This window comes from Citrobacter sp. KTE30 (genome assembly GCF_000398825.1).
GTDB lineage: Bacteria > Pseudomonadota > Gammaproteobacteria > Enterobacterales > Enterobacteriaceae > Citrobacter > Citrobacter freundii.
Genome location: NZ_KB976055.1, coordinates 689287 through 746957, shown reverse-complemented (window position 1 = coordinate 746957; position 57671 = coordinate 689287). Strand labels below are relative to the sequence as shown.

Sequence of the window (57671 nt, the reverse complement as noted above, 5' to 3'; positions counted from 1 at the left end):
ATTAACTTTATCCATAAGCCATATCACGTAATTTCAGAGTTTATAATCACAATTATCCATATGCGTATTCCCATTAAATGGTAAATCCATTTTAAATATCAAAAAAGGAAAATTCCTAATTTTCATCAGTACAAATCCTTTTACTCATTTTCACTACAAGGCAAAACAAAAAACCACGAATGCAAGCAACGACAAAATATACAACCACAAAAATCAAAATACTAACACATTACCTTGATTTATGCTGCCCGACAAACCATGAGCGTACGTCGCAGATCTCTTATTGCATAGACATTTCCTGCGATACGGATGACCTTATAATAGAAAATATCCTGTTGAGACATAAGCAGTTCGGTAATGTCATCGGGAACATTGTCATTTTTATTTTTGACAATAGCCAAGCGACGAGTCTGCAGATATCCGTCACGGTCTTTGCCAATAAAATTCAGGACAACATTACGATCTACAGCATAGTGCTTACCCTGAATATTAAGGCTCCCTATCTGGGATACCCGCCCTTCGGTAGCGGAAGAAATACGAAAAACCAACAGAACTTCACCTTCAATTTTTACGCCCTGAGTTTGCGCCTCCAGATGCAGGTAATTCTTGGCAGAGCAGGTCAGCGTCTCAGGTTCTTGATGGCGATAAAAAAAGTATGCTGTTATCACCGCAAGAAAGATCGCCCCGCTAATAAAGATAATTTTCGCATTCACGGGCAGCCCCTCCTTTATCCAGCGTACAGATCCCCAAAAAATTCTCTTTAAGATCATTACCTGCCGATAAATTATTATCATCATAAAAAACAATTGTTTTCTTGCCATCATGACAAGTCGCATTTATTTTTCGCCACATATCAGAAGATAAAAACGCTTTCGTTTTATCAGCATTATTGTCATCGGCAGTATAAAGTTCACAATCACCTATTGCCCTGATATAGATAAAATTCGTGGCACCTGAATTAAGAGCTGGCAATATCAAAACAGAGCTCCCAAGAAAGGCAAACAATAAAATGAACAGAACAATATTTTTGCGTTTCGGTGTTGCGGGTGAGTTCACCGTTTCTGTTACCGAACGAACAGGTACATCTCCACTGAAAGATGACTGTTCATCATTGACCGAAGCATGGAACAAAAATCCCTGCCGGGGCAATGTTTCAATGGGATTATCGGCCCCCAACTCACTAAATGCTTTTCGCAATATACTGATACTTTTATTAAGGCTATGACCCGATGGGGCCATGCCATGCTTTTTCCATACTTCTTCAATGATAAACTCACGATGGAGTTGTTGATTTTTATGGGCAATGAATAGCTCAAGTAGTCTCGCTGTAGATGCCGAAAGGATTATTGTAGTATCGCGATGTTTCAGGCTTTTTCTGGTGGAATCGTACTCAACCTGATCATTAATTATACTTTTCATACTGCCTGACTCTTGAATACCGTGACATGGAGTACAAATGACCAAAGTTTCATCTGTGCTGAGCTGAATACTGCATTGTATAAAGATAGTTACAGTATAGGTTCGATATCTAACCATGACATATCGGATCAGACTCAATGCTTACTATTGATTGAGTTTGAAGCACCCCTGACCTACTGGGATGTATTTCTGCAACGCTACGATAAACTTTCGGTTTTTTGTTTTGAGCTCACTACTACGCCAGGTTTCACCCGGCAACACATAACGCATGGTGGCTTCATCATCGGTTGAATTGCACCCTTGGTGTACGATGATTTTAAAAAAAGTATTCCCAGTGTTTTTCAGTGTTCCGTTAGCCTCATCAATGGTGTAGGCCAGATTTATGTTTCTCGGGCGAACAACCAATATGGTGTCCATAGCGATCACCGGGAGAGCCTGCCCGCCTTTCCCTTGATTACGTTCGGTAAACAGCGTGATCGGCATTTCACGAAACAGAATTCGGTAATAGCGTTCTTTATCATCCTGCGGCCCGCGGTAGAAAATCTTAAAAAACTCACTCGCCTGCGGAGCCAGTGAAAAATTCAGCGGAGTAAACAGAAGTTCGCCTTCAGCAATAGCACTTCTGTTTTCACCTCCCGGTCCCGGCTTATCAATTTTTACTGCGCCGATACTGTATAAATTCTGTTTCTGGCTATCGTTATAGATTCGTTTACTGATAAATGCTTTATCCGATGGCATCTCATAAATGGTCGACTCCAGGTAGACTGCCTGTGTAGAGAATGCTGTCAGACCGGAAAGTAGAATAAATACCCATCTAAGCGCCAGACGACGGCGGTTCATGGCGTCACTCCCACCCAATTCGCCGTGACTTTTATCTCTCCACTGGCGCTGACGACACCTTCCCAGTCAGCGCCGGAAACGGTTAACATCGAACGTGAATCATTCATTGGGAAAAGCAATTTCAAATCAGTAGCATAATAGCTTCCATCGTCATTGTTATTTGCGTCCCAGGGCGTCTGTTGCCACTGCGCATCTCTCATACTGACTGCCGCTTCACTGCAGCTATTTCGTTTTTGCACCACGCCCCCCGACTGACTGTTGTACTGCAGAAAAGCGGGAATGGGGACGGACAGCCCGCCTTGCGCAGACGTAAACAGACAGTAAGGGACACTGTTTATCGTCGTACTTTCCCCAATAACTTGCGCGGTAATACTGTCTGCTTGACGGGGACCTGAGACGGTTACGGTGTACTCCATTTCTATAGGAGCGGCATCGCCAATCGTGCCACTACCGCTCGCAGAAGCTGTGTTGTCCGAAGAGACGATACTGATCCCATACTCCTTCGGCACAATATTGAGCTGTAGCGAAGGGGTAAACTGGTAGTGTCCTGACTCTGGTGTTAAGCCATTATAAAAGCCGAAGGTAAAGGGCTGACTGTTAGTAATGCTGATCCCTGAATCGACAAGATTCTTCAAAAATGCTTTTGACAGAAAAATATAAATGTATTCTCCGGAGGTCGTAAAAACGTTGTAATAAGCAGTTGAAGTACCATAGTTATACCAGTTTGAACCATTCCCGGAGTATCTCACGGTGGCCGCTCCGGGCGTAAAACCAAGCATCGCCGTATCGACAAAAGCGCGAAACGTCAAGGAGGCGGTCAGATTGGCCGTTTGTTGCAGGTTATAACTCACCATTTTGCAAATCACACCGTCAGTACCGCCTACCACGCCAAGTTCGCAATAACCAGAGTCTTTGGTGATGCTCGGCGTACCGTCGCTGGCAACCCAAAGCTCCTGAAATGCGTTAGTCGAGACAAGTGACAGATGACCGCGTTTAGTTAACGTGTAATTGACGTAATTCCATGATCCTGTCGATTGGTCTTTGCACCGTTGCCCGGAAGAATAATCATAATTTACAGAAGTATAACAGCGGTTGAACACGTAGGTTTCGCTGCTACCGGTAGGCACATTGCGAAAGTACTCATAAGCAGTATCGGTCAGGGAAGCGAATCCGTAGGCGCCACCAATAACGCCTGCGACAGAGCCGACCTGCGCATGATAAAAACCGTTTTTGTCAGTGCCCAATCCGGCAATAAACCCGGTTGATGGGCACTGGGTGCCACTATAACAACGGATTCCCCGGAAAGGCCCGTTAATCGGGGAGTTATCAATCCACATGTCCTGATAATAATTTCCAGGCGCAGTCCAGCCGACAAAACCTAAATACCCGAGACTCACCTGAGAGGTACCGTATTTTATCCACGTGTTTGACCCGCTGAAACGCGGATCAAGTGCCGATGGGGTAATAAAGTATTCACTATCAATGGCATTTTCGATAAACAAATAGTTATTGCTAACTGAGCCGGAAGAGATTGCATTCAACGCCAAAGCAGGCACAGGTGAAAAACTCCCTACGGCACAGATTACAGTAGCTAATTTAATTAATACTTTCATTTTATTACCTCTGCGCCATCGTGGTTTGCGTTGCACATTTCACATCGCCAACCCACGCTGCGCCGCGTGCTTTTTCCAAATCAAGATCGGCTTCGCATATGCTGCCATTGGCTGAAATTAACGTGATGACCGGATACTTTTTATCGATATCGATAGCAAACTCACCCTTTTCATCCGTACGCGTTTTACCGATGTGGTTATGGATATCGGTATTTGCAGCCAATTGTCCATCGGGATAACGAATGCGCCCGAATACAGTGACCATGCTTTTCACTTCAGGATTGATAACACCCACGTTACCCGGATATAGCGTCAGCTCCTGTTTGCGTCCTGAAACAATATCGAAGCTGTCCTCAGAGTTTTTATCATTGAGGATTTCCAGCTTGTACTGAGCATAGGGCGGCAGTGCAATGAAATTTGATTTACCGCTGAGAAGATAATTGCGGTTATTAATCTTCGCAGCCAGTTTCCCTTCACCGGTCAAATCTGTTTTCACAATGATGCCGGACCGCTGCCGCTCTTTACTCAGGCCGAAATCTTTACCTGCCCACGCCAGAGAACCCTGGGAAGAGAAGTTCATATTGGTGGAGTTGTCAGCAGAACGCGTTACCGATACGGTGCCGGCGTTATATTTCGTGTCATAACTCAAATTGCCGTTTACCGAATAATTATTGTCGTAATACTGTTCGCCACTCAGACGCGTTGATGCCGACAATCCGACCGATTTAATCGGGCCCTCAGCATACTGCTTACGCGCGCTGAGATTACCCTGAGTACTGCCATAACGATCCCGGGAGACGCCCATGCTCAACCAGGTCGCCAACGGCAATGATAAATCCAGACTGACATAACGTTCCTGTCGCCCATCGTCATTCCGATTGTTGTAGTAATAACGCTGAATACCTGCACGCAACCCAACCGTGGCATACCTGCCTGAATAAAGGGTCGTGCTGTAGTCCAGATTACGATATTTATTTCCCGAGTAGCGATTCTCCGTCTGACTCACGGTGAGCGAACCGCCATGAGGAATAAACTTTCCGAGGTTAAGAGTCCCGCCAATGGAATAATTATCACGCTCCTGTATAGGCAGACGATCGCCAATTTTACTGTCTTCACGAGATGCCCATAGGGAACCGTATCCCTCAGGGACATTAAGGTTGATGTTACTGATATTTCGCCATGACGAATCGTTCGCCACTAGCGTCTGATTGCCAATGCTTACGTATTCACTCACATTGAGCGTGACATCCGTTTCATTAACCGCATTGTTGTCAAAACCGTAGAGCGTGGATTTCAGGCCCAGCCCCGATAATATCGCCAGCGTCACCGATGCGGCCCCCCCGGCAATCCAGGTCTGCTCGTTGCCCAAATCTTGATAATGATTTCGCTTGTAACTCACACGGTCATAATCCAGTGAGCCACCAAACAGTTGCCACGAAAGCTGATCAATCCCGGCGGCTTGTTGGCGGGCAAAGATTTTATTAACCCTGCTAATACGACTATTAATTGTCCGGCCATTGACCACGATATCTACCGTGACGTCATAAACACCATACGGAAAGCGACTGGTATCAATTTCATAGCTGCCCATATTAAAGTTCTGCACGCTGAGCAAACGCCCATCACGGAAGACATGAACCTCGCCAGCGGCTGGCAAAAATACGGTAATCGGCGTGAGTGAAAGCGCGGTATTCTCAACAACCGTACTTCCTTTGTTTCCGTAGCTCACACCGTAAATTTTCCCACCATTCAACGCATTCAAACTAGCAATAGACTGCACGTTCCAGGTGTCGAGCATCCCGAGCGCCAGTCGATACCCGTCATAATCACGCTCATACATCGCACGATAGAGTTTACTGGTGCCGTTGCTGTCGCCGATGCCGTAAAACGAACCGTTAATATTGATATGGTGCTCACGAAGCGATGTTGTATTGTCCACCGTCAGATAGCTGCGGGTACTGCTGCCATTATGATAATCGTTGTAGTAGGTACCAAAGTTATAGTTCAGGACGTTAGAGAGAGACTCCACGCTGGAAGGTCCAAGCAGGCTACTGCGTGCGACAATCGCTTCAGTTAACGCATCTTTGCTGACTATCATCTCCAGGTGAAATGAAGAGACGTTGAGTTGCAGGCGTGCATTGTCCGATAGCTCGATATTGGTGTTATCGTGAAATTTCACATCACGAATTTTTTCTACCAACGCACGAGTTTTTCCAGATAACACGGCATTATTAGGCAATTCAGCAAGAGTCAGGGTTTTAACTGTAATATTGCCATCAACAAGCGAAATCATCGCATCGGCAATTTTTTGCTGACTTTTCTCGTCAGTCTCGTTGTAACGAATATATACCGGCACCGTCATTCCCTGCTCCAGTGAACGGGCGAAAGCGCTGGGAATAACGTAATTACCCACTTTTACTGGGGCTGCATGTGAAGTTCCTGGTGTCAGCGCAAGAAAAAGACAAATGCTACCGCCGACAATATATTTTGTTGTCATATGCATCCTTACAATCCGGTATTTTTATTTATCCCGTACAGATGGCTGCTATTGACCATCACTTCACTGTAATAAACTGCTTACCGTGCCAGATACCAATGCGTGAGCGGCTATTACTAATGTCGGTGAACTGCAGTTTTATTTTTGTACCTGGCATAATGTAATAGCGTTCGCGACAACCTCGTCCCTGATCGCGAGCCTTATCCTTACAGGCGCCATAGGCGATCACACGAAACGAAACATTGCCAGTATTGGTAATAACATCGCCATTTCGGCTATATTCAAAACGTTCTTTTCGCGGCGCGACCACCAGAATAGTGCCAATTTCTGCCGACGCTGTTGCTACCGCCATTTTATTCGCCCGGGTTTCCGCGCTCTCGGTGACCGGCTCATCTATCCATTGCAGACGATAATAACGTTCGAGATCATCTGCTGGTCCTTTATAAAAGAAGCGGAAAACATCCTTTGCTTGACCAGGAAGAATAAGATTGGCAGGTGTAGAAAGTAACTCTCCGGAATTGACAGGCTTTATTTCGACTCCCCCCGCCAAAGGTGATGACAATTGTTTTACCGAAACACTGACATAACGCGCCGCATCAGTTGTATTAGTAATTTCTTTCGATAATGAACTCTCAGCAGAAGTCATTATCGATGTGATTTCACCCACATTAATTGCCCATCCGGGAAAAGATGCTACTAACCCTACCAACATCACTGCCGGTAAATATTTTTTCATGACGCCATTCCTGATAAATTCGGGAGAAAAAATTCTCCCGAATTTTTATTACTTAGGCAGACGGAGTCGTCCAGGTTGCATTAAACTGTACTTTTACATCGCCAGTCCAATAGCCGTCTGGCAGAGCAGAGTAATCCGTTACTGCCTGGCTACCATCAGAAGTCGCTGACGCGATGGTGAATTTGAAGTTGGATTGATCGCTGACACGAGCAGCACCGTTATAAGCGCCATCAGCCATCAGGCTTTCAAGACCAGAAGTCGAGCTGGAGTTAACCAGGACAGTATCTGATGAGTTAGTCAGCGCGGTGCCATTCCATGCCACCCCTACGTTCAGGGTAGACGCATCGCCACTGGCGTTGGTCAGCGTGTTACTAATGATCTGAGCAGTCAGCTCAAAATCAGTTGCCGTTTCCTGACCCTGAATAGTCACATCAAAAGCACCGTCCTGAGAGTTGAAGGCTTTCAGTCCTTCAGCATACTGGAAAGTCAAAGAGTTCAGCGGGGTGACAACCAACATACTGGTGGTATCTTTTGTTGCCGTCGCGTCCCACGAGGCAGTTGCAGAAGCAGTAACGTCTGCCATTGCATTTGCTGCAACAAATACAGAAGCCAGAGAGGTTACTAATAATAATTTTTTCATTTTTATCTTCTCCTAAGAACAAACTCACCACCGAGTCTTATTTTTAAGTCACTCCAGCGGTTCCATTAATTGCGAGCCAGAATTGCCGCGCCAAAAAATTATCATTTGAATTAAGTAACATCTCAACAAACCCTGAAACGCAAAAATTACAAAAAACTAAGAATTTTCCCACAAAAAATTTTATCTAAGAAGTCTCCTAAGACAGAATTACTTGAAATGTGCCTTGTTTCAGAATTATCACCCACATAAATAAGCAATACCAAACAATTCATCTTTTTTATGTTTTTGATAAATATCAAAAAGATCATACAAATACCACCTAAGCAAAACCCTTACAAAACATAAAGATAATTAACGCCTCCATATTTTCTCTATAATGCTTATTATTTGTTGCAATTATGCTAATTTTTTAACTTCACAAGAAAATTCTCATGAAATATTCATATGAGGGGGAATATTCTTATAAAATAATCGCCAAGCTGGAGGATTAGTATTCGAATTGATAATTATTTCATATAAATAAAACCAGGAATTTTCCATATAAAAAGAATATTCCTGGAATATCAAGAGTTATATAACGCTCAACAGGAGAGATTTAGCTGAAACCTTTTAATCCCAAATAACTATTAAGTGTTACCGTTCGCACCCGATGTAGGGTAATCAAATTTTGTTGTTCGAGGGATTTAAATGACCGGCTAACGGTTTCAATTTTAAGGTCGAGATAACTGGCAATTTCCTCCCGGGAGAATGGCAAGTGAAGCGTCGTTTCTGGCCTGCCAATACGTAAATGCATCTCGTAAAACTCCACCAGAAAAGCAGCGATCCTGGCCTCAGCATGTTTATTCGCATAGCGCCGCAGTTTTTCAACAATGAATCCATTGTCCCTGCAGAGAAACTTGATGACTGCGGCAGCAACCGACGGATCCTTTTCTGCTACTTTGAACAACCGCGCAATATCGATATGACATACCTCCGCAGCCGTTGCCGCCTTAATCGTTGTCAGGTACTTCCCCCCTTCGACAGCATCCAGCGCCATGATATCTCCCGGAACATAAAAGCGACTGATAAAATCGTTATCACCGCATTCCACGCTGGACTTGCAGTATCCCTCGTGAATAACAAAAAGCATGTTTGCGGCTTCATCCTGCCGGGCGAGTATCTCCCCTGCTTTAAACCTTCTTCTTTTGTCTATTAATCGGTGTTGATTATCACGATCAATTGCCGCTCCCTTTGGACACAGCGAACAATGGCGGGGGGGAAACGGGTTGCCGAGCGGCACTACAGGAATGCGATGTTTGTGAATATCCGATTTCACGCAACAACTCCTCATAAAAATGAGACTGATTCTAATAGATCGGGCCATGGGAACAATACGTGAACTTAAGACCAGGAAAATTCATGCTGGCAGGGAAAATTCTGTGATACATCGCCTTTCTGGCACAGGGACGCATGGGTCATAACCAGACTGATGATGTTAAAACGCAGGATAGAAAAATGTGGCAGTGGAGTGAAGGTTAGAATTAACAGGGCGATGCCTTAATAGCCTTGAAAATCAGAGTGCTATTATGGAATCGCCCGTTTTCAATTACGCACGGATCGTGTCGTCGCCGAAGCCAACCCATTTGTATGTAGTCAGTGCTTCCAGCCCCATTGGACCACGCGCGTGCAGTTTTTGCGTACTTACCGCCACTTCCGCACCCAGTCCAAACTGGCCGCCATCGGTAAAACGCGTAGAAGCGTTAACGTACACAGCGGAAGAATCGACTTCATTCACAAAACGATCGGCGTTGCGTAGCGTACGCGTCAGGATCGCATCGGAATGCTGGGTACCATGCTCGCGGATGTGGGCGATGGCATCATCCAGACTGGTGACGATTTTCACGTTCAAATCCAGCGACAGAAACTCGTCGTCATACTCTTCAGCTTTCACCGCAACCACATTAGCAGGTCCTGCTTTCAATGTAGCCAGCGCCATTTCGTCTCCGTGCAGAGTTACGCCGCTTTGTGCCATCTGCTGGCTCAATGCTGGCAGAAAACGCGCGGCGATATCCTGATGCACCAGCAGAGTTTCTACGGTGTTGCAGGTACTCGGACGCTGGGTTTTGGCATTGACGATAATCTTCAGGGCCGGGGCGATCTCCGCGGTATCATCAACATAGATATGACATACGCCGATGCCGCCGGTGATGACCGGGATAGTCGACTGCTCACGACACAGCTTGTGCAGGCCCGCGCCACCGCGAGGGATCAGCATATCGATGTACTTATCCATCCGTAGCATCTCAGCGACCAGTGCGCGGTCCGGGTTATCAATCGACTGTACGGCAGCCGCGGGTAAACCGCAGGCTTCCAGCGCCTTTTGGATAACCGCCACGGTGGCGGCGTTCGTCCGGTAGGTCTCTTTCCCACCACGCAGGATCGCGGCATTGCCGGTTTTCAGGCACAGGGAGGCAACGTCAACGGTGACGTTTGGGCGCGCTTCATAAATTACGCCAATCACGCCCAGCGGGACGCGACGACGCTCCAGACGCAGACCGCTGTCCAGCAGCCCACCGTCAATCACCTGCCCGACCGGGTCGGCGAGATTACACACCTGGCGTACATCGTCAGCAATCGCTTTCAGACGCGCTGGCGTCAGGGCCAGGCGGTCGAGCATCGCATCGCTCAGGCCGTTGGCTCGCGCCTGCTCAACATCTTGTACGTTTGCGCTGAGGATGCTTTCGGTTTGCGCTTCCAGCTCATCAGCAATGGTTTCCAGTACGCGATTTTTTTCGCGACTGGAGAGCAGCGCCAGCTTATATGACGCGGCTTTGGCAGCAATGCCCATTTTTTCCAGCATATGCCTGTTCCTTAACGGGTGATCATGTCGTCACGATGGACAGCGACCGGGCCGTATTCGTAGCCCAGGATGGTGTCGATCTGTTGTGAGTGATGTCCGGCAATACGGCGCAGCGCATCGCTGTTATAGCGGGTGACGCCGTGGGCAATATCGCGCCCTTCGAGATTGCAGATGCGGATCACTTCACCACGAGAGAAGTTGCCTGTCACGCTTTTAATGCCTTTTGGCAATAATGAGCTGCCGCGTTCCAGAATCGCTGCGGTAGCGCCCTCATCAACGGTAATTTCTCCGGCAGGCGGCGCGCCGAAGATCCAGCGTTTACGGTTCTCCAGTGGAGATGCCTGAGCATGAAAACGCGTCCCAACGGAAACGCCTTCCATCACGTCGCCAATGACGCCCGGTTTGCTGCCTGCGGCAATTATGGTGTCGATCCCGGCGCGGCACGCGACATCGGCGGCCTGCAGTTTTGTTCCCATCCCGCCGGTTCCCAGACCCGAGACGCTGTCTCCGGCAATGGCGCGCAGCGCATCATCAATACCGTGCACGTCTTTGATCAGCTCCGCCTGCGGATTGGTGCGCGGATCGGCGGTGAACAGGCCCTGCTGATCGGTCAACAGCAGCAGCTTATCGGCTCCAGCCAGAATTGCCGCCAGCGCTGAGAGGTTGTCGTTATCACCCACTTTAATCTCGGCGGTCGCTACGGCGTCATTCTCATTAATGACAGGAACGATGTTGTTATCCAGCAGCGCGCGCAGGGTATCACGGGCATTGAGGAAGCGCTCTCTGTCTTCCATATCCGCACGCGTCAGCAGCATCTGCCCGATATGAATACCGTAAATCGAGAAAAGCTGTTCCCATAGTTGAATCAGTCGGCTCTGCCCTACCGCTGCCAACAGCTGTTTCGAGGCTATCGTTGCCGGGAGTTCAGGGTAACCAAGATGCTCACGTCCGGCGGCAATCGCGCCTGAGGTAACAATAACAATACGATGCCCTGCGGCATGGAGCTGCGCGCACTGGCGAACCAGTTCTACGATGTGGGCGCGGTTCAGGCGGCGGGATCCGCCCGTTAACACACTGGTGCCAAGTTTTACCACCAGCGTCTGGCTGTCACTCATGATTCTCTGCCATTCAAAATTGGGGAAAATGATATCAAACGAACGTTTTAGCAGGACTGGCCCCGGTTGCCAACAACCAGCGCACAAAGCATGAAATTTTATTGCGCAGGATCAGCAAGCGTAGCGGCAGATTTTGACGCATTTATTACAGAAACAAAAAAACATCCTTTTTTAAAAATATTCTTACTTTGTCATAAAACGTTCATTGCCAGACGTTAAAAACCCTCCTGTCTTTTAACGGGGATCACACCCAGTGAATATTAGCGCGTACTTTTAATCAGGAATGAAAATGAAAAAGAGCACTCTGGCATTAGTGGTGATGGGAATTGTTACGTCGGCATCCGTACAGGCAGCGGAAGTGTATAACAAGAACGGTAATAAGCTGGACTTATACGGCAAAGTAAAAGCCATGCATTACATGACGGATTATGACAGCAAAGATGGTGACCAAAGCTATATCCGTTTAGGTTTTAAAGGCGAAACGCAAATTAACGATCAACTGACCGGTTATGGTCGTTGGGAGGCTGAATTCGCCGGCAATAAAGCTGAAAGCGATTCTAACCAACAAAAAACACGTCTGGCCTTCGCCGGTGTGAAATTAAAAGATTTTGGCTCGTTTGATTATGGTCGTAACCTGGGTGCGCTGTATGACGTGGAAGCATGGACCGATATGTTCCCGGAATTCGGCGGCGACTCCTCCGCACAAACCGATAACTTTATGACCAAACGTGCCAGCGGCCTGGCAACTTACCGTAACACCGACTTCTTCGGCGTCGTGGATGGCCTGGATCTGACCCTGCAATATCAGGGTAAAAACCAGGACCGCGATGTGAAAAAACAGAACGGCGACGGTTTTGGTACTTCCGTTACCTATGACTTTGGCGGCAGCGACTTTGCGGTGAGCGGCGCTTATACCAACTCCGATCGTACTAACCAGCAGAATCTGCAAACTCGCGGTACAGGCGATAAAGCAGAAGCCTGGGCAACTGGCTTAAAATATGATGCTAACGATATTTATATTGCAACGTTCTATTCTGAAACGCGCAATATGACGCCAATTTCCGGTGGCTTTGCTAATAAAACACAGAACTTCGAAGCGGTAGTTCAGTACCAGTTTGACTTTGGTCTGCGTCCGTCACTGGGTTATGTGCTGTCTAAAGGGAAAGATATTGAAGGCGTCGGCAATGAAGATCTGGTGAATTATATTGATCTCGGCGCAACGTACTATTTCAACAAAAATATGTCCGCGTTTGTCGATTATAAAATCAACCAGCTCGATAGCGATAATAAGCTGGGCATCAACGATGATAATATCGTTGCCGTCGGTATGGTCTACCAGTTTTGATATAGCATAAAAAAAGCCGGATGGGGTTGCGCCGCCATCCGGCTTTTCACTGTTCATTATGCCGTTAACTTAACCGGTTCATCCTTAAAGTCGTCAGCAGGTTCCAGCGCCAGATTCAGCGTCGTTAACAAGCCAAGTAATTTTTCATGGAATTCACGTAAGGTGTATTCCAGTCGCTCTACCACTTCAGTCTCTTTCACCGGCACCGCAGTCCAGTTACCGTCTTTATCAAACAAACCAAACTGATAACTATACGTGAAGCGTTTTTCCTGCGCCTCCAGTTCCATCCACCAGCCCCAGAACTCGCGTTTCTCAGGGGCCGGTTTCACGTTGACGCAAACAGCCAGACAATCGAAAAAAAATCGATTATCTTCGCACTGCCCTTCCCGGATGTACGGGCCAAGCGCGGTGAATTTCTTGATCAATCTACTTTTCGGATGCCCACTCGGTAACGTCATTACGATCTCCTTAGGTGAAGCACCTGTTTTACCAAATCGATAAAATTTAGCAAACTTTTAACACAATCTCTGATTGATCCAACTGGTTATTTCCTGCAACCCTTTGTCAAAATTGCGATACACCGGATTGAAGGGGATCTCCAGTAGCTTACCGTCTGAAGATGAAGATGTGATTAAACGTGACTCTTCTTCCGGGCTAAATGGGTCGTTCTTCCAGAACCCCGAAAGCATTGGCGTCGGGCAGCGTCGCCCCAGCAGGCCCTGCACTTTTAATGAATAGCGATTAAGCTCAACGCGCAGCGCTTCATCGGAGGCGTCATGCATCCCCAGGCGGCTAGCCAGTACATCAAGATACATTTCCGGGACGCTCGCCTGACGCTGCGGGTCACTAAGCAGCGCATGAACCACTGGTCCCAGACAGGCCACCGCCTTCAGACGTGATGATTCCAGATATGCCAGACGTACCGCTACGTTAGCGCCAAAGCGGAAACCGAAGGCCGCCACGCGAGTGTGATCCACCCAGGGAACATTAGGCAGCGCTTTTAATACATGCTGATGCAGCAGGCTGGAATCCTGAGTCAGTTTCCATTTTGATGAGAACCCAACTGACGGCATATCCAGCGTCAGCATGGCAATGCCACGCGGAGCAAAGTAGCGCTCATACAGACTGTAATAATCCGTTTGCATGGAATCGAGGCCACCGCACATCAGCACCGTCGGGAACGGACCGTCGCCTTTTGGCATATGCAGGAATCCAGTGATTGGTGCGCCGCCGGTAACGGCAAATTCCATCTCGCGCAATGTCCCCGGCAGTCGCTGCGAGGCCTCTTCATAGGCGCGATTGGCCAAAGCCTGTGCCTGTTCTGCCAGCTCATCGCCTTTCAGGTGTGGGTAAGCGGCAATGTTGTACAACGTAGACGCATGCAGCCAGTGGCGTCCGCTCACCTGCGGATCCTCTTCCATAGACGCTTTCTGTTGCCAGTCCATCGCCTGCTTCGCCCACTCATAGATCCAGTTCCCGCCGCGATAGCCGATAACCGTATCGTAGAGTTCTTTATCCGTACGTTCGGCTTCACTCATCACGATACGTGCCTGCACCTCAAGGATTTCACGCGGGTCGACGCCACGCCAGATCCACATCAGACGATTCACCATGCGATACCAGTGGGGAATGGTTTTACCATCCAGGGCAGATTGTACGGACGGCTGCGCGCCGTGATTAAAACGACGAACCAGCGTTGACGTTTCAGGGTGTTTGAAGCGGGGTTTAAACAGGACTTCGCTGAGGTTAGCCTGTGACATGATTGCAGCCTCCATGAGTACTCACTAAGGCATAGTGTAACCTGACACTGCACAAAAAGAACAACGCCCGGCAGTTGCCAGGCGTTGAAAACTTTTTAGATTAGCGACCAGAGATCGGCGGGACGAACACCACGCCCATATCCCACGGCTGTTCAATCCAGGTATCCTGAGGGATATCAACAACATAATCATTCACCAGCGGGCGACCTGCCGGCTTAGCGAAGATAGTAACGAAATGCGCTTTAGGATACATTTCGCGGATCGCAACGGCGGTACCACCGGTGTCAACCAGATCATCGATTACGATGAAACCTTCACCGTCGCCTTCGGCACGTTTCAGCACTTTCAGTTCGCGCTGGTTGTCGTGATCGTAGCTGGAGATGCATACGGTATCGACATGACGAATACCCAATTCACGCGCCAGCAATGCGCCCGGTACCAGACCACCACGGCTAACGGCAATAATGCCTTTCCATTGTTCAGAAGGCATCAGGCGGCTTGCCAGTTTACGTGCATGGATCTGCAACATGTCCCAGGTGACGACGTATTTTTCGCTCATGTGAAGTGTCCCAGCCTGTTTATCTACGGCTTAAAAAGTGTTCGAGGGGGAAATAGGTTGCGCGAGATTATAGAGATCTGACGCACTAAAAACCAGTGTTTCGCGGAATCCGCGCCTCTTTTTGCATGCTTTATGCTAGCCGTCAGCGGAGAAAGTGGTATTCTCAATCGCATCGCGCAAGCCTGACTTGTGGTGTTTTTAATTCTGCTAACCCCGTGGCCTGCAAGCAAGTTTTGTAGGACATCGCCAAGGAGACTCAACGTGTCTGAACTGTCTCAATTATCCCCGCAACCGCTATGGGATATTTTTGCCAAAATCTGTTCTATTCCTCATCCGTCCTATCATGAAGAGCAGCTCGCTGAACACATTCTGAGCTGGGCCCAGGAAAAAGGTTTCCACGTCGAGCGCGATCAAGTCGGTAATATCCTGATTCGCAAACCCGCTACCGCAGGCATGGAAAACCGCAAACCGGTCGTTCTGCAGGCGCACCTGGATATGGTCCCGCAGAAAAACAACGACACCGTGCACGACTTCACCAAAGATCCTATCCAACCTTATATTGATGGCGAATGGGTAAAAGCCCGTGGCACCACGCTGGGTGCGGATAACGGTATCGGTATGGCGTCCGCGCTGGCCGTTCTGGCTGATGACAGCGTGGTACATGGTCCTCTGGAAGTGCTGCTGACCATGACCGAAGAAGCAGGTATGGATGGCGCGTTTGGTCTGCAGGCTAACTGGCTGCAGGCAGATATCCTGATCAACACCGACTCAGAAGAAGAAGGTGAGATCTACATGGGTTGCGCAGGCGGTATCGACTTTACCTCTAACCTGCCGCTGTCCCGTGAAGCAATCCCTGCTGGCTTCCAGAGCTTTAAGCTGACGTTAAAAGGCCTGAAAGGCGGCCACTCCGGCGGCGAAATCCACGTGGGTCTCGGTAACGCGAACAAGCTGCTGGTACGCTTCCTGGCGGGCCACGCTGAAGAGCTGGATCTGCGTCTGGTTGATTTCAACGGCGGTACGCTGCGTAACGCAATTCCGCGTGAAGCCTTTGCCACCCTGGCCGTGGCTGCAGATAAAGTTGATGCGTTAAAAGCGCTGGTCAACACCTATCAGGAAATCCTGAAAAACGAACTGGAAGCCAAAGAGAAGAACCTGGCTCTGCTGCTGGATGCCGTTACTCAAGACAAAGCCGCGCTGACCGCTGAGTCTCGTGACAGCTTTGTGCGTCTGCTGAACGCCACCCCGAACGGTGTTATCCGCAACTCCGACGTCGCCAAAGGCGTGGTAGAAACTTCCCTGAACGTCGGCGTTGTAACCATGACTGACGACAACGTTGAAATTCACTGCCTCATTCGTTCTCTGATCGACAGCGGTAAAGACTACGTGGTGAGCATGCTGGATTCACTGGGTAAACTGGCTGGCGCGAAAACCCAGGCAAAAGGCGGATACCCTGGCTGGCAGCCGGATGCCAACTCTCCGGTTATGCACCTGGTTCGTGAAACCTATCAGCGTCTGTTCAACAAAACGCCTAACATCCAAATCATCCACGCCGGTCTGGAATGTGGTCTGTTCAAGAAACCGTATCCAGATATGGACATGGTTTCCATCGGGCCAACCATCACCGGCCCGCACTCCCCGGATGAACAGGTTCATATCGAAAGCGTCGGCCATTACTGGACGCTGCTGACTGAACTGCTGAAGTCTATTCCGGCGAAGTAAGTCTGCGCTAAACGCCGGATGGCGCTGTGCTTATCCGGCCTACATGCTGATTTGTAGGCCGGATATAGTTTTTACGCAGCCATCCGGCAATACATCAACATCACAGCCCCAACAGTAGTTGCCTTTCCAGCTGTGGATCCAGCAGCGTGACGTGTAATCCCACCAGCCTTACGCCCCGCCCTCCCCGGCGTTCATTCCAGGTTTTGCGCGCCGTCGCAATTAAGTCATCTTTACTTAAGCGCGGCCAGACGTGCTCCTGCGTGGTTTGCTGAAAATCATTAAACTTGAGTTTTACTCCCTGCCGGGCGATCAACAGATCCGGTTTTACCTTGGCCAGACGTCGTTCCAGTTCGGGATATAGCCGCTCAATAATCTCCTCACATTCAGCCCACTCATGAATATCTTCTGCCAAAGTACGCTCGACGCCGACTGATTTGCGCAGTCTGTCATTGTTGACGTCGCGTTCATCAATGCCCTGGCTGCGTTCCCACAACACGCGACCAAACTTACCAAAACGTTTGAGCAACATGGCCAGATCGTATTTTTGAACATCCTCGCAGGTTCGCAACCCCATCGCTTCCAACTTAGCAGCAGAGACTTTGCCAACGCCGGGAATTTTGCCTAACGGTAATGTTCTGAGAAATTCAGGAACATCGGCAGGGGTAATCACATATTGCCCATTGGGTTTGTTGAGATCGGAGGCTATTTTTGCCAGAAATTTGACCGGCGCAATTCCGGCAGAGGCGGTTAACTGTAGCTCGGCAAAAATTGTCTGGCGGATCTCCTGAGCGATCAGCGTAGCTGAGCCATGGCAGTGAGTGCTGTCAGTCACATCCAGATAGGCTTCATCCAGCGAAAGCGGTTCTATCAGCGAGGTATAGCGGGAGAAAATAGCCTGAATCTGGCGGGAGGCTTCTTTATAGGCCTCGTAACGACCAGGTAATAACGTGAGATGCGGACACAGTTTTAACGCCATTCCGGTCGGCATTGCGCTACGCACACCAAATTTGCGCGCCGGGTAATTGGCCGTGCTGATGACTCCCCGACGTTCACGACTGCCGCCAATAGCAATGGGAATATCACGCAAGGCGGGGTTGTCGCGCATTTCCACCGCCGCGAAAAAGCAGTCCATATCGACATGTATGATTTTGCGCATGACTCACCTCTCACAACACTGTTTAAGTATACAGTATTTTTATGTTGTGAGAAGTCTGTTTATGCCTTACGCCGGACCATTCATGACGAAGCGTGCATCGCACAGGTAACGCACGATATCCGTGATCTTATGTTCTGCTGGATTACCCGCCGTACTGACAAAAAGTTTATTCACTTTGCGAATCTTTGCCCGCAGCAATTTTTCGATAGTCATCAGGCGAAATGCATCATTTTCCACGCAGAAAAGCTCATAGTCGCCCAGACGTTCTCCACAAATTTCACAATGATTCATCCAGTAACGTAGTCCGGTAGTTTTACTTTTATCCAGATAGTAATTGCTGGCTTTGATGTTCTTTTGTATCTCTTCAGGCAGAGAATTAATGTGGAACAGAAAGGTATTCCGTCGAATAGATTGCCAGCCTTTGCCATCCTGATCTTTTCTGATAAAGCGGGTAAACATCACCCCGTGAATATGGGTGAGCTGGTGGCAGCTCCAGCAGTGCATCTTCGAGGTAATCACCAGATAGTACGGCGCAACGATGTTAAAACTGTCGGTGTTGTAGACATAGTCACGAAGCCCCTCATTTAACACATGAGGTTCGGTGTACCAGATACCTGAAACCGGGTCGAAATGCGCTCCCTGACAAGCCCCATCAGTGACATTATCAGTATGAATATCCAATGGAATAATATGGGTTACATCTATCACATTACCTTCCTGAGGGATAATTTGCCCCCACGTTGCGTGGGGGGCGGAAAAGAGAATTAATGAGTGACGGGAACAGAGGGCTGACGTAAAGAAGTCACCTGCTTTTGTTTGTCCAGCTTATCAACCAGTGGCTGAACCACTTTCTCGCCGTGCTGACCAAAATATTGATACAGCGTATCGGAAGCACTTTGCGTTAACACCATGATCTCAATACGGCGGTTGCCTGCGCTTTCCGGGTTTTTGGCATCCAGCAGCATTTGGTCCGCCATGGCGCTAACCTGCATGACTTTATCCTGCGGCATGCCGGCATCTTCCAGCACGCGTCGTGCTGACAAAGCACGGTCGCCGGAGAGGTTCCAGTTGTTGTAAATGTTGCTCTTATAGCTCATCGCATCCGTATGTCCGGTAATGATGAGCTTGTTGTCCAGCGAGTCAAACACGGGGGTCAGCTCAACCAGCAGCGATTTAAAGAACGGCATAATTTTGGCGCTGCCGCGTTCAAACATATTCCGGTTCTGGTCATCTTTAATCAGTACGCGCAGCCCCTGAGGAACAATCTCCATCTCGAGGTTGGTTTCCATATGTGCATTGCGGGCAATGACGTTAATATCGGTCGCCAGCTCGCCCAATTCACGCGCTGATTTTTGCTTCAGCAACACCGCTTTTTCATTTACATCCAGCGCTTTTTTGGCGTTATCTTCTGTTATCCTCGCCGTCTCTTGCGGGGTAACCGTTTTATCCAGCTTGTTGCGCGTGACGTTTTTCTTCTGCGCACCCGGCGCTATCGGCTGCTTGCCCAGCTTGTTTAAAGGTGCCATACCGCCACCGTTAAAGATTGACTGGCCGTGCAGCGCCGCCACAATATTTTCTCGGTCAGCCTTGCTGACGCTGTTCACAATCCACAGCGTCATAAACAGCGCCATCATCGCCAGCGTAAAGTCAGCAAAGGCGACCTTCCACGCCCCGCCATGATGACCTGCATGATGCTTTTTAATTTGTCGGCGGATAATGGTGGTTTTCGCGCCGCGATCGCGACGATTTGGCCCCTTCCTCATGCTTATTCCTGCTCCAGCATCGCATTAACCCATGCATCCAGATTGGCGAAAGTGGGTTTAGAGGCCAGATGGAGAAGCTTACGGCCAGCATCGACCGCCAGTAGCGTCGGTTTACCGCCCGCTTGCGCCACCAGCACGGTACGTACGCATTCGAGCAGCGAATGCTCTGCCCGCGCCTGCTGTTCCATGGCGTTTGCCAGCGGGTCCATCAGACAATAACAGATAAATACCCCTAAGAATGTCCCCACCAACGCCGCCGCCACTTTCAAACCGATAAGCGCAATGGAGCCATCGATGGACTGCATGGTGATGATAATGCCCAATACCGCAGCACAAATGCCGAATCCAGGCATCGCCTCTGCGGTACGCTGCAAGGAGCGCGAAGGGGTTAACAAAGATTCTTCCGCGGTATCCAGTTCCTGATCGAGGATCCCTTCCAGTTCATGGGCATCGATTTTACCCATCGCCATTAGACGGAAGTTATCGGCGATAAATGTCACCAGTCGCTTCTGAGTCAGCACCAGCGGGTATTTCTGGAAAATGGTGCTTTCTTCCGGCTGCTCGATATGCTGATCCAGCATACGCAGACCGCCGTTTTGCACCATTTCCAGCAGCTCATACAGGCACATCAGTAGCTGACGCTGAAACTCCGGCCCCATTTTCTTTTTACTGATTACCCCTTTGATCTGGTGGACGATCTCTTTCAGTACATGTACCGGGTTACCAATAATCATCGCCCCCAGACCAGCACCGACGATAATAATAATTTCTGCTGGCTGCCAAATAGCAATTAACTGCCCACCAGCCTCAAAGTAGCCGCCAAATACGCAGCCCAAAACCACTAATAAACCAAAAATCTTTTGCATTACGTCCTCCGCATGTTGATTCGGAATTGTTAATCTGGATATAAACAATCACGAATCTTGTGCGTGATTTTTTTATTCATTTGACAAATTCGGGCTTCGGTCAGCCCTAATACCAGCGCGATCTCTTTTAAATTCATATCGTGTTGGTAATACATTGAGAGCACGAGGCTCTCTTTTTCGCTGAGTTGGCTCAGGGCGTAACTCAACATTTCCTGGGTGACGAATTGCTCCTCAAGCCCCCGCCCTTCGAGCGGTGCAATCGGCATATCGCCATTCAGTAATTCATCCAGACTGGCCAGCGTTTCTGCGCCTTCCAACTGTTGATATTCCTGATAATCCTCAGACGATAATCCCAGCCGGGACAACTCCTCCCATGAGGGTTCATGCCCAAGCTGTGTGCGCGCATCACGAATCAAATCTTTAATCTGATGGTATTTTTGCCGTAACTGGCGAGGCCGCCAGTCGAGACTGCGCAGCTCATCCAGAATTGCGCCACGTATGCGGTGAACAGCATAACCGGCAAAACCTTCGTCTGGCTGACCGTAGCGGCGAATCGCGTTCAGCAATCCCATCAGCGCCGTTTGTTCCATATCCTGCCTGTCCATAACGCAGGTACATTGCGGCGCAAGTTGACGCACCACTTTGCGCACCAAAGGTAGATAAGCCTGTAAATAATGGCTCTCTTGCTTTGGCGTGAGCACGGGCGTCGCATTAAAGTCTTCTGACTCGTAAGCATCCTGTATCATGTTATTTCCTGGCTTGTCGCTTATTGGAACACGACTTTTTTCACCAATATGTCCTTATAAGGTGTCGCCATTTTGCGTTTCGCTAATTCGACTTTCAGATTCTCAAATACTTTCTTTCTGATATCGGAGATCTTCAGCGCCCGAATATCTTCATATTTCATATTCGAAAGCTCATCTACGGTAATACTTTGATAGAGCGGTTCGTCCTTCTTAATTTTTTCAGCATCTTTCTCTGAATCAACGACCATTACCAGCTCAGCGACCATATAGCGATCGCTCCCTTCATCATCATGCAGCGTAACCACCGTTTCCGGCAGGGAGACAAAAATACTGCTGGATTCATCCTGGCTGTCTTCCGCTTCATGGGCAGGAACCTCTGCTGCAGCCGTAGTTCGCTTATTCATAGAATGATAAATGCCCCATCCTGCGCCCCCCGCAATACCCAGAGCCACAACGGAGCTGATCACACACGCGATAACAATTTTCTTCATTTTACTTTTACACTTTGATCAGAACGGATTCATTCCGTTGAAATTGAGGTTCATCATTGAGCACTAATGCCGACGTCACCTCATCCTGTTGATGACCTGACTGCTGTTTTTGCTGCTGCGATTGCCCCTCGGAAGAGACCTGAACATTGACTTCCATGAAGTTCTGCGCCGTCAGGTGCTGGCGTAGGTTCTCGCTAAATTGTTGCAATGAGCGGCAGACATCGCTCTGATTTGCGCCGATGTGAACCATCAGCTTGCCTGCATCCAGTTGCACGGCAATTTCAAGTTTGCCCAGCGAAGGGGGATCAAGACGAATGGTCGACACCTGCTGTTGCTGACCAATCTGGAACTGAATTCTGTCTTTAAGCAGCGCGGTGAGTTTCTCCCCGAGCTCCTCCGTTGACATCGTCACTGGCGAGGACGCTTGCGTCGACACGATGTTATGGTCAATCAGCGGATTCACCGGCTGATTTCCCTGCGCCGCGGTATTGAGCAAACTTTGCGTAGAGAGCGCCGGGTTAACCGTCACTCCAGCGTTTTTCCTCTCCACCACCGGACGAGGACTGGCGTTCTGGGTTGCTTTCACCCGAGCAGAAATTTGTTGGGTGGTCGAGAGTGACGCAGGCTCCGGCACAATCGCACGCAGATCCTGGGCGGAAAACGTCGCCAGCTTAGCCTGTTGATCCGGAGTTGCGGGCGGCAAATCCTCGCTGAGTGACGCCAATAACGTTTGCAGCTTAGGCGGCAGTGACTTTAAGTCAGTTGTATGCTGCTCAGCAGATGGCGTGGACGTTTTTTCCGGCTGGGCCATGGCGCTCGCCAGTTGGCGCAACAGTGATGACCCAGAATGGGTGGTTTGCACCTGCGCCAGCATTCTCAACATGTCGCCATCAGGCTGCTTTTGTAAATCGGCCGGGGCTGCCTGAGTCGGTTGCGCCAATAGCATCGCCAGCAATGCCTGCATGGCTGCCGGATTCGCGTCGTCTGGTTTATGTGCAGCCGCCGATGTCTGCTGATGGCTCAGTTTTGCTCCAATCAGCCGCTCAGCCGCGGCGTTAAGCCCCGACTGGGGTAAAGAAAATGTGCCGCTGCTTGCAGGGGCAGCCGACGCCGAAACAGTCGCCTTTTCCGGTGTGGCCTCTGCCGACGCACTGACCGAGGCCAGTAATACAGGATTCATGCCTTCTCCGAAATTAAATTAACCATTGAATACGCCAACATTCCTTCCTGGTTTTGCTGATGTTTATCCATTCGCGCTTTAAGTTCTTCCGCACGCTGAGTTCGTCGCGCAATCAGCGCTTCAAATGCCGAAAGCATGTTGTCTTTAACCTTGCGCAACGCGCTGACATCCGTTTCCCAGGCTTCATATTCATGAAAAACACGCATTACCTGCTGATGCAGGCTGGGTAGCCGCCGCCAACGCTTTTGATCGAGGGCGTCATTCATCTCTTTTACCAGGGCATAAAGCTGTTGTTGCTGGCGCTCTCTTTCCATCGCCTTACCCCAGTTTTGCCGACAGACCTTCCCAACCTGTGCGCAGATTCGTCAGGATCAGGATCACTTCATCAATTTTTTCTAACGACAATTCACCACTGGCTTCATACAGGCGATAGACGCAGTGGTCATAAAGTCGGGAGAGATTCACCACCAGCTCACCGCCGGTTTCAAACTCCAGCGAGCTGGTTAAGGCGTTGAGAATATCGATGCATTTATTAATGCTCTGCGCTTTACGCTCATAGCGTTTGTTCTCAATGTGGCTTTTGGCGCGTTCCAGTTCATCCATCAAACCGGAAAACAGCACCAGCACCAGTTCTAAAGGCGATGCAGCTGCCGTACGGGCAGCAAGATCCATCTCTTTGTATTGCGAATAACCATCCTGCGTGTCGTACATATTGACTCTCTATTCTTTTACTAAACCGGTCGCTTACATAAACGCGGCCATACTCACTTTCATGGTGTACGTTTCAATCAGCGTATTGGTGTACTCTTCCAGGTAGCGTTCGTAATTGGTGTTATAGGTTTCAGTAAGCTGATCGCTTTCGTCCTGGATTTTGCTCTGCTGATCCTCAATGTTGTCTTCACGCATAGTGATGATGCCGGTACTGGAGTCCAGATAGCTGTCCATCAGGTTATCCATTTGCGCGACCATGCTGTCATCACCGACAAAAATTGACGTCAGACCATCCGGGTTCGCTTCCATCGCTTCGTTAAACTTATCGGAGTCAATTTCTAAATGGCCGTCGGAATCGAGCGAGATGCCATAATCAACAATCGATACGCCGTCGTAGTAAGAGTGGGCGATATCGTCAAGTTGGTTGGTTAATGAACTGAGCCCGGCGTCACCCGCAAAAACACCAGGATTAGAACCATCACCGCCATTGCTGGTTAATGAATCTACTGTGTCGACAAGGGTGTTATAGGCATCAACAAAGGTTTGTACTTTTGCCTGTGAGGCGCTGGAGTCTTCTGCCACGGTAATCGTCGTGACATCGCTGGTATCGTCTGGATCGCTGACCTCCGTAAAGGTCATGGTCACACCGGGAATCACATCATCGAAGGTATTACTGCTGCTGGTGATGGCCGGCCCATCCTTACCTCCCAGATTAATTACAGCATCTTGTGGAGTCGTCATCGCAGTTTCCGGACTGGCAATGACCGTGCCATTAACTGTCGCCGTGAAACCACTTTGTGCGCCGGTAGTGTCAGACGTCAGCATAATGGTTGTCTGGCCATCTGTTTTCACCAGCGCAGCCGAAACACCCGGGTTGTCGTCACTACTATTGATAGCATCTACCAGCCCGGTGGCATCGATATAGCCATCACCGTCGCTATCGGCCGTAGAAAGATCGATCTCCATGCTGCTGCCATCTTCCATGGTCAGATCAAACGTACCGGTCGCCTCATAAAAATTGTCTGTCATCTGGAACGTAGACTGCTGACCCTGTGCCAACTTGCTGACATAAAATGAGTACGTTCCCGCCTGAGCTTCCGAGTTGGCAGAAACCGTCGCAGAGTCGTTATTCGATGTCGCCGAAAAGGTCAGTGGACCGTCTGTATCACTGTTCAAGGCATCAATAGCCGACTGGAAATCGGTTAATGCCGTGCTCAGCGAATCCAGCCCGCTGCTTTCAGCATTCAACTCTGCCTGCTGTTGTTGCAGGTTGGCGCTCTGCGTGGCGATATCGGCATAAGCTGCGGCTTTCGCCATAGTTCTTGGGTTGATCATGAATAACTCCGTGCGACGTTATCGTTGTTAAAGCAAAATGTATGCCAGTTTTTAATTTATTTGAAATCAATTAGTTACTAAGCACATGGAAATCGAATTTCCGTTGGACAGGAAACTTCCTGACTCCCCTTCTGCCGCTGAAAGCACAACACCGCCAGTCGGCGGTGTTGTGAATGGCGCAATTTCACCACAGAACAGAATTACTGCAGCAGGCTGGACACCATGCTGGACATGCTGTTGGACTGCTTCAGCATGGTGATGCCAGTTTGCATCAGCACCTGCTGTTGCGTCATGTTGGAGGCTTCCGTCGCGTAGTCGGTATCCATAATGTTACCGATCGCTACGTTAGTGTTGTCCTGCATGCTGGTCAGGTTGTTTGCGGTGTCGTTCAGACGGTTGATAGACGCGCCCAGTTTGGACTGGATCTTGGACACATCGTCCATTGCGGTCTGGATAGTGCTGATCATACCGTTAGCAGAACCAGAAGCGGTCAGCTCAGTACCACCAGAAACACCAGTACCAGCCTGATCAGAAGAGAAAGCATCACTGACAGCTGTCAGATCTGTCACCAGATCACCCAGCTGGCTGGAGATGTCCACGGTCATGGTGTCAGAAGACTCAGCACCCACCTGGAAGGTGACTGCGCTCTGGAACAGACCAGAAACACCGGTATTACTGCCAGATGCCGTACCGAACAGGTTAGTACCACCGTAGGTGGTGTTCTGCAGCATGTCAGACATCTGCTGGCCCAGTTCGTCGTATTCATCCTGCATCGCCTGCAGGTCGTCGCTGTTGTAGGTTCCGTTCGCTGCCTGCGTGGACAGGTCTTTCATGCGACCCAGCACGTCGGTCATTTCGTCAAACATGCTATCTGCGGTCTGCAGCATTGCGGTTGCGTCCTGAATGTTGCTCAGTGCAACGCCCATACCGTCGGATTGTGCGCTCAGGCGGCTGGCAATCTGTTTGCCTGCAGCATCGTCAGCAGAAGAGTTAATGCGGTTACCTGTCGCCAGACGTTCCATCGAAGTAGACAGGGATGCGCTGCTTTTGTTGATAGCGTTTACAGCTGCCATTGAGGCGGTATTAGTATTAATCGATAACATGGTACTGCTCCTTGGGAATAATCGTTTTCGTTTCGATACCCTGTAAAAACGACCACCCGTTCGGAAAACTTAAAGCACGGAGAAAAAATTTTTTCACTCGTTTAAAAAATCAGTTCAGGGGATATAAACAAACGCTAAGCGCTGCCTTTATTAGCATCCCGTGCTATTTTTCACCACACCTCACAACATAAGAATTAGCTCAATCAATTTTTAATTAAAAGATTATTAGAAATATCTAATAATGAAATGATCGCCGTCAAACATCGAACGTTAACGCCATGAAATTAATAAGATTATACCTAATCAAAAATAGTTTAACCTACATCACTCACGTCTATATTTACATTTAGTTGCAAATACAACGTACTTTTATATTGTGAGTCCAGGACACTTTCGTTACATTTTCAGTCCTTTTTCGGACAGAACAAAAAACACTCAACACCGATCAGGCTGCCACGTCTCATCCTGGCAGCCAGAAAAAGATATCTCAATTCCTTCAGAATTTTAATGCACTGATTTTTAACGGTGTGACATCAAGGATTTAAAAAATCTTGCACGGGTAGACAAAATCATGAGTATTGTAGTCAATAACTGGCGAATGGATTCTTCGCTTAATGCGTTAATCCATTGTGAGACTGGCGAAACGCGTCGGCTCGGCGAATACCATTTTATTCTGTTAGAGACATTAGCTAAAAATGCCGATGTCGTCTTATCGCGTTCGTTTTTAATGACCGCAGTCTGGAAGAATCGCATCGTCGGTGGAAATAGCCTGCCCACAGCCGTTCATGCCTTGCGCGTCGCGATCGATGATGATGGAAAACAACAGGAAATTATAAAAACGATCCCTAAAAAAGGGTATTTGTTTAATAAAAACTACCTGTCCGAAGATATTGACCACAATATTAATGTGGTTGATGGCATCGCCAGTGATGAAACCAAAGAGAGTGCTGTTTTATCTGCAAACAGCGTGCCTGAAGAAAGCGTGAGCACAAATCAGGGAGTGCCGAAAAAACTATCCACACCTTTATTAAACAATGAATTAGAGAAACCCGCGGATGCTAAAAGTCATCCTTACAGAGCCGTTCTTATCACCCTGCCCGTCATTATTATCGCGCTTTTGTTGTTTGTCCTGATGTCTGATTTTAAAACATCATCCGTCACGAAAACGGAAGAAACCCCACAGTTAGTAAAAGAAAATCTTGAGAGTGCCAGTCATGTTACGGTTTACCATCTTTACGACCCAGATGAAAAAAAAACATCGCCGTCTCTTTTCTCGCAACATATTCTCCCTGGAGTGCAACAAATCAATCAACTGTTGGTGACGCACAATGTCTCAATGGATTTGTATTACAGAGTGTCGCTGAACAAATTCGCACTTGATATTGTACTGAGCAATCAATGCAATGACAGTTGGCAGTTAGCATTGAATTTTAGTAGCTGGCTCAATAAAGATAATGAAATGAATAGTGTTTTAATTAAAGAAGTGGAGAAAATGTTAAATGAAATGCCAAAATGCAAATAGTTACTTCCTCTATCTTCTGGCTACTGTAACTTTATTTTTTACCTTCATGGCTCATGCACGCATTGAGAACACGGTCATTGCTAATTACGATCTTAATAGCGGCAAGAATGCGCATTACGCACTCATTATGAGCCCACAGGACAAAAACACTGCTCTGACGCTCGTCCCTCTGGACCAAAATAACAAAGCACCGTCAACATTTAAGATCTCAGCATGTATTAATCGTTACGCGGGATTGTCTAAACAGGGTGAGTTTCATTTTAGCGATGCGAAAGCCGATAAAAATGACTTTCGCTTATCAGATTTCAGTACCTTTATTGTTGAACACAATCTGCATGCCTGGTGGATTCATTTAAACCCACAGCAAAATTTGCTTTTTACTCAGGATGTTGGAGGCCTGTTAGTCACAGACCCCTCTGCATTTATATTCTCAACAACAGCATGCCAGCCAAACTAGAGCTAGCGTAATAGACTACGGACGGTCTGACTGGAAAGCCGGGCCTGTCCATTAACCGCTTGTGCTAATACCTGATAATTGTGATTAGCATGATCTAATACCCCACCGAGTGACTCTGAGGCTTTTACCGCACTTTCTGCCTGCGGAAAACGCGCCATACCGTCAATCAGTTGCCGGGCCTTCTCCTGCTGCGCGGCCATCTGCGCGCGCTGATCGCCAATAGCATCCAGCGCCTGTTGTAACCCATCCTGAGTGCGGGAACTGCCCTGCAATACGCTCTGCAGTAATTCGTCCGTACGGCAAGGATCGGCAAAAGTCGTCAGCTGCGTATACGCAGAAGACTTTGCGTCCATATCACGTACGCTCAGGGTTTGTTCAATCTGCGGCCACTCCTTTTCCGTAGTGGAGAAGGTCAGTGCGCCCTGTTGGTCATGCACCTGCACACCGACACGGCGCAGCGCGTTGCTCATCATCATTTTGTACTGACCGGGATCCAGATCTTCACCGACCACCACCGCAGAGTGCTGCGTTTGCCGTCCGTCAGAGACACTAAACATGCGCGAGCTTATGGCATTTTTTTGCAGCATCTGCGCCAGTTCAGGCGAGTGAAAGGTCACCCGCGCTTCGCCTTGCAATACCGGACGCAGCTGCCTGTCAACTGCGCCGCCGGATAATGCCGTGCGTTTATCCAGCCACTGGGTAAGCTCAGCGCCCTTTTGCTGCTGCGTCTGCCCGCCACGGCGCGAGGCATGGCGATAATCCAGCAAATGCTGTTCCAGTTGCCCCAGGTAGTGATCGGCCTGCTGCAGCGTGGTGAGCTGATCGTTGAGCTGCACACTGTAGCGCTGAGGCCGGGTGGTAATAAGCGGTGAGGCCGGGTAATCACTCGCCGTTGCGGGTAACTTTTGACGGACAGGGACATTCTGCGCAACGCTATGCTGTTGTACAGAAGGATTAAGCGCTCCGCTACCGGAGAGTGATGTTGTATTTAAACCGACCTGCATACTATTCCTGGGCTACTGCTCGCTGTTAAATCACACTGAAAAGGTTCAACTCACTCACTTTGGAGTAGGTTTTTAAAGTGGCTTCCATCGCCATTTCCAGACCGGTAAAGGTTATGGAAGCCGGGCCGTAATCCAGATCGCTCAGTTGACCAATCAGCTGATCGTTAGAGGTGGCGATATCCGTTTGCGCGCCGCTCAGCATACTCATCGTATTTTGCGTTTCACCGATGGTGGCAATAGAAGCATTGAGCGAGTCGGAAGCGTCATCCACCGTATTGATGGCATTTTCAATATCGCTTTGCACCTGCGGGTCGGCTGGGTCAACCGACGGATCCTGTAGCTCTTTCGACAGCGACGTCAGGGTGTTCAGCACGTCCAGGCTATCGCCGAAGAAATCACTGACCGCCACGTTGGTATCGACTTCCACGCCATTGGAAACCGTGGTCTGGCGATGATCGCCGTTCCCCTGGTAGGTATAGCTGTCGGTGACGCCATCACCGTCGTCGTCCACGGCGACAATCGGCGGCCGATCGTTGACCGTGCCGCCAAACACATAGTGCCCGTCTTCATCCTGGTAATTTAATGCCGAGACCATCGCTTCGGTCATCGACTGAATATCTTGCCCCAGGCTGGCTAACGAATCGGCGGTATTGGTGCCGTTCGCCGCTTCCAGCAGATCGTCGCGAATCGCCAACAGATCGTTATTCACGCCATCAAGGATCGACTCCTGCTGACTCATGCCCGCCGTCGCGGAGTCAATATTGCTCTGATACTGGTCGAGGGCCGATTGCTGGCGGTTAAGTTGCGTAATACGGGTCGCCGCGATTGGATCGTCAGACGGCAGCAGAATACTTTTCCCGGTCGCCATTTGCTCAACGACATGGGACAGATCGCTGGAGAGATCGTTAAAACTCTGCGTCATGGACACATAAGATTGCTGAGTAGACACACGCATATTCATTCCTCTCCAGGTTAGCTACACATTTCCAGCACAGAATCGAAAATATCTGCGCCCGTTGAGATAACTTTCAGGTTGGCCTCATAAATCTGCTGATAGGTAATGAGGTTCACCGCTTCTTCGTCCATGCTGACCCCGCTGACGCTGCTCTGCTGGGTCTGCGCTTCGGAGTAGACGTTGGCCGCCGCTTCGGCTTCCGTCTGGTTCTGCTGGCTGTAGATACCAATGTTGCTGATGATCGACGAACAGGCTTCGCCCACGGTCACGCTGCCCAACCCCTCTATATCCAACGGTTCGGTAGAAATATTGATCAGCGCCTGCAGGTTATCGCTGTTACCGCTTTCATCCGGCGAACTGGAAAACGCCAGCTCGTCGGCGGTGATATCGGGATTCACTTCCAGCGGGCCATCAGATGAATTTTCATCATAAATAAACAGCGGTTCGCCGGGATTTCCGTTCAGGTCATAGCCCTGCGCAAGCTGGGTGTTAACTGCATCGGCAAACTGCTCCGCCATGCTGTTAATCGTTCCCGTCAGCGGCGTCAGTACCTGATTTTGATAATCAAACAGCGCCCCCAGCGAGCCTCCGGTATCGGTATCCATGGACGATGTGGTCCCGGCAAAGGTCAGAGACATGCTCTGCGTACCGTCGGCGTTAGTCTCCAGTTCAATGGTGGAACTCTCCTGCCCGCTGACCAACGGCTGACCGTTTTGCAGCGTAACGTTGTAGTTACCTTCATCATCAATATTGACCTGCACGTCCATGATGCCGCTCAGTTGCTCCACCATCTGATCGCGAGCATCGTACAGCGCCGAGGCGTTATCGCCGTTGGCTTCAGCTTCCGCAATTTGCTGGTTATAACTGGCAATCCCGGTAGTCAGGGTGTTCACCTGCGCCACCATCGCCTGTTCCTGGCTGACGATCTCACTGCTTTGCGAGTCGATGTAGTCCAGCGTGTTATCCACACGCAGCGCCAGCGCACCGGACTCGCTGATCACCTGTTCACGCAGGGCGGAATCATCCGGGCTGGTGGTGGCTTCGTTTAGCGCGGCAAAAAAGTTGTCAAAACCGCCGCTCAGGCTACTGTTATCGTCGCTGAGAACGGTTTCCAGTTGCGTTAAATACTCCTGCTGGGTGTTGTAATAGCCGTAATCACTGGCGGCATACCACACCTGGTTCACCTGATACTGGTTAGAAACGCGGCGAATACTGTCCACCTGCACACCGTTACCCGCACTGTTGGCTGAACCGGAGCTGGCGCCAATGGTACTGGTGATGGCAACCTGCCGGGTATAACCGTCGGTCATGGCGTTAGCCGTGTTTTGCGCGGTTACATTAAGCTCCACCTGCGCCGTCGATGCGCCGCTGTAGCCAATATTAATCATGTCCATCAAAGAGTCCTCGCCGGTCAGTCACCCGGTCTGTCGTTAACAACCTTGCCGATTAAGAGCGGCGAAAAAACCACAGTTCTTAAGCCGCCGCGCAACCTTTATCCTTTGTGATGAGGGGAGAGTTGTTTGACGATCATCGCCGCAATGCCAATGCCGTGTTGTTGGGCAAGACTGTTGCACAGCTGATCGTCATAAAATCCCTGCATCATGCGTACCGAGTCGCTGTTAAACGGGTTGTCTTTTGAGTCGAAGATCTCATTGGTTTTACGCATCTCTTTCAGCATGTTGCGTAAGAAAATGGCTTCAAACTGATGAGCGGCTTTCTGTAAATCGTTATCTTTAATTTTCGGGCCCATTAACGCATCGCTGCCGTCAATGCCCCCGCTATGATTCACTTTGATGTCGGCCATTAAATCACCTCCAGATCGGCGTCCAGCGCTCCGGCTTCATGCAGGGCCTGCAAAATCGACATAATGTCGTCCGGCGTGGCGCCCAGGCTGTTAAGGGCGTTAACCAACGTTTTCAGACTGCTGGACTCTGGCAGACTGATCATTCCCGGGCGGGCATGATTCACCGAAATATTGCTCTGCGGCGTTACCGCCGTACGACCACCAGCAAACGCATTCGGCTGGCTGACGTTGCTGCTTTCATTGATGGACACCGTCAGGCTGCCATGCGATACCGCCGCCGCGTGCAGGGCAATGCCATCGCCCATCACCACTGTGCCGGTACGCGAGTTAAATACCACGCGGGCACGCACTTTTTCCGCCTGCACCTGGACGTCATCCAACTGAGACATAAAGGCGACGCGCGCCCCTGGACTGGTTGGCGCGCGGACGCTGACGTTGGTCGAGCTTTGCGCCGTCGCAATGCCGCCAAACGACGCGTTGATCGCCGCCGCAATATTGTTGGCATCTTTGAAAGAAGGACGTTTCAGATTAAGCGTGATGGTATCGCCCATCTGGAAATCACTGGGAATTTCCCGCTCCACGGATGCCCCATTCGGTATCAACCCGGCGGTGGGGGTATTCACAGTGACGCTGGAGCCGCTGGCCCCGGTGGCGTTCATCCCGCCGACCACCACGCTCCCTTGTGCAAGGGCGTAAACTTCTCCGTCAGCACCGTGTAATTGGGTGAGCAGTAATGTACCGCCGCGCAGGCTTTTGGCATCGCCGATCGACGAGACCGTGACGTCAATGGTTTGCCCACGCGAGTACATGGGCGGCAGCATCGCGCTGACCGCCACCGCCGCAACGTTCTTCACCTTCGGGTCGATTTTGCTCGGCAACTGAACGCCGAACTGACGCAGCATGTTGGTGATAGTCTGGTTGGTGAATTTAACCTGGTTTTTATCCCCGGTTCCGTCCAGACCGACCACCAGACTGTAGCCGACAAGTTGGTTTTCCCTGACGCCCTGGACGTTGACCAGCGACTCCAGAGATCGCGCCTGCGCCGCGCCAGGCAGCGCCAGACTCAGAGCAATAACGATGCCGTTTAACGCCTTCATCCAGCGCCCGCTTAAGTGTTGCATAGTAAAATCCTGCATTAGATCGGGAAGAGAGGATGGTTAAACAGACGCGTCAGCCAGCCCGCCGCATTGGCATCGCTCAATGCGCCACGACCCGCATAGGAGATACGCGCATCGGCAATACGCTGCGATGAGACGGAGTTGTCGTTCTGAATGTCATCGGCGCGCACCAGGCCGCTCAGGCGAATGTACTCATCGCCCTGGTTGAGGGTGAGCCATTTTTCACCGCGAATTTCCAGGATACCGTTCGACTGTACCGAGTGTACCGACACCGTAATTTCGCCACGTAAACTGTTTTGCTGCTGCGAGGTCGCCGTCCCGTTGAAGTCACGATTGGCGTCCACGGACGCGGAAAGGTTATCTTTGGTATGCCCAAAGAGGGTCGGCGCGCCAATATCCACGGTATTGTTCTTACCGAAATTGGTTTTCGCCTGTTTGCTCGACTGGGTAGATTCTTCCAGCATCACGGTCAGGATATCCCCCACCCGATAGGCGCGGCGATCCGCTGTCAGCGACCACTTGTAACCCGTTTCGAACACCCCTCCCGCGCGGCCATCCGCCGTTGGCGGTGCCTCGGTTTTGGGCGGAGCAAAGAATTCGTCATTTTTTTTGACCAGGAGAGCCTGCGATTCGCACCCGCTTAACAGGGGAAGCAGTACCATCAGCCAGAGATAATTTTTCACGTTCTGCCTATTTCTGCCGGATGGAGCTGTACCATCCGGCATTTCACATTCTTGAGTTACAGCGTCTGACTAATAAACTGCAGCATATCGTCTGCCGCAGAGACCATTTTGGCGTTCATCTCATAGGCGCGCTGCACGTTGATCATCGCCACCATTTCGTTGACGATATCCACGTTTGAGCCTTCCAGAGCGCTGTCCTGCAAAGTCCCCAGACCATCTTCCCCGGGAATACCTTCCGTCGGTTGACCACTGGCTGCGGTTTCCAGATACAGGTTGTCGCCTTCCGCTGAAAGCCCGGCCGGGTTAGCGAAGTTCACCAGCGTTAGTTGCCCCAGTTCGGTAGGGTCACTGTCGCCGGGCAGGATTGCCGTCACGGTGCCGTCTTCGCCAAAAGCCACATTAGTCGCGCCGGACGGAACGTCGATTTCCGGTTGCAGAGGTAAACCTTCGGAGTTAGTCAGCACGCCGTCGGCGTTAACCTGCATATTGCCGTCACGGGTATACGCAATATCCCCGTTCGCCTTTTGCACCTGCCAAAATCCCTGCCCCATGATGGCCACGTTCATCGTATTGTCGGTGGTTTCCACATTCCCTTCGGTGAAGGTTTTCTGCGTACCGACAATGCGTACACCGCTACCGAACTGCATTCCGGTCGGCATGATGTTGTTTTGATCGAGCATGGCGCCCGGCGCTTCCTGAGTCTGATAAAACAGATCCTGGAACATCACGCGGTCGCGCTTAAAGCCCGTGGTATTGACGTTAGCGATGTTGTTGGCAATCGCACTCATCTCAGCATCCTGCGCCGACAGGCCGGTTTTACTGATCCATAACGCTGCGTTCATAACACTTTATCCCTGATTAAAGACTACGGCTCAGGAGCCGCGTAGCAGCCTGTTGCCTGAGTCGCTGAGATCTTCAGCCGTTTTCATCATCTTGATTTGCGCTTCGAACTGACGGTTCATCGCAATGGACGACATCATTTCGCTCACCGCAGACACGTTACTGCCTTCCAGAAAGCCGCCGCTCACTTTGATGTTCTCATCGCGTTGTGCCGGTACGCCGTCCGCCGTCACCAGCATCCCCTCGCTATTTTTCGCCAGATTGGCGACCGGAATATCCACCAGCTTCAGGCGATCGATATCCATCGTGGCAGTGACATCGCCATCGTCAGGTGTGACGGAGAGCGTGCCGTCGCTACCGAAAGAGGCAATCGCATTCGGCGGTAAAATAATCGGGCCGTTATCCCCGAGAACAATGTTGCCGTCGATGGTCAGTTGACCCTGATCGTCCTGCTGGATATTGCCGTTGCGGGTATAAACTTCGTTTCCTGCTTTATCCTGCACGGCGATATAGCCGGTTCCCTGAATGGCGACATCGAGCGGACGCTCGGTTTTTTCCGCCACGCCGGTGCTGTCATTGACGCCGCTGGGACTCTCTTTCGCCATAAAACGCGTGTCGAAGCCACCGCCTTTGACTTTGTCATTACTCGCCATTGCCATATCCGCACGAAAACCATTGGTGTTGACGTTGGCGAGGTTGTTGGCGCTAATTTGCTGCTCCAGCAGCGTCTGGGTGGCGCCGCTTAGTGCGGTATAAATCAACCGATCCATTTCTTAGCCTTACATCGCCTGGAAGAGTGCCTGGTCCAACTGCGTACTGGTCGAAATCACCTTGGTGTTCGCCTGATAGTTACGCTGGGCGGTCATCAGGTTGACCAGTTCGTTGGTGATATCCACGTTGGAGCTTTCGAGCATGCCGGAGGAGAGCGTGCCACAAGAGCCGGAGCCAGGCGTGCCAATCAGCGGCGTACCGGATTCACCGGTCTGCACCCACGCGGTACCGCTTACCGCTTCCAGCCCGTTTTCGTCCGGGAAGGTGGCGAGTACAACCTGGCCCTGCAGCATACGTTCACCGTTGCTGTAGGTGGCGTACACTTTGCCGTCGTCATCCACCTGCACGCCGTTTTGCGTTGCGGAGGCATAACCGGTCGCGGAGTTGGTGGTCACCGAGAAATCAGAGCCGTACTGAGTACAGTCGGAGTAGTCGACGGTCATCGAGATCGGCGCGGCTTCATCGGTGGTAAAGGTGATGGTTTGCGGCGTGGTCGGAGAGGTCAGCTTGCCGGTATTCGGATCGAAGGTTAGCGTGGTTGGCGGTACACCAGTCTGCGCTTCACCATCAAAGGTGTACTGCACTTCCCAGGTGTTATCCGCGGTTTTGGTAAAATACTGGCTGACCGAGTGCTCGTTACCCAGAGAGTCATACACGGTGGTGGTGTAGCTGTCGGTATAGGTATCGCTGTTGTTGGCATCAAACTGCACGCTTGAGCGATCGATCGTTTCATCACTGGCGTCAAAGTTGGCCGTGAAGGTCATGCTGTCGGTCGCCTGCGCCGGAATGTTGCCGGTTTTAATCTGAATATCAGTCACGGTACCGGTTTGCAGCGTGCCGCTGTCATCCACCGGATAACCTTGCAGGTAATCGCCGGAGGCATTAACGATATAGCCGTTTTTGTCAGTCACAAAGGAGCCGGCCCGGGTATAGGAGATGTTCCCTGCGCTGTCGCACATGACAAAAAAACCATCGTCGTTGATCGCCAGATCCAGCGCATTGCCGGTAGAGACCATCGAGCCACCGGTGGAGATGCTTTGCGCGGAACCCGCCACGCTCACGCCCATCGCCTGCGTCCCGGCGTACATCGCGGAAAACTGAGTGGTCATTGATTTATAACCGACCGTCCCGGAGTTCGCGATGTTGTTACTGATTCCGTCCAGTTGTTCGTTAACGGCGTTTAGCCCCGTCGCTGCAATTTCATAACTCATTGTTTCTTCCTATAATGTAAACTAAATCAGAGCACTGTATTGCTGTCGGCGTTATCGCTGCCGTCGTCAGTGTCAGGCGGCGTGGTGTCATCGGTGCTGTCCGGTACGCCAAACTGGGTGATCATGGTGAATGGCACTTCGCCAACGCCGTCAACGTTGAGCACCGGCGTGCTGCCATCGAGCGGAATACGCACATCTTCCACTTTGCCCGTCACCTCAATCGGCACTTCTTCTTCCCCGGTATTGGTCACCACAGATACGCTGTAATCGCCCGGCGGGATGCCGTAATCCGCAGGATTGATGTCGAAATCCACCTGGCCGGGTCCGACGGAGGTTTCACCTTCCGGAATCAGCGACACGGTGTAGTCATCACCCGCTTCATCGGTGAAATGCAGATCCACATCGGTACAGCTGTCATCCAGCGTGACGCGTCCCTGAATGTCCTTGCTGTTATCTTCGATATCCAGCGAGGTGGTTTGCACCATAATGTCGTCGCCGACCATATTCCCCAGCGCCATCACCTGAATGTTGCTCATCAGCACGGCGTTGGTATTGGCCTGAACGCTCATCTCTTCCATCATCGCTACCTGCGCCATGGAAGAAAGCTGGTCGATATAGGCCGTTGGGTCGGTCGGATCGGTAGGATCCTGGTTTTCAATTTCGGCTACGAACAGCGTCAGAAACGTGTCGACCGCGGACGTTTCCGTGGACGTTGTCGTCGTCGGTGTGCCGCTGGTTCCACTGGTATCGGTGGTTGACGAGGTAGAGGAAGAGCTGCTATCCCCCAGGTTGTTGCTTTGCGCCGTGGCGCTCACAGTATTTTCAGCCACCGTCGTCTTCTCCTGAGAAGAAGCCAGCGCCTGAGATTGGGCATACAGAGCCAGGGTATTCATTACACTTCTCCCAGTTTGAGTAAGCTTTGCTGCATACTTTTGACGTTATTCAGCACATCAACATCAGTTTCAAAATCACGTGACGCGGACATCATGTCGGCCATTTGCTCGACCACGTTGACGTCCGGGTACCAGACAAAACCGTTCTGATCCGCCATTGGGTGATGCGGCTCATAACGCTTCACCGCCCCGCCACTTTGCATCACGTCCTGCACTTGCACGCTGGCGCCATCAATGCCGTGACGGTTGTTTGCGTCAATCAGGCTATTGTTGTAAACCGCAGCAAAAACCGGGCTGCGCGCTTTATAGGCCTGCGCCTCGCTGCTGGCAGGAGATTCCGCATTCGCCATGTTGCTGGCGACGGTATTCAGACGGATGGTTTGCGCCGTCATCGCCGAGCCGGAAATCTGGTAAATATCAGTAAACGACATGGTTATTTTCCTTCGATGGCTTCTTTGATTCCGCTAAGTTGCAGATTCAAAAAAGTCAGACTGCTTTGATAATCCATACTATTTTGTGAAAACCGGGCCTGCTCGGTATTCAGTTCTACGGTATTGCCATCCTCTGAGGGCTGCATCGGCACCCGGTATTTCACGTCAGCCTCAGGCAAAACATTTGTGTGACTTGCCCGTTGCATCTCAGCGGCAAAATCAATATCTTTGGCTTTGAAATTTGGTGTATCGACGTTTGCCAGATTCGCAGTCAGTAGCTCGGTCCTCTCAAGACGTAACTTCACTGCCTGCGGATGTACACCCAATGCCTGCTGAAAACTGATTCCCATTTCTTGCATCACTCCTGCGTAGATATCGCCATTACTAGCAATAACCATGCCAACTTTTAAGTGATTGATGAGAAATGACTTTATGAAACTACCCTCCTACGTAAGGAAGCCTTCTTTCCCCTTTGCCGCGGAGATAATGCTGGCTTTATGCTGCGTCTTACCCGTACATGCCGCCGTCCATCCCATTCAGCACAGCGCCCGGGAACAGATCAACGCACTGGTTCTGACTGCCGCCGGTCATGAAATCGACACACTGGCGCACAAACAGCAGTGGCAGGACTATCGCTACACGTTCAATATCTATATCCCCTCAGCCGTGAGTACCAGCGCGCTATGCGCGTCGGCGCCACAGATCACCTCCAGTGCCTCCCCAGAAATGGCCTTGTCACGAATGAACTTTATGGTGACCTGCCCAGGCAATGCGGGCTGGAAATATAACGTTGCAGTGCGCCCCGACGTGTCGGTGCCGGTAGTGATGCCAAAGTCGTTGATTGCCCGAGATGCGGTGATTACAGCCGACGACCTGCAGCTTAAAAAATTCAATATCAGCAACCAGCGGGAAGGGTTGATAACAAATATGGATGAAGCAATTGGCCTCACCAGCAAGCGTGCCCTGCAACCGGGTAAACCAATTACCCGTAGCGAGCTGGTTCAGCCCGTATTGGTTAAACGCGACCAGCCAGTGATGATCGTCTCCCATATGGCTGGCATTACCGCCTCAATGCCGGGCGTGGCGTTGAAGAATGGTCGTAAAGGGGATGTGATAAAAATTCGTAATAGCAGCAGCCAGCGGATCATCAGCGGTGTGGTGGACGATACCGGCGTGGTCACCACGTTAACGGCTGAGCAGTGAAGGGATTTTTTGTGATGGGATTAAAGTTTTCCTCTATTGCCGCCGCTTTTAGTCAATAACAGATAACCAACCCAACGGAATATGTACGAGGTTGCTATGAAAATTACCCCGAGTCTGCCTGGCAATCGCCCTGCATCGACAACCGAACAGGCACGTGCAGACAAGAGCAGCGTGCAGACGAGCACGTCCAGTTCCGCATCGCTTTCCGCCGATGATATTACTCAGGCGGGATTGCAAACGGCGCAGCAAACGCTGAACAGTGATACGCAAAGTGACGTTGATTACGACAAAGTGGCGCAAATGCAGGCCATGCTGGCCTCAGGCGATTTGCAGGTTGATACCGATCAACTGGCTGGGGACATGCTCAGCTTTTTCCAGAAATAAGAGGCTACAACAGTGAGCACCAGGCTACAGCAGGTGAAAACTCTGCTTCAGGGCATTCGTGAAGACGGAACGCGGTATGACGTGCTCAGACACCAGTTGGAACAACAACGTCTGTGTATGATCCGTCGCGACAGCGACAAGCTGCTGGCCATCAATGAACTTATTCAACAGCATTATGAGCAGTTGCAAAACAGCAGCCAACAGCGCCGTTCGATCCTGCAACTGCTGGGCGTAAGCGTCAATCGTGCAGGAATAGAGCAGGTCTTTAGTTGGTTGCCGGGCGTGCAGAAAAGTGCCGCAGAGGGCTGGTGGCAAAGCCTTGAGCTAAAAGCGAAACGCTGCAAGGCGTACAACGAAAAAAACGGCGATCTGCTGATCCGCCAGTATGAATTTATTCAGGCTTTTTTAGGTACCGAGCCGGATTTTATTTACCAGCGCTAAACGCCCTTCCCTGACGCGGAAACCTGCTTTCCGCGCTTCACCTAACTAATTGATATAAATGAATTAAAATTCAGGCATGGATATTGCAACGTCATAAACAGATTTTGAATATTGGGATTGCTGAGAACAGATTATGAGTATGATTGATTGTTATGAACCTGACTTTGTCCGGTTGTTTTTATCCCGCCATCCGGATTCCGCTTTACGGGTTAACCTGTGCTGGAAAACGGAAGTGCGTCAGAGTCTGGTCTTAACCGATCCGGCCAGCTGTCAGGCTGCATTAGGCGATCCCAATACCTTTGTCTTGCATCATTCAAAATGTGCGGCCAACCCGGACAGCCCGGCGCTATCCCCACGCGATCAGGTATTGAATCAATCCGCTCTGCATACCATCACGCTTCCAGGTTTATCGCTGGAGCTGCGCCTGTATGCGCTGGGGATCATGCTCTCTTTTTCCGAAAAATGCCCAGGCGATAGTGAAGCGGTGCTGGAAAAGCTGGCATCGTTGCCACAGATCCTCGCAGGCCATGTACAGGAAGGAAAACTGCAGGAGCAATTTGCGCAACTGCCCAGCCTGCCACAGCTACAGCGTGAATTAATTACCCGTATGGGCAGTTGTGAATTCAATTGGGATCTGCTGCCGGAAAGTACGCGTAAACTCACATTACCTCTGCAGGTCAGCCTGCTGATGCTGCAGGATGCGAACAGTGAAGCCATGCTTCAGCAGCAGTTACAGGATCAGTGGCTGCAGACCTGGGAGCGCCATTTCGCTCAAGAAGCATGGATTTTCAGCAACTATCTGATTTATCGCTTGTACCACGACACCTTCCCACAGCATGAGAGTGAAAGCACACTGCAGCGTTTCTTCTGGCTGGCGGCTGACGTCTTTATGATTCGCACTCTGTTTTGCCTGTGGACGATGGATGATTCTGCGCTAAACCATGACGAAATTTACGCCCTTTTCGCGTTGTTTGAAGCGTGGCGCAACGGCGAGAATGCCCATTCGTTACGTCAGCATATTCTGGACATGCTGCCGGGAGATCCACTGCTCTCGGCGTTCTCCCTGATAACACGTTAGTGCCTGTTGGCCGGGCGAATGCCCGGTCCTTTTTCGAACCGCGAATACACATCACCATGTCTGAATCCTCTAAAGCACGTTCCGCCCTGACTGGCATCGTTAAAACGCTCGACACTGGCCGCGAAAAACCGTTTGTCAGCGTTATCACGCCAACATGGAACCGCGGCGTTTTCTTACCCTATTTGCTGTATATGTTCCGTTATCAGGACTACCCTGCTGACCGGCGGGAACTGGTGATCCTGGATGATTCTCCGCAAAGCCATCAGTCGATCATTGACCGGCTAACGCAGAACCACCCAGAGAAATATAATATTCGCTATATCTACCACCCGGAAAAGCTCGATCTGGGTAAAAAGCGCAATATGCTCAATGCGCTGGCGGTAGGTGAATATATTCTGTGTATGGATGATGATGACTATTATCCAGCGGATAAAATCTCTTACACCATCGACATGATGCAGCGCCACCGGGCGTTGATTTCAGGTTCCGATCAAATCCCCATCTGGTACAGCCACATCAACCGGATATTCAAAACACGCAGCTTTGGCCCACAAAATATTCTCAACGGCACTTTCTGTTACCATCGTAATTACCTGAAGAACCACCGCTATGATGATGAGTGTAATTTAGGTGAAGAAAAGGGATTCACTAACCAGTTCACCGCGAACCCGCTGCAATTGCCGGGTGAACGTACCATTATTTGTATCTCACACAGCCAAAATACGTTCGACAAAGACTTTGTGTTGGGAAGCAGCGAGCCACTGGAAACCCCGCTGGCGCAGGCGATTACCGACCCGATGCTGAAAAACTGGTATCAAAGCCTGCATAACGCCACTCATCATCAACCGATCCAGTGGGATTATATCGATCAGGTGGTGATCGTAAACCTGGACTCACGCCCGGATCGTTTAGCGCACATCCAACAAGAGCTGGGGTTTCTCAATTTCCCAAAGGAAAAGATCACCCGCATTGCCGCGTCAGTTGCCACTAACGGCCAGATTGGTCGCCGCCAGTCCCATCTTCGGGCACTCAAGTTGGCACAACAAATGGGATGGAAAAATTACCTGCTGCTTGAAGATGACGCCGTTATTCTGAAACAAGAAAAACATATTCGGGTACTTAGCTCGCTGCTTAATGCCCTGCCTAAATTTCCGTGGGAGGTCATTCTTCTCGGCGGCGAAATTAAACGCGGAAGCATATTAAAAAGCCTGACTGGGATGATTCATGCCCGCGATTGCAATAAGGTGTGCGCCTATCTGGTTAACAACAGCTATTACCCGGTTCTGGCTCAGCAAATGGAATATGACCTTTCAGAGACCCTCGAAGGACAGTGGCAGCCGCTGCTACGTGACGGAAAATGGCTTTCCTGCTATCCGAGTATCTGCTATCAGCGCCCAGGTTATAGCGATATCGAGAAAAAAGAAACCGATAATATTGGCTACTACTTTAATAAAATCAATAAGAAAACCGATGCCGTCAACGCACTGACTGATGCCCCGCTCCCTTCTACTGCCCCCCGAACAGATGCTATTGGTTTCTATATGGAAACGTCGCTGCACTACGCGGTCTATCGCCCGATCATAACCGCGCTACAGGCGATGGGGCACACCTGCTCTCTATTGGTCAGCGACAAAATACACGCGTCGTTTCTGGATGAAATGACCGCAACAATTAAAACCATTAACGATCCCCTATTGGGCGGAACGCGTCTTTCTGTGGTGATTGAGAAACGTCAACGCTTCAAATGTCTTGTCAGCCCTTATTACACCCCGTTACTGAACGGGCTGGCGGATACCCATGTACGGACGATGTATGGACTGGCGAAAGAAGCATGGAATCATGCCTGGTGGAATGCCTTTTATCATCGCATTCTCTGCTACAGCCACTATAGCCAGCACGCGGTTGATATTGGCGGCAGCGCCAAAGTGGTGGGTAATCCCCGTTTCGATGAATGGCATAACCATACTTACGATACCGCACTGCCAAAAAGCGTGAAGCTAAATGCGAAAAAGCAGACCATCCTGTATGCGCCAACCTATGGCGCGCTAAGCTCGCTCCCCCATTGGGCACAACAGCTCAGCCGATTAAGCCATGAATACAACGTCGTCACCAAACTGCACCATGGCACTCTGCACAGGCCGGAAGAAAGTGCCTCGCTGGTGCTGGCGCAGCGCTACTTAAAAAACCGAATTGACGATCCGCAGCACCTGCTGGCGCTTATGGCGCAGGCAGATTACGTCCTGACGGACAGCAGCGGCTTTATTTTTGATGCCATTCATATGAATAAACGCGTCATTTTACTGAGCTGGCCAGAGATGACCTCGCTGCTGGATGGCCAACAAAGTTTCTCGACCCCAGACAGCGCCGATCAACGTATCCGCGACGTTCTCCCGGTAGCCCAGGATATACAGGCGTTGCGCAGTGCGCTGTCTGATGCATTTGACTGGACTGCGCTTGAAGCACCGTTAGCCGAAATTCGCCACCATTATTGTGATGCGTTTATGGATGGTCAGGCGGGCAAACGGGCGGCTCAGGAGATTGATAGTCTGGTAAAAGCGCCGCAGCCGCTAATAACTAATACGTTGCTGCACAGTTTGCAGAAAAAGCTGTTTAGTTGATCATCAATTAAAAGGTATCAAAGGGTATATGAATAATTCTCCCGCTGTAGATCATCGTCTCTACCAGGTATTGGCACAGACTTCGCGAAAAAAGACCAAAAATAAAAAAAGAATTCTGTTCTTTGATCGCGATGCCTTTGCTGATAATACTAAATACTTATATCTGCATATGGTGAAAAATCCGCAGCTAGAATGCATATGGTGTACATGGAATGAAGCAGTTTATGACATGTTGCAAAAGCATCATCTACCAGTGCATCTGTTAGGTAAAAACAATGATGAAACCATTAATTTATTATTAGAAGCCCAGATAGCTATTTTCTGCGTTAATCCGCATCATAGTCTACATAAAAACTGGTCATACTTTGCATGTCTGGAGGGGGCAAAACATATTCAGTTATGGCATGGTATTTCGGTTAAAAACTTGTTATTACAATTAACGCCCCATTTTAGCATGACCATTCCTGATTTTGGTACATCTTTAGCCTGGGCCTCCCGTGCTGATTACGTATTAAGTACCGCAGAGATTTTAAATCCTTATTGGCGAGAAGTATTTGGTTGCGATAATATTATCAACGCATCCTACCCACGGAATGAGGTATTACTGCGCAAGATCACACCATTAGAGTTACTCGGCGCAAAACTTGATGCCAGAACAATGAAAGGTCTTGCCAGCAAAAGGAAGAAGATTTTTATTGCTCCAACCTGGCAACGATTCGACAGTACCGATCTCTTAAGTCGAGAGATGCTTACGCAAATCCTTCAATATACCAGTAAAAACAATATAGACGTTTTTATAAAGACGCACCCATACCGGGCAGTGAATTTTGACAGTAACGCACTAAAGATTAACAATTTTTATTTTATTGATGCCGAGACGGATGTCTACCCATTTCTTAATAAATTTGATGCGTTGATAACAGATTATTCATCTATCATGTTTGATTTCCTGTTAACTAAAAAACCAGTGTTAACACTGGATATTGCACCAGGTGAACACGCCAATTTCGAACCTAATTATACATTATTGCCAATAAGCAGTAATTTTCGTTATAAATTTACTCGGGATAACATTATCAGTATGTTGCATCAAGCCCTATTTAAGGATGAGCAAGCAGTAGACAGGGAGCAAGCCGTAGCCAGTTTATACCCGTCTGATAATGTTAATGCCTGCCAGAAACTGGAATCCTTAATTATAGACATACTTAAAGACATCGCAAATTAAAATGTCAAATAGACAATACAACCACTATCAACTATGATTGAAGATTAACAACATGGATATTTTAAAAATATATCTTTCATCTGGTTCCGTGCCCGTCATCCCGCAAATGTTGAACTTTGCGGAGTGCGCATATGATCCTAAAACGCTTAAAATCATATGCTGGTACCGCAATGAAGTGACGCCATTTCAGTTAAAAGGAACAAATGCTTATTACATAAAACAGGCGTATGCGATCACACCAGACTTTATATCTAAAATAATCAATGCCATTCAAAAAACTCAGCCTAAAATGGTTGAGATTCACTCAAACATTGTATTTACCAATGTTGAGCTATATCCCATTATTGCCTCCATATCTAAGTTACTAAAAAAAGAACAAATAAAGATACACCTATACGATGACGGCATACGCAGTATCGGTGAGAGGCTACAACTTAGTGAAATGAGCAGCAATGTTTTTCCAGAAGTGAGTGCCGTTCATATTAAATATTTACAGGCTATCCTGCAAAATGAAACCAATGCCTTCTCTGGCTATCTAAGAGAATCCTGGCCATTATTGATGAATTACCTATGGCATAATTTTTTTGATGTCACCTATCATCTAATGGATCAGTACCAACAAAGATGGAATTCACCTTCACCTTTCCAGAGATCGATACAAAAAAACACGACAGCATTAGCAACTGCAGATATCAAAACGCTCAACCCCAAACAGCTTGCATTTTGCCTCTCACTGTTGAATTTAACAAACACCACCATCAACGAAATAAAGAAAGAAATCAAACAAGAAAATAGCTTATTGTACATGGGGGCTGGATATTTTAACCGCCAGAAAGATGATGCGATTACAGAAAAACAAATCATCAAGATTCAAAAGATGAGAGCAGCAGGGATCATCAAACCTGATGATAATATTATTTTCAAAGCCCATCCAATTAACTCTCCTGAGAATAGAGCAAAAATAGTTTCCGCATTTGCCAGCGATAATATCTACACCTTGCCTAACCATATTCCGTTTGAAATTTTACCGGTGATTGGTTTAGCGCCATCTGCAATCATCTGTACTTTCAGCACGCTACTATTCACGATGACACCAGACACATTTCGGCATATTATAGGAGATGCTGACACGACGTCTGAATCATTAAAGAATCCGATTATTGACAAACTAATTAGAGCGAATATTATTAAGAGAAATCTTGTTAGTGGTTGGCTTGATTAGCAATCAAATTATAACAACAGATTGCTAATCATTTTATCTTAGCCATGCACTAAGGCATTTTCTGTCTAACGATTAATATTTCTTTACCACCTCAATAATCGAAGTTGTCGATATTGACGGTGTTCTGGGGAAATACACTACTTCGCAAAGATAAGAGAGACTATCAAAGCGCCCAGCCCAGTCATCTCCCATTACCAACGTATCTGCACTATACTGCCGAATGTAATCTGCTTTTTTTTCCAATGACTCTTCAAGAAATACACTATCGACACATTTCAGCCCGGCAACAATATCCATCCGTTCATTTTGATTATAAACAGGCTTACGCCCTTTTTTCTGTATATTTAAAGCATCAGAGGAAATACCCACGATCAATCGCTCACCTAACTGCCTGGCACGCTGAAGAATACGTAAATGCCCAATATGAAAAACATCAAATGTGCCGAAGGTTATAATTACGTTCATTGACTAACCTCTATCACACGTCAAACGCGATAATAAGTGACTAAATACTACCAAGTCTTTTCATTCGGTTATTATGAACTCTTTCTTTCTCTAACATTGCTACTTTCATTAATGTTTCATCCGGTTCAATTTTTATATTCTGTTCCTTAACGACAAACCAGGTCGGATACTGGCAATATTTTTGAGATTCAACACTTCTGGTAACCGTTAGTTGCAACCCTGTTTTTTTAACAAAATCATTTACGGCCCACACGACTAATGGCCAATCAGCATGGTAATCATCGCCAGCAAGAACCCCACCAATTTTCAATTTGCAAAACCAGTCGGCAATTGATTTCCCGCCTTCTTCACCAGTGTGAGCAAAACCATCTATATAAATGAAATCAAAAAACTCATCATCAAATATATCAAGAGCATCATCAAAGGACATGCGAAGCAATTTGTAATTATTGCTAAGCCCGACGTATTTTAACGTTTCTTTATATTCGTTGATGTCATGGATATCACCATATAAATCAACACCATAGTATGATGAGAATTTACCGCTATCTATCATTCTCTTAGAAAAGATACCTTTAGCAACCCCCAACTCAATACCAACGCATGAAAGATCATCAGCGCCATTGACAATTTCATGTCGATACATGTTTTCAATATAATTTACTTTTATTGTTGGAGTAAGTTTCTTGCTTAGCTCAACAATCCAGTTCTCATTAAGCATTAATTTTCCTGATATATGAATGGCAAAATAAATAAGATTAATTACATTTTTGTCTTAACCAGCACTGCGCGGCTATCTCATCCACGGCTTTTTGCTCTTTTACCAACGCCTCGTTGTTCAGTTCATCGCGTTTATCATCGAGCGTCATGGCGACAATTTTCTCTTCGCAGGCCGCCGCGACGAGGTTTTTCTGAATACGCTGCTCTTTAATTTTTGCCAGCGTTTTCTCCTGCTCTTGCCAGGCAATAACCGTGCGTAACGTGCCTTTATATCCGGTCACATTTTTGAGCGACTCAACGGAAGGGACCTCTACGCCAGTGCCGGTTTTTTGAATCAGGTAGCCCAGTGCTTTGATGTTATTGTCAAAGCCGGTACAGACCTGCTGCTGTTTAGCCAGTTGGACCGTCATGTCTTTGACTGATTTATCCCGCAGGCGCTGCAATTGCGCCAGGGTATCGATAATTTGTCGCATGATTATTTACCCTCCGTTTTCTTTGCCTGGGGGAAAAGGGCCTGTAAGCGACTTTGCACCAGCTCAAGTGAGGCGGGTTCACTCACCTCCTGACGCAGAAAACGCTCGATAGCGGGGAACGCTTTGACAGCTTTATCAACGCCGGGATCGGCTCCGGCAACATAGCCCCCCAACGGAATCAGCGGCTTAATTTCCATATAGGCGGCGTAGTTTTGTTTTAGCAGACGAGCCGACTGTTGGTGTTCGTTGGGCGTAACCTGCGTCATGCATCGACTGATCGACTGCCCAATATCGATAGCTGGATAATGCCCGGCTTCCGCCAGCTTACGGGTAAGAACGATATGTCCATCCAGCACCGCGCGCGCGCAGTCAACGATCGGATCCTGCTGATCGTCTCCTTCCGCCAGCACCGTGTAAATGGCGGTCATTGAGCCTTCGCTTTCGCTGTTGCCGGCGCTTTCCACAAGCTTGGGGATCATGCCAAACGCCGACGGTGGATAGCCTTTCGTCGCCGGAGGTTCCCCCAGCGACAGCGCAATCTCGCGCTGCGCCATGGCATAACGGGTTAACGAATCCACCAGCAGTAAAACGTGATGTCCGCGATCGCGAAACCAGGCGGCGATAGAGTGGCACAGCTCGGTGGCTTTCAAACGCATCAATGGCGACTCATCCGCCGGAGCCGCGACAACGATAGATTTTGCCAACCCTTCCGCGCCCAGCGAGTGATCGATAAATTCCTTCACCTCACGGCCACGCTCACCAATTAACCCCACCACCACGATGTCGGCCTTGGTCTGGCGGGTGATCATCCCCAACAACACGCTTTTTCCCACGCCGCTGCCGGCCATCAAGCCCACGCGCTGGCCTTTGCCGATAGTTAACAACCCGTTGATTGCTTTTACACCTACATCCAGCGGTTGGTTCACCGACCGACGCGTGAGGGGATTGATAGACGGTGCCTGCGGCGGCAGCACATCATTGCCGGTCAGACGGCCTTTGGCATCCAGCGGCTCGCCCAGGCCATTGACCACCCGCCCCAGCCAGCTTTCGCTAATCAGGATCTCCTGAGCTTTTTCCTCGGGGAAAACGCGCGCGCCCGCCATCAGTCCGACGGGGTGTTTGAAGGGCATCAGGTAGGTGATATCACGATTAAATCCCACCGCCTGCGCGTCGATCAGCGTATGGTTGGCGCTTTCAACGCGGCATAACTGGCCCGTTACCAACGGGCAACCCACGCTCTCCAGCAAAATACCGTTCACGCGCACCAGTCGCCCGGCTACCCGAGCTAAAGGGATCGACTCAATGGAACGCAGCGCGTTGTCGAAGCTGGAAAGATCACTCACCCGTCGGCTCCGGCAGCAGCGACTCTTTGAGTGCCGACATACATTGCTCGAGTCGATGCTCGCAGCCAATATCCAGCTCGGATTTATCGGTAATCACCCGGCATTCGCCCGCCTGCAGATCGGGAGATGGCGTCAGTCCCCATGCAGCGACCTTCTCAGGAGCGGCATCTTTAATGCGGTTAAATTCTTCGTTACTCAGCAGCACCTGTAGCGACTCAGGCATCGCCGGAAAGGCCGAAATAGCCTCTTCGACCAGCGACAATAGCTGCGTCGGTTGCAGCGCCAGCTCACAACGAATCACCTGGCGGGTAACCTTTTCAACCAGCTGCAACAGGTCTTCCCGCTGTTTACGCTGAGCGTGCGCCAGATAGTCATTCACTTTGCCGGAGATAGCCTCCAGCGGCTGGGCGGCTCGTTCAAACTGCTTGCGCCCTTCCTGCTGACCCGCAAGGCTACCTTCGGTATATCCCTGCCGCGTCCCCTCCTCGTGGCCCTTTTGATGACCTTCCTGAAAGCCCTGCTCCTGGCCTTCGGTCATTCCCTGCTCAAAACCTTTTTGCAGCCCTTCCTGGAAACCGTCCATCAGTTGACGCTGATAATCCGCCGGTGTGATCCCCGGCGTAAGCTGTTCAGCCTGGAGATGGCGCTGGCGAGGGGGAAAACGATGCAGCCGGTAACGACCACGAATGGTTTCAATTGCCATGTGTTACTCCGCCGTCTGTTCAGCAAACAGCTGTAGCTGAATTTCACCCGCTTCCTCAAGCTCGCGGGCAATTCCCATGATTTCACGGCGTATCTGTTCAATACGACTCACCGGAACCGGCCCCAGACGCGACGTTATCGCCTCCAGCTGTTGTACCTGACGCTTAGGCATCACGGCATAAATCGAACGACGCAACAACGCTTCGGTACCTTTCAGCGCCACCGCCCAGTCTTCCATCGGCACTTCGTCGAGCAGACGACGGCGCACTTCGTCACTTTGGCGGCTCAGAATAAAGAAGTCGTACATTTCGTCCTGCAACTGTTCGAGAACATCTTCATCGCGTTCGCGCAGTTGATCGAGGATCACCTGTTGGTTCCCCTGGAAGCGGTTAACGATATCCGCGGCCTGCTTGATCCCTTTCACTTTCGAACCATGTTCGGAGAGCACCGACAGCCCACGCTCGATCAAACGATCCAACTCATCCACCACGTCGCGGTTTACATCGTTGAGTTTGGCAACCCGGTAGAGGATCTCGTTTTGTACTGACTCATTCATGTAAGACAGTACCGTAGCCGAGATCTCTGGCGTCAGGAAGGCAAGGAATACGGCCTGTAACTGCAAATGCTCTTCTGAGATCAGTATCGCCAGTTGGCGCGGTTCCACCCACTGTAAACGCGCCATCCGCGAACGGATCTCATCGCCATAAATGCCGTTGATCACGCTACTGGCGATTTCTGTGCCCAGCGCTTTATTAAGGATCCCTTGCAGCATGGAACGCGATGCGCCGTTGATACCACTCTGCTCACGGAATTCATCAAAAAAGTTATTGATCACTTTTTTGGCCATGCTGGTTTTTACCCCAGACAGACGCGCCATGTTTTCACTCAGGCGAACCACCTCTTCGCGGCTGAGTTTTTGCATCACCGTAGCTGCCGCCTCCTCGCCCAGACACAGCAATAAAATTGCGGCCTGTTCCAGGTAGCTGTTGTTGCTGCCGTTATTTATTGTCAATTCGCTCATTGCTGGTAATCCATTGTCTGAGAACTTCAGCTACGCGATCGGTGTCGCTCATCGCCAGTTTTTGCAGGAACTCCAGCTTCACTTCCAGACCGGAGCTCTGCGAAGGCAGGCTGTCGTCACCAGGGAAAGAAGGCAGTTCGATATTTTTGCGCTCATCTTCAGCGGCCGCAAAATGGGGTTTGTCCGCAGGAATCGCGATCGGTGCGGCGTCCAGCGCCAGCTCTGGCGTCGACGTCCGGCGACGTTCGGCGGTCAACCGTTTCATGACCGGACGAACAACAAACAGCAGCAACAGCAGAGCCAGCAGGCCGCAACCAATCAGACGCACCCAGGCCAGAATGTTGTCATCCTTCCATAAGGGGACCACCGGCTCGACGGGAATCGACTGCGGCACAAAATTAAGCAGCGATAAGGACAGATTGTCGCCACGCCTGGCATCAATCCCGGCGGCGTTATTTAACAGTGCCGTCAATTGCGTGGTTTGTTCCGGTTTCCAGTTCTTCAACGCAGGCGCGCTCTGGTTAAGTACCACGGCCACATTTAAACGTTTAATGTCGAAACCAGGATGCTGGATATGCTCAACGCTACGATCCCACGAGTAGTCGCGCTTGTTCTCACTGTGCTTTGACAGTGCGGCTGGCTGGTGAGACTCCTCTGGCGCGGTTCCATTGGCGCCATTCGCCACCTGATTTGCCGCCAACGGAGGACGGTTACTCAGCGAGCCAGGGATCCCCATAGCGATCTGGTTGGTATCGCTATCCAGCACCGTTTCTTCACGGTTCACCTTCGGTGTGTCACCGTAATGCTCCTGGGTTTCGTCGATATTGCTCAGATCGAGATCCGGCATCACGCTTACCCGGTAGTTACCGGTTCCGACCAGCGAGTCGAGAACATTTGCGAGACTGGCGCGGGTCTTATCCTGGATATCTTTGAGGATCTGGTCGCGCTTACGCGTCGCCGCAGAAACCGCTTCACCCGCGCCAATACCATCGGACAATAAATTCCCCGCCTGGTCGACAACGCTGACCTGCGCAGCTTTCAAATCAGGCACGCTGCCGGATACCAGGTGCACGATGGCATTCACCTGGTCGAGATCCAGCTTGCTGCCATAATGCAGACGCACCACCACCGAGGCGCTGTTTTGCGGCTCGTCGCTGACGACAAAGGAACTCTCTTCATTGAGCGCCAGATGCACTCGGGCGCTCTCTACAGCATCCAGCGTCATGATGCTTTGCGCCAGTTCGCCTTCCAGGCTCCGCTTATAGCGAATGTTCTGCACAAACTGGCTGGCGCCCAGCACTTCGTCTTTGTCCATCAGCTCATAGCCGCTGGGCAGCATGGCCTGAACGCCTTTCGCCGCCAGCGTCATTCGCGTTTTAGACAAAGTCTCTTCCGGAACCAGAATTTGTCCGCTTTGCGGATCGATGCGGTATTCCAGTTTTTCACCGTCCAGCACGGTGACTATCTGCGAAACCGGGATATTCTCCTGGCTACCGTAAAGCGAAACATAGCCGTGGTTGCCATTCCACAACACGCTGACAATAATGGCGGTGGCCGCAATAGCCGCTGCCGCCAGTAATGCCAGGCGTTTATTACCATCCAGCCTGAAAGAGAACGAGGGTAAAAACTGAGTTACTTTTTTTATTAGTTCATTCATAGCGTTAGACTGACATGCTCATCAGGTCGTTGAATCCGGAAGCGACTTTATTACGTACCTGCACCAGCGCGGAAAACGATAACGATGCCTGCTGACTGGCGATCATCGCCCCCGCCAGGTCATCGCTTTTCCCCATCTCGATGGCCGTTTGTTTTTGCTCTGCGACCTGCTGAAATTGATCAACATGGTTGAGCGCGCCCTGCATAACACGGTCAAACGAAACCGGAGATGATGCAGACTGCGCACCCACGGCGTTAATCTGCATCGGCGAAAGGACAGGGGCTTGTGCGACCGCTTTCATCTGCTGCATGTCCTGCATCATTTGCGTCTGCATCGTACTGGCTGGGGCTATCGTATTTATGCTCATGACTTACTCTTAAAATTAGAAAAGCGTTCTCGGTACCACAGACTGATTCAGGAAAAGATTTCTATTCCCTGTTTTCGCATTGATGCCAGACGATAACGAAGCGCACGTGGGGTAATTCCTAATAAATCAGCGATTTTGGTTTTATTACCCTGATATTTGCGCATCAGGTCAGCGATATATTGATATTGCGCGCTGCGACCATGCTGGCCCAGATTGTCGCTGGTGGTGATTTGCGCAGTGGGTTTTGGCTGCCATTGCGGCTCGCTCCAGGAATCGGACTCAATGGATGGCAGGCCTAACGTATCGGGATAAATGACGCCATCACGATTAAGGATCATTCCTCGTTGAATGGCGTTCTCCAGTTGGCGAACATTACCCGGCCACGCATAGCTCAGTAACGCCCGGCGTGACGATTCAGAAAGCTTGATGTTTTTTACCAGCACCGTGGAGTATTTTTTAATAAAGGATTCCGCCAGCGGAATAATGTCTTCCATACGCTCGCGCAAAGGCGGCATGGTCAACGGAATCACTGACATGCGATAATAGAGATCTTCTCTGAAGCGTCCTGCGGCCACCTCTTCTTCAAGATTCTTATTGGTGCAGGCGATTAAACGAAAATTTAATTTGATTAGACGGTTACTGCCTAAACGCTCAACCTGTTGTTCCTGTAATACACGCAGTATTTTGGCCTGTAGCGCCAAAGGCATGTCACCGATCTCATCCAGCAATAATGTACCATTATTGGCTAATTCCATCTTTCCCGGTACGGTGGCCACCGCCCCGGTAAACGCCCCTTTATCATAACCAAAGAGCGTTGCTTCAAGCATATTTTCAGGAATAGCGGCGCAGTTCACACCGATATAAGGCGCTGAAGCCTCCTGCGCAAATGCAATCGAGTGGATAAATTTGGCGATACATTCTTTACCCGTACCGGTTTCGCCATGGATAAGTACAGGAACATTAAAAGCAGCAATACGCCTTGCCATTGAAAAAACATTAATGCTTGAGGCTGCTTCGGCAATAAGTTCAAACATGATTATTTACACTTAGAAGTAAAGTTAACATCCGTTACGAGAAATATACAAATCATTCCAAAGCACAATCATCGAATAATAGATATCGCCCGTGCCATGTCTTAATCCCATCCTTGCTCATGTTTTACCACCCCATCAAAGGGCAGCCCTATTGAAGACTATTTTCAAATAGGGTTTTTCCTAAAAAAAATACTAACACCAGTACCATTAACAATCTCAAATTAAAAGATAATAAAAACATTATTCCTTTAAAAACAATACATTACGTTAGTGATAGCATAAAAAATAGACATAAGAGGGAAGCCTAATCTGCGACAAGCAGTAAGCGAGAAACATCACGTATATGTAATTAATTATTTTTTAATTACAACCTAACGCCATTAATAACTTGCAGAGGAGAGGGGTAAAATATCTAATATCCAGCCCTACTCCATAGACGTGAGTGGGTACGGTATTTCGTATCTAATGGACTTCAACACTATGAGAATAGCGTCAAGGATGAACAATAAATTAAACGAATTTGTATTTCTTTTGATAACCGCGGGATTTGATATCAATTCAACCGCCCCAGAAATTACAGCTGAGAAAGCGTACCATGCTGAAATATAGTCAAACGCCCGGAATCTTTAAACTTGAAGGAAACCGGCTTGGACGTCCATATCATCGTCTGCCGACTATGTTTACGGGAAGTTTTGATACAATTGAATCACATCTTGGAAACTACTTCCTGAAAAAACATCGCACAAATATAACACTTAAAAAAATACACTGCGAGATGGATGTTATCAATAAAAGTGCGGAATTATTAGTTTCTCAGGTTGGGCATCTGGCCTTTGATATCGACCGCGCATTATTGTTAATGCTATTAGGTAACTTTTATGGTTTGGCATCATCTCTCGCCGACGAGAAGTCACAGGATGATTTACCAACCAAAACAGAAATCCGGTTGCGAAGCAGACTGGCGCTGGATATTTGTAATATCATTTTTAATAAAAATATATCCGGTATTCCACTGACACTCAAACCCGACAGCAGCACCATACAAACCCACTGGGCTTATCAGCTTACATTTGTATTAGGTGATGATGAGAATTGCAGTTTCCGCATCTTACTGGACGATTCGCATACCGATTACATTCTGAATTTAATCCGCCATAGCGAGCACGGCGAGAAAAAAAAGCAGATTGATAAAGCCAGCGCCGAGACGCGTAAAAAAACGCTGATCAAAGAAATTATCCATACGCTGCCGCTGACCATGAACGTGAAGATTGCAGAAATTCCGCTGAATGTTGCCGACCTGACGACGATTAAACCCGGCGATATTTTACCGATTGCGATGCCTGATACTTTCCCTGTGTATATCGGGAAATCCGAATTATTTAATGCCCTGATCGTAGAGGATAAGGACAAATTGTTTTTGTCCGAATTAACGAGCAAGACGGAGAAATCCTATGAGTAAGCCAGAAGATATTTTAGAGCAAGGTTTCGAGTTAGCCCCCGAAGCGACTACGCCACCCGCACCGTCTGTTACAGAAAAGCTGGTGGCGCGTTTAGAAGACCGTTTTTCCGAGTCGATGTCATTACTCAAACGTATTCCGGTCACGCTAACGCTGGAAGTTTCGTCCGTGGAGGTGATGCTGGCCGACCTCCTGAACATTGATGACGACACCGTCATTGAGATGGATAAACTCGCCGGTGAACCGCTGGATATCAAGGTCAATAATATCCTGCTAGGTAAGGCTGAAGTGGTTGTGGTTAACGAAAAATATGGCCTGCGCGTCCTTGAATTCAACACGCATGAAATCAACGACCTTGCACCATGAAACGCGCGCCAACACTCACGCTCTTACTGGGTATCTCGTTACTCATCCTTTCTCCCTTTGCCTGCGCGCAAGGGGGAGATATCCCGTTGCTGAATGTGATTTCGCACGGAAATAGCCAGGAGTACAGCGTAAAAATCCAGGTCCTGATCCTGATGACCCTGGTGGGCATTCTGCCTACCCTGGTGCTGATGATGACCTGTTTTACCCGTTTTATTATTGTTCTTTCCCTGCTGCGTCAGGCGTTAGGGCTGCAACAAACGCCGCCGAACCGCATATTGATTGGCATTGCGCTGTCGTTAACCATGCTGGTGATGCGCCCAATTTGGATCAACATTTACGATCATGCCGTTGTCCCTTTTGAAAACGATCAAATCACGCTCCCCGACGCGCTAAGCACGGCCGCCTCGCCATTGAAGCGCTTTATGCTGGCGCAGACCAATAAAAAAGCGATTGCGCAGATCATGGAGATCGCCAACGCGAAAGGGAATGCAGTCGATCAGGATCTCTCCATTATCGTTCCCGCCTATGTGCTAAGCGAACTCAAAACCGCCTTCCAGATAGGTTTTATGATTTACATTCCGTTCCTGGTGATCGACCTGATCGTCGCCAGCGTACTGATGGCGATGGGGATGATGATGCTGTCACCGCTGATCGTTTCGCTGCCCTTTAAGCTGATGATGTTTGTGCTTATTGATGGCTGGGCGCTGACCGTTGGGACGCTGACCTCCAGCATTCGCGGTCTGGGACTGGGCTAACGGAGATCAGACATGCTAACCATTGATGTAGCCGCAGACATCGTTGCCAGCGGTATAAAAGTTGTGATCATTTTAGTCTGTGTGTTGGTCGTTCCCAGCCTGCTGGTCGGTATGTTGGTCAGCATTTTTCAGGCTGTGACGCAGATTAACGAACAAACACTTAGTTTTTTACCCAGACTAATCGTCACCCTCGCGGTATTGGGTATTTGCGGAAAATGGATGATCGTCCAGTTGAGCGATCTCTGCGTGCATCTGTTCACTCAGGCCGCCATTCTGGTGCACTGACATGCGCGAAACCGATATTACACAGTTAAGTAATCTGATACTGGGAATGTGGTTTCCCTTCGTACGCATTATGGCGTTTATTCACTACGCACCAGTACTGGATAATGCCGCGCTGACCATACGTATACGCATTATTTTGTCACTGGCGTTGGCCTTTATCATTACACCGCTTATCCCCCACCCGGTGCCCACCAGCCTGCTGTCGATGAACAGTATTATTTTGACCACGGAGCAGTTTCTGTGGGGAATGCTTTTCGGCCTGATGCTGCAGTTTTTATTTTTAGCGCTACAACTGGCGGGCCAAATCCTCTCTTTTAATATGGGGATGAGCATGGCGGTGATGAACGACCCCAGCAGCGGCGCGTCAACGACGGTACTGGCGGAAATGATCAACATCTACGCGGTGATACTGTTTTTTGCCATGGATGGGCATCTGCTGCTGGTGAGCATTTTATTCAAAGGCTTTACTTACTGGCCGATTGGCAATGCGTTGCATCCGCAATCTCTGCGCACGATTTCTCTGGCGCTGGGCTGGGTATTCGCTGCCGCCACGCTGCTGGCGCTGCCGACAACCTTTATCATGCTGATTGTTCAGGGCTGCTTTGGTCTGCTAAACCGTATTGCGCCACCGCTCAACCTGTACTCATTAGGTTTTCCCATTAACATGCTGGCGGGCCTGATCTGCTTTGCGACTCTGCTTTACAACCTGCCCGACCACTATTTGCACCTGGCG

Annotated in this window: 61 protein-coding genes (1 of these 61 running past the window's edge); 16 read left to right on the top strand and 45 right to left on the bottom strand. The window is 49.5% G+C overall.

The window, feature by feature from the left end:
• Positions 1-239: 239 nt before the first annotated feature.
• The 10 genes from WC1_RS19220 to proB all read right to left on the bottom strand — a co-directional run bounded on the left by WC1_RS19220 (position 240) and on the right by proB (position 11699).
• Positions 240-713: a hypothetical protein gene (locus WC1_RS19220; protein ID WP_003838775.1), complete on the bottom strand. Its 474-nt coding sequence runs from the start codon at positions 711-713 to the stop codon at positions 240-242.
• Positions 688-1419 (bottom strand): winged helix-turn-helix domain-containing protein, encoded by a 732-nt coding sequence (locus tag WC1_RS19225; RefSeq protein WP_016149623.1) that lies wholly within the window; start codon positions 1417-1419, stop codon positions 688-690. Before WC1_RS19225 ends, WC1_RS19220 begins: the two co-directional genes overlap by 26 nt.
• A gap of 144 nt (positions 1420-1563) precedes the next feature.
• On the bottom strand, positions 1564-2259 hold the full coding sequence (locus WC1_RS19230; protein ID WP_003031358.1) for a fimbrial biogenesis chaperone: 696 nt from the start codon (positions 2257-2259) through the stop codon (positions 1564-1566).
• Entirely contained in the window at positions 2256-3872 is a 1617-nt protein-coding gene (locus WC1_RS19235) for a hypothetical protein (RefSeq protein ID WP_008324500.1), read from the bottom strand. Before WC1_RS19235 ends, WC1_RS19230 begins: the two co-directional genes overlap by 4 nt.
• A gap of 4 nt (positions 3873-3876) precedes the next feature.
• Positions 3877-6369 (bottom strand): CS1-pili formation C-terminal domain-containing protein, encoded by a 2493-nt coding sequence (locus WC1_RS19240; RefSeq protein ID WP_016149622.1) that lies wholly within the window; start codon positions 6367-6369, stop codon positions 3877-3879.
• A 58-nt stretch (positions 6370-6427) separates the two neighbouring features.
• Positions 6428-7105, bottom strand: coding sequence for an EcpB family pilus assembly chaperone (locus WC1_RS19245; RefSeq protein WP_003031363.1), 678 nt, complete (start codon positions 7103-7105; stop codon positions 6428-6430).
• A gap of 52 nt (positions 7106-7157) precedes the next feature.
• Positions 7158-7745, bottom strand: coding sequence for a common pilus major fimbrillin subunit EcpA (locus WC1_RS19250; RefSeq protein WP_003031365.1), 588 nt, complete (start codon positions 7743-7745; stop codon positions 7158-7160).
• 595 nt (positions 7746-8340) lie between these two features.
• The gene (locus WC1_RS19255; RefSeq protein ID WP_016149621.1) at positions 8341-9060 is read right to left on the bottom strand and encodes a Crp/Fnr family transcriptional regulator; all 720 of its coding nucleotides are present in this window, start codon (positions 9058-9060) and stop codon (positions 8341-8343) included.
• Between the two features lie 270 nt (positions 9061-9330).
• Positions 9331-10584: a glutamate-5-semialdehyde dehydrogenase gene (gene proA / locus WC1_RS19260; protein ID WP_003031370.1), complete on the bottom strand. Its 1254-nt coding sequence runs from the start codon at positions 10582-10584 to the stop codon at positions 9331-9333.
• Positions 10585-10595: 11 nt separating this feature from the next.
• Entirely contained in the window at positions 10596-11699 is a 1104-nt protein-coding gene (gene proB, locus WC1_RS19265; RefSeq protein ID WP_003031373.1) for a glutamate 5-kinase, read from the bottom strand.
• Positions 11700-11988: 289 nt separating this feature from the next.
• On the opposite strand from proB, the gene phoE reads away from it, so the two are divergent.
• Positions 11989-13044, top strand: coding sequence for a phosphoporin PhoE (gene phoE / locus WC1_RS19270; RefSeq protein ID WP_003843783.1), 1056 nt, complete (start codon positions 11989-11991; stop codon positions 13042-13044).
• 56 nt (positions 13045-13100) lie between these two features.
• Here phoE and crl read toward each other — a convergent pair whose 3' ends face one another.
• The 3 genes from crl to gpt all read right to left on the bottom strand — a co-directional run bounded on the left by crl (position 13101) and on the right by gpt (position 15363).
• Entirely contained in the window at positions 13101-13502 is a 402-nt protein-coding gene (crl, locus tag WC1_RS19275; protein WP_003031376.1) for a sigma factor-binding protein Crl, read from the bottom strand.
• Between the two features lie 57 nt (positions 13503-13559).
• The gene (gene frsA, locus WC1_RS19280) at positions 13560-14804 is read right to left on the bottom strand and encodes an esterase FrsA (RefSeq protein WP_016149620.1); all 1245 of its coding nucleotides are present in this window, start codon (positions 14802-14804) and stop codon (positions 13560-13562) included.
• A gap of 100 nt (positions 14805-14904) precedes the next feature.
• Positions 14905-15363, bottom strand: a complete 459-nt coding sequence (gpt, locus tag WC1_RS19285) for a xanthine phosphoribosyltransferase (RefSeq protein ID WP_003031380.1) — start codon at positions 15361-15363, stop codon at positions 14905-14907.
• Positions 15364-15624: 261 nt separating this feature from the next.
• Here gpt and pepD point away from each other — a divergent pair, with 261 nt between their 5' ends.
• Complete coding sequence (gene pepD, locus WC1_RS19290; RefSeq protein WP_003031381.1) at positions 15625-17082, top strand: cytosol nonspecific dipeptidase; 1458 nt, start codon at positions 15625-15627, stop codon at positions 17080-17082.
• 100 nt (positions 17083-17182) lie between these two features.
• On the opposite strand, the gene dinB is transcribed toward pepD, so the two are convergent.
• From dinB to lafA, 11 genes are all read right to left on the bottom strand, one after another.
• Positions 17183-18238 (bottom strand): DNA polymerase IV, encoded by a 1056-nt coding sequence (gene dinB, locus WC1_RS19295; RefSeq protein WP_016149619.1) that lies wholly within the window; start codon positions 18236-18238, stop codon positions 17183-17185.
• Positions 18239-18304: 66 nt separating this feature from the next.
• Positions 18305-18946, bottom strand: a complete 642-nt coding sequence (locus WC1_RS19300; protein WP_003838789.1) for a hypothetical protein — start codon at positions 18944-18946, stop codon at positions 18305-18307.
• Between the two features lie 56 nt (positions 18947-19002).
• The gene (gene lafU / locus WC1_RS19305; protein WP_016149618.1) at positions 19003-20001 is read right to left on the bottom strand and encodes a putative lateral flagellar export/assembly protein LafU; all 999 of its coding nucleotides are present in this window, start codon (positions 19999-20001) and stop codon (positions 19003-19005) included.
• 2 nt (positions 20002-20003) lie between these two features.
• Positions 20004-20867, bottom strand: a complete 864-nt coding sequence (gene motA, locus WC1_RS19310) for a flagellar motor stator protein MotA (protein WP_003843786.1) — start codon at positions 20865-20867, stop codon at positions 20004-20006.
• 29 nt (positions 20868-20896) lie between these two features.
• Complete coding sequence (locus tag WC1_RS19315; protein WP_016149617.1) at positions 20897-21613, bottom strand: FliA/WhiG family RNA polymerase sigma factor; 717 nt, start codon at positions 21611-21613, stop codon at positions 20897-20899.
• Positions 21614-21633: 20 nt separating this feature from the next.
• Entirely contained in the window at positions 21634-22104 is a 471-nt protein-coding gene (fliL, locus tag WC1_RS19320) for a flagellar basal body-associated FliL family protein (protein ID WP_003843790.1), read from the bottom strand.
• A 7-nt stretch (positions 22105-22111) separates the two neighbouring features.
• The gene (locus WC1_RS19325) at positions 22112-23284 is read right to left on the bottom strand and encodes a flagellar hook-length control protein FliK (RefSeq protein ID WP_016149616.1); all 1173 of its coding nucleotides are present in this window, start codon (positions 23282-23284) and stop codon (positions 22112-22114) included.
• Positions 23281-23598 (bottom strand): hypothetical protein, encoded by a 318-nt coding sequence (locus WC1_RS19330; RefSeq protein WP_003843792.1) that lies wholly within the window; start codon positions 23596-23598, stop codon positions 23281-23283. The genes WC1_RS19325 and WC1_RS19330 overlap by 4 nt, the downstream gene beginning before the upstream one ends.
• Before the next feature lie 4 nt (positions 23599-23602).
• Entirely contained in the window at positions 23603-23995 is a 393-nt protein-coding gene (fliS, locus tag WC1_RS19335; RefSeq protein WP_003843794.1) for a flagellar export chaperone FliS, read from the bottom strand.
• A 33-nt stretch (positions 23996-24028) separates the two neighbouring features.
• Complete coding sequence (fliD, locus tag WC1_RS19340) at positions 24029-25330, bottom strand: flagellar filament capping protein FliD (RefSeq protein ID WP_003843796.1); 1302 nt, start codon at positions 25328-25330, stop codon at positions 24029-24031.
• A gap of 200 nt (positions 25331-25530) precedes the next feature.
• The gene (lafA, locus tag WC1_RS19345; protein ID WP_003838793.1) at positions 25531-26433 is read right to left on the bottom strand and encodes a lateral flagellin LafA; all 903 of its coding nucleotides are present in this window, start codon (positions 26431-26433) and stop codon (positions 25531-25533) included.
• A 571-nt stretch (positions 26434-27004) separates the two neighbouring features.
• On the opposite strand from lafA, the gene WC1_RS19350 reads away from it, so the two are divergent.
• Both WC1_RS19350 and WC1_RS19355 read left to right on the top strand, forming a co-directional pair.
• The gene (locus tag WC1_RS19350) at positions 27005-27955 is read left to right on the top strand and encodes a transcriptional regulator (protein ID WP_016149615.1); all 951 of its coding nucleotides are present in this window, start codon (positions 27005-27007) and stop codon (positions 27953-27955) included.
• Complete coding sequence (locus tag WC1_RS19355) at positions 27933-28412, top strand: hypothetical protein (RefSeq protein ID WP_003838796.1); 480 nt, start codon at positions 27933-27935, stop codon at positions 28410-28412. The genes WC1_RS19350 and WC1_RS19355 overlap by 23 nt, the downstream gene beginning before the upstream one ends.
• Before the next feature lie 2 nt (positions 28413-28414).
• Here WC1_RS19355 and WC1_RS19360 read toward each other — a convergent pair whose 3' ends face one another.
• From WC1_RS19360 to flgB, 12 genes are all read right to left on the bottom strand, one after another.
• Positions 28415-29416 carry a hypothetical protein gene (locus WC1_RS19360; protein WP_016149614.1) on the bottom strand — a complete coding sequence of 334 codons (1002 nt, stop codon included), beginning with the start codon at positions 29414-29416 and terminating at the stop codon, positions 28415-28417.
• Between the two features lie 25 nt (positions 29417-29441).
• Positions 29442-30371 (bottom strand): flagellar hook-associated protein FlgL, encoded by a 930-nt coding sequence (flgL, locus tag WC1_RS19365; RefSeq protein ID WP_003843804.1) that lies wholly within the window; start codon positions 30369-30371, stop codon positions 29442-29444.
• Positions 30372-30388: 17 nt separating this feature from the next.
• Entirely contained in the window at positions 30389-31765 is a 1377-nt protein-coding gene (gene flgK, locus WC1_RS19370) for a flagellar hook-associated protein FlgK (protein ID WP_016149613.1), read from the bottom strand.
• A gap of 98 nt (positions 31766-31863) precedes the next feature.
• Positions 31864-32166 carry a rod-binding protein gene (locus WC1_RS19375; protein ID WP_196809697.1) on the bottom strand — a complete coding sequence of 101 codons (303 nt, stop codon included), beginning with the start codon at positions 32164-32166 and terminating at the stop codon, positions 31864-31866.
• A gap of 8 nt (positions 32167-32174) precedes the next feature.
• A complete protein-coding gene (locus WC1_RS19380; protein WP_003843806.1) occupies positions 32175-33296 on the bottom strand; it encodes a flagellar basal body P-ring protein FlgI in 1122 nt (373 codons plus the stop codon).
• A 14-nt stretch (positions 33297-33310) separates the two neighbouring features.
• Positions 33311-33976 (bottom strand): flagellar basal body L-ring protein FlgH, encoded by a 666-nt coding sequence (gene flgH, locus WC1_RS19385; RefSeq protein WP_003838808.1) that lies wholly within the window; start codon positions 33974-33976, stop codon positions 33311-33313.
• A gap of 56 nt (positions 33977-34032) precedes the next feature.
• Entirely contained in the window at positions 34033-34818 is a 786-nt protein-coding gene (gene flgG, locus WC1_RS19390) for a flagellar basal-body rod protein FlgG (protein ID WP_003838810.1), read from the bottom strand.
• A 30-nt stretch (positions 34819-34848) separates the two neighbouring features.
• Entirely contained in the window at positions 34849-35586 is a 738-nt protein-coding gene (locus WC1_RS19395) for a flagellar basal body rod protein FlgF (protein ID WP_003838815.1), read from the bottom strand.
• Between the two features lie 9 nt (positions 35587-35595).
• Positions 35596-36798, bottom strand: coding sequence for a flagellar hook protein FlgE (gene flgE / locus WC1_RS19400; RefSeq protein ID WP_003838817.1), 1203 nt, complete (start codon positions 36796-36798; stop codon positions 35596-35598).
• Between the two features lie 26 nt (positions 36799-36824).
• Entirely contained in the window at positions 36825-37691 is an 867-nt protein-coding gene (locus WC1_RS19405; protein ID WP_016149611.1) for a flagellar hook capping FlgD N-terminal domain-containing protein, read from the bottom strand.
• Positions 37691-38122, bottom strand: a complete 432-nt coding sequence (gene flgC / locus WC1_RS19410) for a flagellar basal body rod protein FlgC (RefSeq protein ID WP_016149610.1) — start codon at positions 38120-38122, stop codon at positions 37691-37693. Before flgC ends, WC1_RS19405 begins: the two co-directional genes overlap by 1 nt.
• 2 nt (positions 38123-38124) lie before the next feature.
• Positions 38125-38472, bottom strand: a complete 348-nt coding sequence (gene flgB / locus WC1_RS19415) for a flagellar basal body rod protein FlgB (RefSeq protein ID WP_003838822.1) — start codon at positions 38470-38472, stop codon at positions 38125-38127.
• 82 nt (positions 38473-38554) lie between these two features.
• Between flgB and flgA the strand changes: the two genes are divergently transcribed.
• From flgA to WC1_RS19450, 7 genes are all read left to right on the top strand, one after another.
• Positions 38555-39325 carry a flagellar basal body P-ring formation chaperone FlgA gene (gene flgA / locus WC1_RS19420; RefSeq protein ID WP_016149609.1) on the top strand — a complete coding sequence of 257 codons (771 nt, stop codon included), beginning with the start codon at positions 38555-38557 and terminating at the stop codon, positions 39323-39325.
• A 96-nt stretch (positions 39326-39421) separates the two neighbouring features.
• Positions 39422-39709 carry a flagellar biosynthesis anti-sigma factor FlgM gene (gene flgM / locus WC1_RS19425; RefSeq protein ID WP_003838827.1) on the top strand — a complete coding sequence of 96 codons (288 nt, stop codon included), beginning with the start codon at positions 39422-39424 and terminating at the stop codon, positions 39707-39709.
• A 12-nt stretch (positions 39710-39721) separates the two neighbouring features.
• Entirely contained in the window at positions 39722-40150 is a 429-nt protein-coding gene (gene flgN / locus WC1_RS19430; RefSeq protein WP_003838829.1) for a flagellar protein FlgN, read from the top strand.
• 133 nt (positions 40151-40283) lie between these two features.
• A complete protein-coding gene (locus WC1_RS19435) occupies positions 40284-41228 on the top strand; it encodes a hypothetical protein (protein WP_016149608.1) in 945 nt (314 codons plus the stop codon).
• Positions 41229-41284: 56 nt separating this feature from the next.
• Positions 41285-43846: a glycosyltransferase gene (locus WC1_RS19440; RefSeq protein WP_016149607.1), complete on the top strand. Its 2562-nt coding sequence runs from the start codon at positions 41285-41287 to the stop codon at positions 43844-43846.
• A 28-nt stretch (positions 43847-43874) separates the two neighbouring features.
• Complete coding sequence (locus WC1_RS19445; RefSeq protein WP_016149606.1) at positions 43875-45071, top strand: CDP-glycerol glycerophosphotransferase family protein; 1197 nt, start codon at positions 43875-43877, stop codon at positions 45069-45071.
• A 52-nt stretch (positions 45072-45123) separates the two neighbouring features.
• Positions 45124-46293, top strand: coding sequence for a polysialyltransferase family glycosyltransferase (locus WC1_RS19450; RefSeq protein WP_016149605.1), 1170 nt, complete (start codon positions 45124-45126; stop codon positions 46291-46293).
• Between the two features lie 72 nt (positions 46294-46365).
• Here the strand turns inward: WC1_RS19450 and WC1_RS19455 are convergent, their stop codons facing one another.
• From WC1_RS19455 to WC1_RS19495, 9 genes are read right to left on the bottom strand one after another with little or no spacing between them, the layout of a single operon-like run.
• Entirely contained in the window at positions 46366-46758 is a 393-nt protein-coding gene (locus WC1_RS19455) for an FAD synthase family protein (RefSeq protein WP_016149604.1), read from the bottom strand.
• Between the two features lie 40 nt (positions 46759-46798).
• Positions 46799-47479 (bottom strand): class I SAM-dependent methyltransferase, encoded by a 681-nt coding sequence (locus tag WC1_RS19460; RefSeq protein WP_016149603.1) that lies wholly within the window; start codon positions 47477-47479, stop codon positions 46799-46801.
• A 37-nt stretch (positions 47480-47516) separates the two neighbouring features.
• Positions 47517-47951, bottom strand: a complete 435-nt coding sequence (gene fliJ / locus WC1_RS19465; RefSeq protein ID WP_016149602.1) for a flagellar export protein FliJ — start codon at positions 47949-47951, stop codon at positions 47517-47519.
• Between the two features lie 2 nt (positions 47952-47953).
• Positions 47954-49294, bottom strand: coding sequence for a flagellar protein export ATPase FliI (gene fliI / locus WC1_RS19470; protein WP_003843825.1), 1341 nt, complete (start codon positions 49292-49294; stop codon positions 47954-47956).
• On the bottom strand, positions 49287-49997 hold the full coding sequence (gene fliH / locus WC1_RS19475) for a flagellar assembly protein FliH (protein WP_016149601.1): 711 nt from the start codon (positions 49995-49997) through the stop codon (positions 49287-49289). Before fliH ends, fliI begins: the two co-directional genes overlap by 8 nt.
• Before the next feature lie 3 nt (positions 49998-50000).
• Positions 50001-51017 (bottom strand): flagellar motor switch protein FliG, encoded by a 1017-nt coding sequence (locus tag WC1_RS19480; protein ID WP_003838846.1) that lies wholly within the window; start codon positions 51015-51017, stop codon positions 50001-50003.
• On the bottom strand, positions 50995-52674 hold the full coding sequence (fliF, locus tag WC1_RS19485; protein WP_016149600.1) for a flagellar basal-body MS-ring/collar protein FliF: 1680 nt from the start codon (positions 52672-52674) through the stop codon (positions 50995-50997). Before fliF ends, WC1_RS19480 begins: the two co-directional genes overlap by 23 nt.
• Positions 52675-52678: 4 nt before the next feature.
• Positions 52679-53041, bottom strand: a complete 363-nt coding sequence (locus tag WC1_RS19490; protein ID WP_016149599.1) for a flagellar hook-basal body complex protein FliE — start codon at positions 53039-53041, stop codon at positions 52679-52681.
• Positions 53042-53088: 47 nt separating this feature from the next.
• Positions 53089-54075: a sigma-54 interaction domain-containing protein gene (locus WC1_RS19495; RefSeq protein WP_003838853.1), complete on the bottom strand. Its 987-nt coding sequence runs from the start codon at positions 54073-54075 to the stop codon at positions 53089-53091.
• Between the two features lie 595 nt (positions 54076-54670).
• Here WC1_RS19495 and WC1_RS19500 point away from each other — a divergent pair.
• The 5 genes in view from WC1_RS19500 to fliR are tightly spaced (at most 12 nt apart) and all read left to right on the top strand, a layout consistent with a single transcriptional unit that may run on beyond the window.
• Positions 54671-55534, top strand: coding sequence for a FliM/FliN family flagellar motor switch protein (locus tag WC1_RS19500; protein WP_016149598.1), 864 nt, complete (start codon positions 54671-54673; stop codon positions 55532-55534).
• Positions 55527-55898 carry a FliM/FliN family flagellar motor switch protein gene (locus WC1_RS19505; RefSeq protein ID WP_003838856.1) on the top strand — a complete coding sequence of 124 codons (372 nt, stop codon included), beginning with the start codon at positions 55527-55529 and terminating at the stop codon, positions 55896-55898. Before WC1_RS19500 ends, WC1_RS19505 begins: the two co-directional genes overlap by 8 nt.
• A complete protein-coding gene (gene fliP, locus WC1_RS19510) occupies positions 55895-56653 on the top strand; it encodes a flagellar type III secretion system pore protein FliP (protein WP_016149597.1) in 759 nt (252 codons plus the stop codon). Before WC1_RS19505 ends, fliP begins: the two co-directional genes overlap by 4 nt.
• 12 nt (positions 56654-56665) lie before the next feature.
• Positions 56666-56938: a flagellar biosynthetic protein FliQ gene (locus WC1_RS19515; RefSeq protein ID WP_003838859.1), complete on the top strand. Its 273-nt coding sequence runs from the start codon at positions 56666-56668 to the stop codon at positions 56936-56938.
• Between the two features lies 1 nt (position 56939).
• A protein-coding gene (fliR, locus tag WC1_RS19520; protein WP_003843839.1) for a flagellar biosynthetic protein FliR crosses the window boundary here: on the top strand, positions 56940-57671 show its 5' portion. It continues 51 nt past the right edge of the window; 732 of the gene's 783 nt are visible here — the first part of the coding sequence; it begins with the start codon at positions 56940-56942; the stop codon falls past the right edge of the window.

Excerpts from the sequence above, each read along its gene's own strand:
- WC1_RS19225 (WP_016149623.1), bottom strand. The coding sequence starts at position 1,419 with ATGAAAAGTATAATTAATGATCAGGTTGAGTACGATTCCACCAGAAAA.
- WC1_RS19230 (WP_003031358.1), bottom strand. The coding sequence starts at position 2,259 with ATGAACCGCCGTCGTCTGGCGCTTAGATGGGTATTTATTCTACTTTCC.
- WC1_RS19235 (WP_008324500.1), bottom strand. The coding sequence starts at position 3,872 with ATGAAAGTATTAATTAAATTAGCTACTGTAATCTGTGCCGTAGGGAGT.
- WC1_RS19240 (WP_016149622.1), bottom strand. The coding sequence starts at position 6,369 with ATGACAACAAAATATATTGTCGGCGGTAGCATTTGTCTTTTTCTTGCG.
- WC1_RS19245 (WP_003031363.1), bottom strand. The coding sequence starts at position 7,105 with ATGAAAAAATATTTACCGGCAGTGATGTTGGTAGGGTTAGTAGCATCT.
- WC1_RS19250 (WP_003031365.1), bottom strand. The coding sequence starts at position 7,745 with ATGAAAAAATTATTATTAGTAACCTCTCTGGCTTCTGTATTTGTTGCA.
- proA (WP_003031370.1), bottom strand. The coding sequence starts at position 10,584 with ATGCTGGAAAAAATGGGCATTGCTGCCAAAGCCGCGTCATATAAGCTG.
- proB (WP_003031373.1), bottom strand. The coding sequence starts at position 11,699 with ATGAGTGACAGCCAGACGCTGGTGGTAAAACTTGGCACCAGTGTGTTA.
- phoE (WP_003843783.1), top strand. The coding sequence starts at position 11,989 with ATGAAAAAGAGCACTCTGGCATTAGTGGTGATGGGAATTGTTACGTCG.
- crl (WP_003031376.1), bottom strand. The coding sequence starts at position 13,502 with ATGACGTTACCGAGTGGGCATCCGAAAAGTAGATTGATCAAGAAATTC.
- frsA (WP_016149620.1), bottom strand. The coding sequence starts at position 14,804 with ATGTCACAGGCTAACCTCAGCGAAGTCCTGTTTAAACCCCGCTTCAAA.
- gpt (WP_003031380.1), bottom strand. The coding sequence starts at position 15,363 with ATGAGCGAAAAATACGTCGTCACCTGGGACATGTTGCAGATCCATGCA.
- dinB (WP_016149619.1), bottom strand. The coding sequence starts at position 18,238 with ATGCGCAAAATCATACATGTCGATATGGACTGCTTTTTCGCGGCGGTG.
- lafU (WP_016149618.1), bottom strand. The coding sequence starts at position 20,001 with ATGAGGAAGGGGCCAAATCGTCGCGATCGCGGCGCGAAAACCACCATT.
- motA (WP_003843786.1), bottom strand. The coding sequence starts at position 20,867 with ATGCAAAAGATTTTTGGTTTATTAGTGGTTTTGGGCTGCGTATTTGGC.
- WC1_RS19315 (WP_016149617.1), bottom strand. The coding sequence starts at position 21,613 with ATGATACAGGATGCTTACGAGTCAGAAGACTTTAATGCGACGCCCGTG.
- fliL (WP_003843790.1), bottom strand. The coding sequence starts at position 22,104 with ATGAAGAAAATTGTTATCGCGTGTGTGATCAGCTCCGTTGTGGCTCTG.
- WC1_RS19325 (WP_016149616.1), bottom strand. The coding sequence starts at position 23,284 with ATGAATCCTGTATTACTGGCCTCGGTCAGTGCGTCGGCAGAGGCCACA.
- WC1_RS19330 (WP_003843792.1), bottom strand. The coding sequence starts at position 23,598 with ATGGAAAGAGAGCGCCAGCAACAACAGCTTTATGCCCTGGTAAAAGAG.
- fliS (WP_003843794.1), bottom strand. The coding sequence starts at position 23,995 with ATGTACGACACGCAGGATGGTTATTCGCAATACAAAGAGATGGATCTT.
- fliD (WP_003843796.1), bottom strand. The coding sequence starts at position 25,330 with ATGATCAACCCAAGAACTATGGCGAAAGCCGCAGCTTATGCCGATATC.
- lafA (WP_003838793.1), bottom strand. The coding sequence starts at position 26,433 with ATGTTATCGATTAATACTAATACCGCCTCAATGGCAGCTGTAAACGCT.
- WC1_RS19350 (WP_016149615.1), top strand. The coding sequence starts at position 27,005 with ATGAGTATTGTAGTCAATAACTGGCGAATGGATTCTTCGCTTAATGCG.
- WC1_RS19355 (WP_003838796.1), top strand. The coding sequence starts at position 27,933 with ATGAAATGCCAAAATGCAAATAGTTACTTCCTCTATCTTCTGGCTACT.
- WC1_RS19360 (WP_016149614.1), bottom strand. The coding sequence starts at position 29,416 with ATGCAGGTCGGTTTAAATACAACATCACTCTCCGGTAGCGGAGCGCTT.
- flgL (WP_003843804.1), bottom strand. The coding sequence starts at position 30,371 with ATGCGTGTGTCTACTCAGCAATCTTATGTGTCCATGACGCAGAGTTTT.
- flgK (WP_016149613.1), bottom strand. The coding sequence starts at position 31,765 with ATGGACATGATTAATATTGGCTACAGCGGCGCATCGACGGCGCAGGTG.
- WC1_RS19380 (WP_003843806.1), bottom strand. The coding sequence starts at position 33,296 with ATGCAACACTTAAGCGGGCGCTGGATGAAGGCGTTAAACGGCATCGTT.
- flgG (WP_003838810.1), bottom strand. The coding sequence starts at position 34,818 with ATGAACGCAGCGTTATGGATCAGTAAAACCGGCCTGTCGGCGCAGGAT.
- WC1_RS19395 (WP_003838815.1), bottom strand. The coding sequence starts at position 35,586 with ATGGATCGGTTGATTTATACCGCACTAAGCGGCGCCACCCAGACGCTG.
- flgE (WP_003838817.1), bottom strand. The coding sequence starts at position 36,798 with ATGAGTTATGAAATTGCAGCGACGGGGCTAAACGCCGTTAACGAACAA.
- WC1_RS19405 (WP_016149611.1), bottom strand. The coding sequence starts at position 37,691 with ATGAATACCCTGGCTCTGTATGCCCAATCTCAGGCGCTGGCTTCTTCT.
- flgC (WP_016149610.1), bottom strand. The coding sequence starts at position 38,122 with ATGTCGTTTACTGATATTTACCAGATTTCCGGCTCGGCGATGACGGCG.
- flgB (WP_003838822.1), bottom strand. The coding sequence starts at position 38,472 with ATGGGAATCAGTTTTCAGCAGGCATTGGGTGTACATCCGCAGGCAGTG.
- flgA (WP_016149609.1), top strand. The coding sequence starts at position 38,555 with ATGAAACTACCCTCCTACGTAAGGAAGCCTTCTTTCCCCTTTGCCGCG.
- flgM (WP_003838827.1), top strand. The coding sequence starts at position 39,422 with ATGAAAATTACCCCGAGTCTGCCTGGCAATCGCCCTGCATCGACAACC.
- WC1_RS19435 (WP_016149608.1), top strand. The coding sequence starts at position 40,284 with ATGAGTATGATTGATTGTTATGAACCTGACTTTGTCCGGTTGTTTTTA.
- WC1_RS19440 (WP_016149607.1), top strand. The coding sequence starts at position 41,285 with ATGTCTGAATCCTCTAAAGCACGTTCCGCCCTGACTGGCATCGTTAAA.
- WC1_RS19445 (WP_016149606.1), top strand. The coding sequence starts at position 43,875 with ATGAATAATTCTCCCGCTGTAGATCATCGTCTCTACCAGGTATTGGCA.
- WC1_RS19450 (WP_016149605.1), top strand. The coding sequence starts at position 45,124 with ATGGATATTTTAAAAATATATCTTTCATCTGGTTCCGTGCCCGTCATC.
- WC1_RS19455 (WP_016149604.1), bottom strand. The coding sequence starts at position 46,758 with ATGAACGTAATTATAACCTTCGGCACATTTGATGTTTTTCATATTGGG.
- WC1_RS19460 (WP_016149603.1), bottom strand. The coding sequence starts at position 47,479 with ATGCTTAATGAGAACTGGATTGTTGAGCTAAGCAAGAAACTTACTCCA.
- fliJ (WP_016149602.1), bottom strand. The coding sequence starts at position 47,951 with ATGCGACAAATTATCGATACCCTGGCGCAATTGCAGCGCCTGCGGGAT.
- fliH (WP_016149601.1), bottom strand. The coding sequence starts at position 49,997 with ATGGCAATTGAAACCATTCGTGGTCGTTACCGGCTGCATCGTTTTCCC.
- WC1_RS19480 (WP_003838846.1), bottom strand. The coding sequence starts at position 51,017 with ATGAGCGAATTGACAATAAATAACGGCAGCAACAACAGCTACCTGGAA.
- fliF (WP_016149600.1), bottom strand. The coding sequence starts at position 52,674 with ATGAATGAACTAATAAAAAAAGTAACTCAGTTTTTACCCTCGTTCTCT.
- WC1_RS19490 (WP_016149599.1), bottom strand. The coding sequence starts at position 53,041 with ATGAGCATAAATACGATAGCCCCAGCCAGTACGATGCAGACGCAAATG.
- WC1_RS19495 (WP_003838853.1), bottom strand. The coding sequence starts at position 54,075 with ATGTTTGAACTTATTGCCGAAGCAGCCTCAAGCATTAATGTTTTTTCA.
- WC1_RS19500 (WP_016149598.1), top strand. The coding sequence starts at position 54,671 with ATGCTGAAATATAGTCAAACGCCCGGAATCTTTAAACTTGAAGGAAAC.
- WC1_RS19505 (WP_003838856.1), top strand. The coding sequence starts at position 55,527 with ATGAGTAAGCCAGAAGATATTTTAGAGCAAGGTTTCGAGTTAGCCCCC.
- fliP (WP_016149597.1), top strand. The coding sequence starts at position 55,895 with ATGAAACGCGCGCCAACACTCACGCTCTTACTGGGTATCTCGTTACTC.
- WC1_RS19515 (WP_003838859.1), top strand. The coding sequence starts at position 56,666 with ATGCTAACCATTGATGTAGCCGCAGACATCGTTGCCAGCGGTATAAAA.